The organism is Rhodococcus sp. NPDC056506, from assembly GCF_042794945.1.
GTDB lineage: Bacteria > Actinomycetota > Actinomycetes > Mycobacteriales > Mycobacteriaceae > Rhodococcus_F.
The window spans coordinates 236,826-293,614 of record NZ_JBHTSW010000001.1 but is presented as its reverse complement, the minus strand read 5'-3'; the positions used below and the strand labels follow the sequence as shown (position 1 = coordinate 293,614).

At 62.0% G+C, this 56,789-nt stretch carries 57 protein-coding genes and 1 tRNA gene (1 of these 58 only partly in view); 28 read left to right on the top strand and 30 right to left on the bottom strand.

Annotation, left to right across the window (positions count from 1 at the left end; translation table 11 throughout):
• The 3 genes from hisC to ACFQ6H_RS01285 form a co-directional block, all read left to right on the top strand.
• Window positions 1-484, top strand: partial view of a histidinol-phosphate transaminase gene (gene hisC, locus ACFQ6H_RS01295; protein WP_378642948.1) — the 3' portion only. Its footprint begins 593 nt before the window's first position; the window shows 484 of its 1,077 coding nt (coding positions 594-1,077); the start codon falls outside the window, past its left edge; it ends in the stop codon at window positions 482-484.
• A gap of 100 nt (window positions 485-584) precedes the next feature.
• Complete coding sequence (locus ACFQ6H_RS01290; protein WP_378642944.1) at window positions 585-2,279, top strand: bifunctional metallophosphatase/5'-nucleotidase; 1,695 nt, start codon at window positions 585-587, stop codon at window positions 2,277-2,279.
• A 37-nt stretch (window positions 2,280-2,316) separates the two neighbouring features.
• The gene (locus ACFQ6H_RS01285; protein ID WP_317826611.1) at window positions 2,317-3,186 is read left to right on the top strand and encodes an MYG1 family protein; all 870 of its coding nucleotides are present in this window, start codon (window positions 2,317-2,319) and stop codon (window positions 3,184-3,186) included.
• 20 nt (window positions 3,187-3,206) lie between these two features.
• Here ACFQ6H_RS01285 and ACFQ6H_RS01280 read toward each other — a convergent pair whose 3' ends face one another.
• Complete coding sequence (locus ACFQ6H_RS01280; RefSeq protein ID WP_378642940.1) at window positions 3,207-4,217, bottom strand: alpha/beta hydrolase; 1,011 nt, start codon at window positions 4,215-4,217, stop codon at window positions 3,207-3,209.
• 399 nt (window positions 4,218-4,616) lie between these two features.
• On the opposite strand from ACFQ6H_RS01280, the gene ACFQ6H_RS01275 reads away from it, so the two are divergent.
• Together ACFQ6H_RS01275 and ACFQ6H_RS01270 are read left to right on the top strand one after the other, a co-directional pair.
• Window positions 4,617-5,237, top strand: coding sequence for a LysE family translocator (locus ACFQ6H_RS01275; RefSeq protein WP_378642936.1), 621 nt, complete (start codon window positions 4,617-4,619; stop codon window positions 5,235-5,237).
• Window positions 5,238-5,262: 25 nt separating this feature from the next.
• Window positions 5,263-5,670 carry a DUF4259 domain-containing protein gene (locus ACFQ6H_RS01270; RefSeq protein WP_378642931.1) on the top strand — a complete coding sequence of 136 codons (408 nt, stop codon included), beginning with the start codon at window positions 5,263-5,265 and terminating at the stop codon, window positions 5,668-5,670.
• Here the strand turns inward: ACFQ6H_RS01270 and ACFQ6H_RS01265 are convergent.
• The 12 genes from ACFQ6H_RS01265 to ACFQ6H_RS01210 form a co-directional block, all read right to left on the bottom strand.
• On the bottom strand, window positions 5,664-6,590 hold the full coding sequence (locus ACFQ6H_RS01265) for a D-isomer specific 2-hydroxyacid dehydrogenase family protein (RefSeq protein ID WP_378642927.1): 927 nt from the start codon (window positions 6,588-6,590) through the stop codon (window positions 5,664-5,666). The genes ACFQ6H_RS01270 and ACFQ6H_RS01265 overlap by 7 nt on opposite strands.
• Before the next feature lie 88 nt (window positions 6,591-6,678).
• On the bottom strand, window positions 6,679-7,722 hold the full coding sequence (gene yut, locus ACFQ6H_RS01260; protein ID WP_378642923.1) for an urea transporter: 1,044 nt from the start codon (window positions 7,720-7,722) through the stop codon (window positions 6,679-6,681).
• Between the two features lie 34 nt (window positions 7,723-7,756).
• Window positions 7,757-8,704, bottom strand: a complete 948-nt coding sequence (locus tag ACFQ6H_RS01255) for an urease accessory protein UreD (RefSeq protein ID WP_378642919.1) — start codon at window positions 8,702-8,704, stop codon at window positions 7,757-7,759.
• Entirely contained in the window at window positions 8,701-9,342 is a 642-nt protein-coding gene (gene ureG, locus ACFQ6H_RS01250; protein ID WP_007731713.1) for an urease accessory protein UreG, read from the bottom strand. The genes ACFQ6H_RS01255 and ureG overlap by 4 nt, the downstream gene beginning before the upstream one ends.
• Before the next feature lie 10 nt (window positions 9,343-9,352).
• Complete coding sequence (locus ACFQ6H_RS01245; protein ID WP_378642914.1) at window positions 9,353-10,066, bottom strand: urease accessory protein UreF; 714 nt, start codon at window positions 10,064-10,066, stop codon at window positions 9,353-9,355.
• The gene (gene ureE, locus ACFQ6H_RS01240) at window positions 10,050-10,697 is read right to left on the bottom strand and encodes an urease accessory protein UreE (RefSeq protein WP_378445595.1); all 648 of its coding nucleotides are present in this window, start codon (window positions 10,695-10,697) and stop codon (window positions 10,050-10,052) included. The genes ACFQ6H_RS01245 and ureE overlap by 17 nt, the downstream gene beginning before the upstream one ends.
• Window positions 10,698-10,706: 9 nt before the next feature.
• Window positions 10,707-12,425 carry an urease subunit alpha gene (locus ACFQ6H_RS01235; protein WP_378633798.1) on the bottom strand — a complete coding sequence of 573 codons (1,719 nt, stop codon included), beginning with the start codon at window positions 12,423-12,425 and terminating at the stop codon, window positions 10,707-10,709.
• A gap of 35 nt (window positions 12,426-12,460) precedes the next feature.
• Window positions 12,461-12,898 (bottom strand): urease subunit beta, encoded by a 438-nt coding sequence (locus ACFQ6H_RS01230; RefSeq protein WP_003943812.1) that lies wholly within the window; start codon window positions 12,896-12,898, stop codon window positions 12,461-12,463.
• 29 nt (window positions 12,899-12,927) lie between these two features.
• Window positions 12,928-13,230 carry an urease subunit gamma gene (locus tag ACFQ6H_RS01225; protein ID WP_020905830.1) on the bottom strand — a complete coding sequence of 101 codons (303 nt, stop codon included), beginning with the start codon at window positions 13,228-13,230 and terminating at the stop codon, window positions 12,928-12,930.
• A gap of 51 nt (window positions 13,231-13,281) precedes the next feature.
• A complete protein-coding gene (gene amt, locus ACFQ6H_RS01220; RefSeq protein WP_378642911.1) occupies window positions 13,282-14,961 on the bottom strand; it encodes an ammonium transporter in 1,680 nt (559 codons plus the stop codon).
• A gap of 574 nt (window positions 14,962-15,535) precedes the next feature.
• Window positions 15,536-16,531, bottom strand: coding sequence for a squalene cyclase (locus ACFQ6H_RS01215; protein WP_378642908.1), 996 nt, complete (start codon window positions 16,529-16,531; stop codon window positions 15,536-15,538).
• Between the two features lie 92 nt (window positions 16,532-16,623).
• Window positions 16,624-17,319, bottom strand: coding sequence for an Imm52 family immunity protein (locus tag ACFQ6H_RS01210; RefSeq protein WP_378642905.1), 696 nt, complete (start codon window positions 17,317-17,319; stop codon window positions 16,624-16,626).
• Between the two features lie 245 nt (window positions 17,320-17,564).
• On the opposite strand from ACFQ6H_RS01210, the gene ACFQ6H_RS01205 reads away from it, so the two are divergent.
• Window positions 17,565-17,702, top strand: coding sequence for a hypothetical protein (locus ACFQ6H_RS01205; RefSeq protein ID WP_378536644.1), 138 nt, complete (start codon window positions 17,565-17,567; stop codon window positions 17,700-17,702).
• 283 nt (window positions 17,703-17,985) lie between these two features.
• Here ACFQ6H_RS01205 and ACFQ6H_RS01200 read toward each other — a convergent pair whose 3' ends face one another.
• From ACFQ6H_RS01200 to ACFQ6H_RS01175, 6 genes are all read right to left on the bottom strand, one after another.
• Window positions 17,986-18,663, bottom strand: a complete 678-nt coding sequence (locus tag ACFQ6H_RS01200; RefSeq protein WP_378536642.1) for an SMI1/KNR4 family protein — start codon at window positions 18,661-18,663, stop codon at window positions 17,986-17,988.
• A complete protein-coding gene (locus ACFQ6H_RS01195; RefSeq protein WP_378642902.1) occupies window positions 18,663-21,437 on the bottom strand; it encodes a hypothetical protein in 2,775 nt (924 codons plus the stop codon). Before ACFQ6H_RS01195 ends, ACFQ6H_RS01200 begins: the two co-directional genes overlap by 1 nt.
• Window positions 21,434-21,772 carry a hypothetical protein gene (locus ACFQ6H_RS01190; RefSeq protein WP_378642899.1) on the bottom strand — a complete coding sequence of 113 codons (339 nt, stop codon included), beginning with the start codon at window positions 21,770-21,772 and terminating at the stop codon, window positions 21,434-21,436. The genes ACFQ6H_RS01195 and ACFQ6H_RS01190 overlap by 4 nt, the downstream gene beginning before the upstream one ends.
• Before the next feature lie 62 nt (window positions 21,773-21,834).
• Complete coding sequence (locus ACFQ6H_RS01185) at window positions 21,835-22,233, bottom strand: hypothetical protein (protein WP_003943955.1); 399 nt, start codon at window positions 22,231-22,233, stop codon at window positions 21,835-21,837.
• Window positions 22,234-22,323: 90 nt separating this feature from the next.
• On the bottom strand, window positions 22,324-23,007 hold the full coding sequence (locus ACFQ6H_RS01180) for an MspA family porin (RefSeq protein ID WP_378642895.1): 684 nt from the start codon (window positions 23,005-23,007) through the stop codon (window positions 22,324-22,326).
• Between the two features lie 590 nt (window positions 23,008-23,597).
• Entirely contained in the window at window positions 23,598-24,449 is an 852-nt protein-coding gene (locus ACFQ6H_RS01175) for a glycoside hydrolase family 43 protein (RefSeq protein WP_378643396.1), read from the bottom strand.
• Between the two features lie 251 nt (window positions 24,450-24,700).
• Between ACFQ6H_RS01175 and ACFQ6H_RS01170 the strand changes: the two genes are divergently transcribed.
• Window positions 24,701-25,195: a DUF1877 family protein gene (locus tag ACFQ6H_RS01170; RefSeq protein WP_378642892.1), complete on the top strand. Its 495-nt coding sequence runs from the start codon at window positions 24,701-24,703 to the stop codon at window positions 25,193-25,195.
• An 88-nt stretch (window positions 25,196-25,283) separates the two neighbouring features.
• On the opposite strand, the gene ACFQ6H_RS01165 is transcribed toward ACFQ6H_RS01170, so the two are convergent.
• From ACFQ6H_RS01165 to ACFQ6H_RS01155, 3 genes are all read right to left on the bottom strand, one after another.
• Window positions 25,284-25,373 (bottom strand) — tRNA-Ser (locus tag ACFQ6H_RS01165).
• 51 nt (window positions 25,374-25,424) lie between these two features.
• Entirely contained in the window at window positions 25,425-25,850 is a 426-nt protein-coding gene (locus ACFQ6H_RS01160) for a MarR family winged helix-turn-helix transcriptional regulator (protein ID WP_020968140.1), read from the bottom strand.
• Window positions 25,851-25,978: 128 nt separating this feature from the next.
• Complete coding sequence (locus ACFQ6H_RS01155) at window positions 25,979-27,217, bottom strand: lactate 2-monooxygenase (RefSeq protein ID WP_378642889.1); 1,239 nt, start codon at window positions 27,215-27,217, stop codon at window positions 25,979-25,981.
• On the opposite strand from ACFQ6H_RS01155, the gene ACFQ6H_RS01150 reads away from it, so the two are divergent.
• Window positions 27,216-28,205 carry an NAD(P)H-quinone oxidoreductase gene (locus tag ACFQ6H_RS01150; protein WP_378642886.1) on the top strand — a complete coding sequence of 330 codons (990 nt, stop codon included), beginning with the start codon at window positions 27,216-27,218 and terminating at the stop codon, window positions 28,203-28,205. The genes ACFQ6H_RS01155 and ACFQ6H_RS01150 overlap by 2 nt on opposite strands.
• 16 nt (window positions 28,206-28,221) lie before the next feature.
• On the opposite strand, the gene ACFQ6H_RS01145 is transcribed toward ACFQ6H_RS01150, so the two are convergent.
• Window positions 28,222-29,424 (bottom strand): cysteine desulfurase-like protein, encoded by a 1,203-nt coding sequence (locus ACFQ6H_RS01145; RefSeq protein ID WP_378536609.1) that lies wholly within the window; start codon window positions 29,422-29,424, stop codon window positions 28,222-28,224.
• Window positions 29,425-29,556: 132 nt separating this feature from the next.
• Between ACFQ6H_RS01145 and ACFQ6H_RS01140 the strand changes: the two genes are divergently transcribed.
• From ACFQ6H_RS01140 to ACFQ6H_RS01115, 6 genes are all read left to right on the top strand, one after another.
• Window positions 29,557-30,126: a bacterial proteasome activator family protein gene (locus tag ACFQ6H_RS01140; RefSeq protein WP_378536607.1), complete on the top strand. Its 570-nt coding sequence runs from the start codon at window positions 29,557-29,559 to the stop codon at window positions 30,124-30,126.
• A gap of 64 nt (window positions 30,127-30,190) precedes the next feature.
• Entirely contained in the window at window positions 30,191-31,063 is an 873-nt protein-coding gene (locus ACFQ6H_RS01135) for an ABC transporter permease (RefSeq protein WP_378536604.1), read from the top strand.
• Window positions 31,064-31,073: 10 nt separating this feature from the next.
• Window positions 31,074-31,880, top strand: a complete 807-nt coding sequence (locus ACFQ6H_RS01130; protein ID WP_050655610.1) for an ABC transporter ATP-binding protein — start codon at window positions 31,074-31,076, stop codon at window positions 31,878-31,880.
• Window positions 31,877-32,773, top strand: a complete 897-nt coding sequence (locus ACFQ6H_RS01125) for a glycosyltransferase (protein ID WP_019746444.1) — start codon at window positions 31,877-31,879, stop codon at window positions 32,771-32,773. Before ACFQ6H_RS01130 ends, ACFQ6H_RS01125 begins: the two co-directional genes overlap by 4 nt.
• A 198-nt stretch (window positions 32,774-32,971) precedes the next feature.
• The gene (gene rsgA, locus ACFQ6H_RS01120) at window positions 32,972-34,060 is read left to right on the top strand and encodes a ribosome small subunit-dependent GTPase A (protein WP_378642883.1); all 1,089 of its coding nucleotides are present in this window, start codon (window positions 32,972-32,974) and stop codon (window positions 34,058-34,060) included.
• 46 nt (window positions 34,061-34,106) lie between these two features.
• Window positions 34,107-34,934: a TylF/MycF/NovP-related O-methyltransferase gene (locus ACFQ6H_RS01115; protein WP_378642879.1), complete on the top strand. Its 828-nt coding sequence runs from the start codon at window positions 34,107-34,109 to the stop codon at window positions 34,932-34,934.
• Window positions 34,935-34,937: 3 nt separating this feature from the next.
• Here ACFQ6H_RS01115 and ACFQ6H_RS01110 read toward each other — a convergent pair whose 3' ends face one another.
• Entirely contained in the window at window positions 34,938-36,791 is a 1,854-nt protein-coding gene (locus tag ACFQ6H_RS01110) for a glycosyltransferase (protein ID WP_378642876.1), read from the bottom strand.
• Between the two features lie 136 nt (window positions 36,792-36,927).
• Between ACFQ6H_RS01110 and ACFQ6H_RS01105 the strand changes: the two genes are divergently transcribed.
• On the top strand, window positions 36,928-39,147 hold the full coding sequence (locus ACFQ6H_RS01105; RefSeq protein WP_378642871.1) for a hypothetical protein: 2,220 nt from the start codon (window positions 36,928-36,930) through the stop codon (window positions 39,145-39,147).
• On the opposite strand, the gene ACFQ6H_RS01100 is transcribed toward ACFQ6H_RS01105, so the two are convergent.
• Window positions 39,102-39,785, bottom strand: a complete 684-nt coding sequence (locus ACFQ6H_RS01100; RefSeq protein ID WP_378642867.1) for a class I SAM-dependent methyltransferase — start codon at window positions 39,783-39,785, stop codon at window positions 39,102-39,104. The two genes, ACFQ6H_RS01105 and ACFQ6H_RS01100, sit on opposite strands and share 46 nt — an antisense overlap.
• 107 nt (window positions 39,786-39,892) lie before the next feature.
• On the opposite strand from ACFQ6H_RS01100, the gene ACFQ6H_RS01095 reads away from it, so the two are divergent.
• The gene (locus tag ACFQ6H_RS01095) at window positions 39,893-40,921 is read left to right on the top strand and encodes a glycosyltransferase (RefSeq protein ID WP_378642862.1); all 1,029 of its coding nucleotides are present in this window, start codon (window positions 39,893-39,895) and stop codon (window positions 40,919-40,921) included.
• Window positions 40,922-40,923: 2 nt separating this feature from the next.
• A complete protein-coding gene (locus ACFQ6H_RS01090) occupies window positions 40,924-41,850 on the top strand; it encodes an NAD-dependent epimerase/dehydratase family protein (RefSeq protein ID WP_378642858.1) in 927 nt (308 codons plus the stop codon).
• On the opposite strand, the gene rfbB is transcribed toward ACFQ6H_RS01090, so the two are convergent.
• Window positions 41,847-42,854: a dTDP-glucose 4,6-dehydratase gene (gene rfbB, locus ACFQ6H_RS01085; protein WP_378536582.1), complete on the bottom strand. Its 1,008-nt coding sequence runs from the start codon at window positions 42,852-42,854 to the stop codon at window positions 41,847-41,849. The genes ACFQ6H_RS01090 and rfbB overlap by 4 nt on opposite strands.
• 107 nt (window positions 42,855-42,961) lie before the next feature.
• Between rfbB and rfbA the strand changes: the two genes are divergently transcribed.
• Genes rfbA through ACFQ6H_RS01055 form a run of 6 tightly spaced genes read left to right on the top strand, consistent with a single transcriptional unit; the run spans window position 42,962 to window position 47,803 of the window.
• Window positions 42,962-43,837 (top strand): glucose-1-phosphate thymidylyltransferase RfbA, encoded by an 876-nt coding sequence (gene rfbA / locus ACFQ6H_RS01080; protein ID WP_378445567.1) that lies wholly within the window; start codon window positions 42,962-42,964, stop codon window positions 43,835-43,837.
• A gap of 1 nt (window position 43,838) precedes the next feature.
• A complete protein-coding gene (locus ACFQ6H_RS01075; RefSeq protein ID WP_378536577.1) occupies window positions 43,839-44,450 on the top strand; it encodes a dTDP-4-dehydrorhamnose 3,5-epimerase family protein in 612 nt (203 codons plus the stop codon).
• On the top strand, window positions 44,450-44,920 hold the full coding sequence (locus ACFQ6H_RS01070) for a GtrA family protein (protein ID WP_378445565.1): 471 nt from the start codon (window positions 44,450-44,452) through the stop codon (window positions 44,918-44,920). Before ACFQ6H_RS01075 ends, ACFQ6H_RS01070 begins: the two co-directional genes overlap by 1 nt.
• Complete coding sequence (locus tag ACFQ6H_RS01065) at window positions 44,917-45,747, top strand: glycosyltransferase family 2 protein (protein WP_378445564.1); 831 nt, start codon at window positions 44,917-44,919, stop codon at window positions 45,745-45,747. Before ACFQ6H_RS01070 ends, ACFQ6H_RS01065 begins: the two co-directional genes overlap by 4 nt.
• A 42-nt stretch (window positions 45,748-45,789) precedes the next feature.
• Window positions 45,790-46,908: a S1C family serine protease gene (locus ACFQ6H_RS01060; RefSeq protein ID WP_378642854.1), complete on the top strand. Its 1,119-nt coding sequence runs from the start codon at window positions 45,790-45,792 to the stop codon at window positions 46,906-46,908.
• A gap of 34 nt (window positions 46,909-46,942) precedes the next feature.
• On the top strand, window positions 46,943-47,803 hold the full coding sequence (locus ACFQ6H_RS01055) for a RimK family alpha-L-glutamate ligase (protein WP_378642851.1): 861 nt from the start codon (window positions 46,943-46,945) through the stop codon (window positions 47,801-47,803).
• On the opposite strand, the gene ACFQ6H_RS01050 is transcribed toward ACFQ6H_RS01055, so the two are convergent.
• From ACFQ6H_RS01050 to ACFQ6H_RS01040, 3 genes are read right to left on the bottom strand one after another with little or no spacing between them, the layout of a single operon-like run.
• Window positions 47,789-48,760 carry an alpha/beta hydrolase gene (locus tag ACFQ6H_RS01050; protein ID WP_378642847.1) on the bottom strand — a complete coding sequence of 324 codons (972 nt, stop codon included), beginning with the start codon at window positions 48,758-48,760 and terminating at the stop codon, window positions 47,789-47,791. The genes ACFQ6H_RS01055 and ACFQ6H_RS01050 overlap by 15 nt on opposite strands.
• A gap of 19 nt (window positions 48,761-48,779) precedes the next feature.
• On the bottom strand, window positions 48,780-49,697 hold the full coding sequence (locus ACFQ6H_RS01045; protein WP_378642843.1) for a PIN domain-containing protein: 918 nt from the start codon (window positions 49,695-49,697) through the stop codon (window positions 48,780-48,782).
• A gap of 54 nt (window positions 49,698-49,751) precedes the next feature.
• A complete protein-coding gene (locus ACFQ6H_RS01040) occupies window positions 49,752-50,225 on the bottom strand; it encodes a GtrA family protein (protein WP_378540775.1) in 474 nt (157 codons plus the stop codon).
• 63 nt (window positions 50,226-50,288) lie between these two features.
• Here ACFQ6H_RS01040 and ACFQ6H_RS01035 point away from each other — a divergent pair, with 63 nt between their 5' ends.
• From ACFQ6H_RS01035 to ACFQ6H_RS01015, 5 genes are all read left to right on the top strand, one after another.
• Window positions 50,289-51,722, top strand: coding sequence for an FAD-binding oxidoreductase (locus tag ACFQ6H_RS01035; protein WP_230817627.1), 1,434 nt, complete (start codon window positions 50,289-50,291; stop codon window positions 51,720-51,722).
• Window positions 51,719-52,480, top strand: coding sequence for a decaprenylphospho-beta-D-erythro-pentofuranosid-2-ulose 2-reductase (locus ACFQ6H_RS01030; protein ID WP_019746424.1), 762 nt, complete (start codon window positions 51,719-51,721; stop codon window positions 52,478-52,480). The genes ACFQ6H_RS01035 and ACFQ6H_RS01030 overlap by 4 nt, the downstream gene beginning before the upstream one ends.
• A 90-nt stretch (window positions 52,481-52,570) precedes the next feature.
• A complete protein-coding gene (locus ACFQ6H_RS01025; RefSeq protein WP_378643393.1) occupies window positions 52,571-54,424 on the top strand; it encodes a galactan 5-O-arabinofuranosyltransferase in 1,854 nt (617 codons plus the stop codon).
• Window positions 54,425-54,497: 73 nt separating this feature from the next.
• Window positions 54,498-55,106, top strand: coding sequence for a TetR family transcriptional regulator (locus tag ACFQ6H_RS01020; protein ID WP_378536559.1), 609 nt, complete (start codon window positions 54,498-54,500; stop codon window positions 55,104-55,106).
• 99 nt (window positions 55,107-55,205) lie between these two features.
• The gene (locus tag ACFQ6H_RS01015) at window positions 55,206-55,838 is read left to right on the top strand and encodes a hypothetical protein (RefSeq protein WP_378642839.1); all 633 of its coding nucleotides are present in this window, start codon (window positions 55,206-55,208) and stop codon (window positions 55,836-55,838) included.
• A 21-nt stretch (window positions 55,839-55,859) separates the two neighbouring features.
• On the opposite strand, the gene ACFQ6H_RS01010 is transcribed toward ACFQ6H_RS01015, so the two are convergent.
• Window positions 55,860-56,549 carry an MspA family porin gene (locus ACFQ6H_RS01010; protein ID WP_037126068.1) on the bottom strand — a complete coding sequence of 230 codons (690 nt, stop codon included), beginning with the start codon at window positions 56,547-56,549 and terminating at the stop codon, window positions 55,860-55,862.
• Window positions 56,550-56,789: the final 240 nt, after the last annotated feature.

Genomic DNA, 56,789 nt, shown 5'->3' with positions numbered 1-56,789 from the left:
ACTGTTCCGCACCCGCCCCAACGTGGTTGTTCTGCGCACCTTCTCGAAGGCGTACGGCCTCGCGGGAATCCGCGTGGGTTACGCGGTCGCGGATCCGGAGATCATCGTGGCCCTCGGCAAGGTGCACACCCCGTTCACCGTGAGCGCTGTCGCGCAGGCCGCCGCGATCGCTTCCCTGGCCGCCGCAGACGAACTGCTTGCCCGCACCGAAGGTGTCATCGCCGAGCGGACGCGAGTTCGGACCGCTCTGATCGAGGCCGGTTACACCGTCCCCGAGTCGTCGGCGAACTTCGTCTATCTCCCCCTCGGAGAGCTCTCTCCCGGTTTTGCCGAGGCGAGTACCGAAGCGGGCATTCTGATCCGTCAGTACGGCGTCGAGGGCGTCCGGATGACCATCGGCGATCCACACGAGAACGACGCATTCCTCGCTTTCGCTGACACCGACGTCGCGAAGCAGGCCGCGGGCATCGGCGTCACCGCGTGACACTCGATACATAACTGTTACGCCGAGGACTGGAATTCGTTTCGGCAGACGGGCACACTCAGGGAGGTTCGAGGCCGGTCCGAGTGAGGGAGCACGACGCATGACGCGACGCATGACACGAACGTGTGCCGTGCTCGCAACGACCCTTCTCGCCACCACCGCGACCTCCCTGAGTGGCGTCGCCACTGCCCAGTCGCAGGACACGGTGTCGGTCCGCTTGTTGGCCTTCAACGATCTGCACGGCAGCCTCCGCCCGCCGGAAGGTGTTCGCAGCGAGATCAGGCAGGCCGACGGCTCGCTCACCCCCGCAGGTGGCGCGGCGTATCTCGCTGCTTACGTGACGCAACTTCGCAGCCAAGCCACCAACTCGCTGCTGTATTCGGTCGGTGACAACTGGGGATCGTCGGCGCTCGAGTCGGCGATGTTCAACGACGAACCGACGGTCGAACTCCTGAACCGGATGAAGATCGACGCTTCCGCGATCGGCAACCACGAACTGGACAAAGGGCTAGCCGAGTTCCGCCGCATGCAATCCGGTGGTTGCTCCGCCGTCGACGCATGCACGTTCAGCCCGTCCTTCGACGGCGCCAACTTCCCACTGATGGCCGCGAACATGACGTACACCAACGGCACTCCGGCCACATTGCCCTTCACCGTGAACATGGTCGACGGCATTCCGCTCGGAGTCATCGCGATATCCCCCGCCAACACCTCGCAGATCGTCACACCGGGCGGGATCGCCGATCTGCAGTTCGGCGACGAGGTCGAAGCGATCAACCGCACGGCCGACGTCCTCGACTTCTTCGGTGTCAAAGCCATCACCGTCCTTCTGCACCGTGGGGACGAACCAGCCGTCGAAGGTGGACCCAACGACTGCAACGTCGAGTCCGGCCCGGCCCGCGACATCGCCTTACGCGCATCACCCAAGGTGGACGTCATCTTCACCGCCGACAGCCACCAGCAGTACAACTGCGAATTCCCTGATCCCGCAGGCAATCCCAGAGTCGTGATGCAGGGCGCTTCGCACGGGCGGATCGTGTCCGTCGCAGACGTCACCATCGATCGCAACACACGCGAGGTCGTTCGCGATCAGACGTCCGCGTTCAATCAGATAGTGACACACGATATTTCGCCGGATCCCGATATTCAGGCTCTCGCCGACCGGGCCTGGTCGGAGGCGTCGGAAAGCGCTCAGCGGCCGGTGGGGACCATCACCGCCGACCTGACCCGGGACCGGGTACCCAGCGGTGAATCCACACTCGGCAACCTGGTCGCCGACGCTCAACTCGCGGCCGGATCGACACGAGGCGCTCAACTCGCGTTGACGAACCCCGGCGGCATGCGCGAGGACTTGGACTTCGGCACTTCCGGCCAGATCACCTACCGCCAGGCCTACGGTGTGCAACCCTTCGGAAACAGTCTCGAGGTGCTCTCCGTCACAGGGGCGGTGCTAAAGGACGCTCTCGAACAGCAATTCCAGATCGACCTCGACGGCACCGCTACCGAGCGCATCCTCTCCCCGTCCGCGGGCTTCACCTACACCCTGGACCGGCGAGCAGCGCCGGGTACGCGTATCTCGGAAATGCGCCTGAACGGGCAGGACATCGCACCCGACGCCGTCTACAGCGTCGTGGTGAACAAGTTCCTCGCCGAGGGCGGAGACGGCTTCACCGCGTTGAAGAACTCCACCCAGATGACCGGTGCGGGCAACGACCTCGACGCCTTGACCGCCTTGTTCGCAGCCGGGTCACCGGTCTCGCCACCTGCCACCGACCGCATCCGCACCATCGGCTGACTAGGCATCCCCGCGCTCGATTGCCTAGTCTCGACGGGTGATCATCGCGACCCATAACGGCAAGTTCCACGCAGACGACGTCTTCGGCGTATCGCTGCTCAAGCAGCTGTACCCCGACGCCACCGTCGTTCGCAGCCGTGACGAGGACGTACTCGACAGCGCGGACATCGTGCTCGACGTCGGCGGTCGCTACAACCCGGCCGAAGGCCGCTTCGACCATCACCAGCGTGATGCCGGCGAGCGCAGCAACGGCATTCTGTACTCCGCCTTCGGCCTGCTCTGGCAGGAATACGGCCTGAAGTTCTGCGAAGGCGACGCGTCCGTCTTCCGACGGATCGACAGCCGACTGGTCGAGGGCATCGACGCCGTCGACAACGGCCAGGAGATCTACACCCTCAACGATTTCGGCACCAAGCCTTTTGATCTGTCGTCGGTGTTGGACCTTTTCAATCCGATCTCGTCCACCGACGAGGAGTTCGACACCCAATTCGAGCTGGCCGTCGTTCTCGCAACTCAGGTCTTGATTCGCCTGCGCGCCAAGTACGCCGGCGACGCGGCAGCCGAACGCGAGTTCACCGAGACCTACGAGAAGGCAACGGATCCGCGCTTCGTCGTGTTGGAACGTTTCGTTCCCCACGGCCGCGCCGCATCGGCCCAACCGGAACTGCTGTTCACGATCTTCCCGAATACCAACGGCGGCTGGTCGATTCAGACAGTGAAGCCCGCCGACTCCAAGTTCGGTTCACGAAAGCTGTTGCCGGAGCAGTGGCGCGGCCTCAACGGCTCGGATCTTGCCGCCGAGACGGGCGTCGACAGTTCGGTGTTCTGCCACAAGGCCGGATTCATCGCAGCGGCACAGACCCGTGACGGTGCCCTCCAGTTGCTCGAACTGGCACTGGCCGAGTAACTCTCAGTTCACATGCCAGTTCACATTCCCAGCGCCGTCTTCACCGTCGGCCAGGAATCGTGAAGCGCGTCTTGCCAGTACGGCCATGAATGGGTGCCGTCGTTCCGATAGGCGAACACTGCGGGAATCGACAGTTCCCCTAACTTCGCTTCGAACAGCTGTGTGCAGGTGTTCGCGAGCGCCTCGAGCGGTCCGCCTTCGATGGCAGTCTGCAGGCCGCTCAGGGTGAAGATATTGTCGTATTCTCCGGGCGCACCCGTGCCAGAGGAAACATAGATCGTTTTCCCGCGCAGCATTTCCGCGTTGGTGGACGGGTCGTGCTTTTGCCAGTCGGGGTCCGATGCCGGGCCCCACATGTTGGTGGCGTCGCCGGCCTTGCTGGCCACGGTGAGCCGCACGGAGTCCTGCGAGGACGATTCGGAGTTGTCGAGACAGCCACTGTACGAAGCTAATCCGGTGTAGAGCTTCGGGTGATGTGTGATGAGGTTGGCCGCACCGAGTGCACCCATGGACACCCCACCGACCACATTCGTCCCGTTTCCGGAGAACGCCGAATTGATCAATGCCGGAAGCTCCTCGGCGAGAAACGATTCCCATTTGTTCACGCCGAGGTTCGGATCGTCGTTCTTCCAGTTGGTATAGAAACTGCCGGTACCGCCCACAGGGAGAACGACGTTGACGTTCTTGTCGGCGAAAAACGTTTCGATGTCGGTCTTCTGGGTCCAGGTGCTCTCCGAATATCCGGATTCCGAACCGGCACTGACGCCGTCGAGTAGGTAGAAGGACGGACGCGAACCGGCGCTCGACGCTGGATGCAGAACCTGCACTTGTACCTCGCGTCGCATCGCCGGCGAATCGACGAACACCGCACTGCGAGTGGGCGACAACCGCTCTATGCGATTGATGTGGGCGCCGGTCTGACCGGCCGGATCTCCTGGTGGATTTTCAGGCGCCGGTTCGGCATACGCCACTCCGCCCACGACAAGCGCGAGCACGACCAACACAATTCCGACAAACCCAAATCCCCGCATCCGTCAAGCGCCCCCTGAGCATCGCACGACTATCGCTAACCCTCGATTGGACAGGACGAACGTCCCGGGGTCAACCCACTGGTTGGGATTTATTACTCGCGGGTATCCAATGGAGTTGGACAGTTCTCCACCGATGCACACACAGGTGTGGATAACTTCATTCACATCCACTTCCCAGTTGTGCATAACCTGTGGACAAAAGGATGAATTACAACAGAGTTATTCCTCCTACCTGCAACGATCCGTTTCCCCACAGTGTGCATAACTTTGTCGAACAGGGCTCGCGAGACGCCGGTTTCCGGGCGTGTCCATGCAGTTCACACCGCCGCGCCACTCTTTGTTCACAGGCACGACACCACCGGCCGACAACGCGCCCCACCCCGACCTCATACTTGTTTCATGCTGACCGCTCTGCTCGCCGCCACAGCTGTGCTCGCCCTACTGACTCTGGTCCCGGGGCCGGACATGGCCGTCGTGACGCAGGCTGCGCTCAGCGCCGGAAGATCCGCCGGATTTCGGGTAGCGGCCGGCATAGTCTCCGGCCTCCTCGTGTGGGGGCTGCTGACCGTCCTCGGGCTGTCGGCGATCCTGGCCGCATCCGCAGAGGCTTACACCGTCGTCAAGCTCGCTGGCGCCGCCTATCTGATCTATCTCGGGGTACGAGCACTGTGGGAGAGCCGGTCTTCGCGCATGCAACACGATGTCGGCACTCCACGGTCGCAGAAGGCTGGAACGTGGAAGACGGGCTTCACCACCAACCTGCTCAACCCCAAGATCGCCGTCTTCTACACCGGACTGTTGCCACAGTTGGTTCCGGCCGGGTGGCCCACGGGACCGTCGCTTGCACTGCTGGTGCTCATCCACGCAGCCATCACCATCGTGTGGCTCAGCGGCTACGTGGTCCTTCTCTCGCGAGCACGTAGCACCTTCGAGAAGCCCCGAGTGCGACAGGCACTGGAGCGCATAACCGGAACAGTTCTTCTAGGATTCGGAGCGAAGATCGCGCTCGAAGCGCGCTGAGACCGCAATCGGAAAAGAGCAGACAGTGGGCGCGTGGGGATCGGGACCGTTCGAGAACGACGGTGCAGGGGATTTGATCGCGTCCATCGGGAGCGGTGATTTCACCTTCGAATCGGTGGAGTGGGCATTCGAAGACGACTACCTCGAGGTCGACGGCGGCCAAATCGCCGTCGCCTTGCTCGAATTGGTGTTGATCGTGCGCGCCGATCGCAAGCGCGACCCTGCCGCCCAGGACCTCGATCTCGATTCCTTCACCTCGGCCCTGACCAGCGAACGGCTCACCTGGTTGATCGAAATGGTGGAGCGCACCATCGCATCGACCGATTCGGAACTGTTCGAGCTGTGGGACGAGCAGGGACCGGAAGAGCTTGCGTCGTGGCGAGTTCCCGTCGTGGACGGTCTCGAGGATCTGCGCGTTCTGTCGGTTCAGTAGCCCGCCGACGGGTCGATTACCGCAGCAAGGTCCTCACCCGCAGCGAATCGAGCGACGTTGGCAGCCACGTGATCTGCCAGCACACGAGTGAGCGTCGTAGCCGGGTTGGCGACGTGCGGAGTGATGATCGCGTTGGGGAGCTTCCACAACCGGTGCCCGTCCGGCAGCGGCTCGGGGTCGGTGACGTCCAGTGCCGCACCGCCGATCGAACCAGCTTCGAGAGCATCGACCAGCGCGTCCGTGTCGACGAGGTTGCCGCGTGCGATGTTCACGATCCAGCTCGACTCCGACATCTGGTCCAGTTCGGTCTTGCCGACCAGATGCCGCGTCGCGGATGTCGACGGTGCTGCGATCACGAAGTGATCTGCCGTGGACCAGATTTCACCGGTGCGGTCGGCCGAGAGCGTTTCGGCAGCACCTTCGACGGGAGTGCCCGAGCGGGTGATTGCGATGACCTTGACCTTGGAGGCGGCGAGGTACGGGATCAATGCCCGGCCGATTCCGCCGCAACCGATGATCGCCACGCTCGAGCCCTGCAGGGTGCCCACTCGCGGGTCGAACTCTTCTTTTCGCCACGACTGCGCCACCAATTGTTCGGGGAGAGAACGCACTCCGGCGAGGAGGAGCATCATCGTATGTTCGGCCACATTGCCCGCGTAAGCCCCGGCAGCGGACGTCCAGACCCGCTTGTCGTCGATCACGTCGGCATCGAACCATGGCTCGATCCCGGCGAAGGGCAACTGCACCCAACGAACCGAGTCAGGTAGCGACGACGGGAACGTGTCCGGACCATGTACCCAGACCACGCCCTCTGCCTCGGCGAGTGGAACGAGAACCCCACCGACTCCGCGAATTCCGTCGGCAATGTGCGGATCCTCGACGGGGCCGAGATGGATGCGAGGGGCGCTGGAGTCTGTCATTTAGGTGCGTTCCTTCGAGAGTGGCGGGGCGATCGGATCAACTCATCGGTGTGCCCCAGCGTACGGGCGCCTCGCCAATTCGGCCCGTCTAGCCGTTCGCCTTTGCGATCGAATCCTTGCCTTCGGCCGCTCCGCCCTCGATGGTGTCGTGCTGGACAGGAACGAACTTCTTCTTCGGCAGCAGGAACAGCCACGTCGCGAAGACGAACGGGCCCGTTCCGGCCGGCAGGCTGATCGGAGCGAACGCAGACACCAGCGTGCCGTGGATGACAACAGTGACCAACACTCCGAAGACGGTGTAGACGAACACACGCCACGACGGGTTGTAGAACACCGAGCCCAGGGCGATTGCCGTCAGCACCGAACTGAGCCCGTACAGACCATTGCCGATATCGACGGTGTTGGCGCCGAGCGCGAGCACCGAACCCATCGCTATCGCCGAACCGATGAGCGCGAACACCGCCGCCCAACGCGACGCGACCAGCAGCGCGATCACGAAGATGATTCCGGTAATGGTGTTGTTGATCAGGAATATCTGGGACACGTTGCGGAACAGCGTGTCCCACAGAAAGCTGAAGGTGATGTCGGCATGGGCCGACGCGTCCCCGATGTGCTGAGGAAACTGGCCCGCGCTGAGGTCCGACGTTTCGATCCGCAGGAACTGGAACGCCGCAAGAAGGAAGAACCAGTTGACGAGGTTGAACGGAAAGGTCAGCGCCGGTACGCCCCAGGTCTTGAAGACATTGGCGACAGCCAGGAACGCGATGGTGGATGCAGCGGCGCCGACCACCAAGTAGATCCACAGCATCACGCCACCGGCAAGGAAAGTCGGAAAAGCAGCTCCCACAAGAATTCCGTTGTATCCATACAGGCCGATACGCATCGAATCGTCGTCGGAGTGCAGCATCATGCCGGTGACGGTGGATACCACCAGACCCACCACGGCACCGATTGCGACGGTGATCGTGTCCGCGGCTATCGCGCCCCAGAAGATGCCGACCAGAAACAGCAGGCCGGTCAGCGCATTGCCCTGGAACATCACCTGTCCGGAGCCTTTGAGATTCGTGTCGATGAATCTGAGCACGACGTTCTTGTCCGCGACGTCGTCCCAGGGTTTGGTGATGGTGGTCATCGCACGTCCCTCGATCCATATCCGGCGATCCGCGTCATCCCCAGAGTGGGACGGGCGGAATGGTGGTGTCCAGAACTGCCTTTCGTACCAGAGCCCAGAAATCACGAACCTTCGCCTTGACGGGTTCGCTCTCGGGACCGAGGACTTTGAAGATGAGACCGGCGTCGTTCGGGAGCCGGCTCGCTCCGGAAACGACCTTGCCGTCACGGCCCGGAACTATCTCCTCGAGAATGGCATCGGCGTGCTCCTTCGGTGTCAGCAGGATGACATTGCCGAACACGTCGTGGTCACCCATGATTCCGCGGTATCGCACGGGGAAGCGTGCCGGTTCGATCACCAACTTCTCGGTGAAGAGATTCTTCCCGTCCGGACGCTTCGCCTTGATCAATGTGGAGTACAGGTCGTAGACGAACATCTCTCCGCCGTCGTGATACTTGCGACCCGGCATCACGATCTCCGAGAACAACAGCGTTGCAGTCGGATCCACTGTGATGTCGGTGCGCGCGTAGTACCTCGCGTTGCGGTGTGGGATCGTCACTCCCGGCATCAGTTCGAGATACGAATTCTCGGCCAGCACCACTTTCTGGAGTTGCGACGCGTGATTGGCATCCATCCGGTGGACTTTCGTGGCTGACTGAGTGGTTACGTGCGCGAGGGAACCCGGTTCCATCTCGATGGTCAGGAACAGCCGATCGCCTTGCAGCACACTGCCGGACGTCGAGATCATGTAGACGCACGGCATGGTCGGCAACGCTTCGTCCCAGTACAGCGCCTGCTGAACCAGCAGCGGTGTCTTGCGGTACATGTCCCGCAGAATCGTCTTGTCGCCGCGGTCAACAAAGCGCATCTCGAGAACGCCGGTCTTACCGACCTTGCCGGCCGGCGCCTGCTTCGGCTGGTCCTGGTATTGATCGAGTTCCGGGATGGTCGGGATCTGCCCCGGGAGCGACCGCGATGCTCCCGGGACGGGCGGTGCGCTCACGGGGCGCTCGCTCCCACTTCCTCTTCGTCGAAGAGGACTCCGTGCACGATGAGGTCCACCACTTCTTTGATGCCTTCCCCGGTCATGCAATTGGTGAAGACGAACGGCTTGTCGCCGCGCATCCCCTTGGAGTCGCGATCCATGACTCCGAGATCGGCGTTGACGTACGGTGCGAGGTCGGTCTTGTTGATGACCAGGATGTCGGACTGCGAGATTCCCGGACCGTTCTTGCGCGGAATCTTGTCGCCTGCGGCCACATCGATGACATAGATGAAGAAGTCGACGAGAGCCGGACTGAATGTCAGAGTCAGATTGTCGCCGCCACTTTCGATGAACACCACGTCGGTGTCGGGGAACGTCTTCTCCATGTCCTCGACGGCCGCGAGATTCATACTCGGGTCTTCGCGGACGGCGGTGTGTGGACAAGCCCCCGTCTCGACGCCGACGATACGTTCTTCCACGAGAACACCTTTGAGAGCCTTGCGCACATGCTTGGCATCTTCGGTGGTGACCACGTCGTTGGTGATGATCAGAACGCTGGTGCCCCGCTTGATGAACTCCGGTGTGATCGCCTCGATGAGCGCGGTCTTACCCGAACCCACGGGTCCGCCGATTCCGATGCGCGTTGTCTTCTTCATCGTTCTCCTTCTAGTTCATGAACATTCGGACGTGCGCCTTGACGTGAACGGCAGCCAGAATGTCGATCATCGGGGCGAAATTGGACATGTCGTCGAGTCCGTAGTCACGCACTGCGGCGTACTCACGGCCGGTAGTCTGATTGACCTCGAACAGAATCTCCTGTGTCGCGAGGTGATCGACTCGGACGATGCGAAGGGCAGCGCCGAGCAACGTCATCGCGACACCGTACTGATTGACCGTGAAAGCGTCCTCTTCCGGAGAACCCATCTCCGCGAACGCAATTCCGAGGCCGACGGGGTAGGTACCCGGCGTCTCCCCCGATGCGATCGCGGCCAACCACTTGTCGAACAGAGCCGCCCCGGCCAAGCGCCCACCGAGTTCGGCCAATTTCTTACCCATGCGGGTACTCATCGTGCGTGCTTCTTCGTTGAGTTTGCGTTCGATCACTGCATGATCGGCCGCGAGGATCGCCGAGAAATCACCGGCTGCCGCACCCCGGTGCGCCGCGAGTACGGCGATACCGTCGCACGTCGCGCCCTGATGGGTGGCCGAGAGCACAAACTCCCGCAGCGACGGACCACCCGTGACAATTCCTTGCGCCACGGCTGATTCCAAACCGTTGGAGAACGAGAAGGAACCGACCGGGAACATGGAATCGGAAAACTGCATCATCCGCATCGCGCGGTTGATGCTGAGCCCAGATCCCTCAGACGAGAGGGTCATGGGTATGCCCCTCGCCCTCACGCGCGGCCGCACCGAACAAACGGCGTGCCTCGTGTGGAGCGATGTAGGGAATGACCTCGGCGCCCGGGATGAAGGTGTACTCGATGCCCTCGAAAGCATGTGTCCGCATCACCGAGCCCATGACCGCCTTGTCGACGGTCAACGGAACATAGACCTTCATTCCCTTCACCACCGCAGGCCAGTGCTGGTTACCCACGGCATGTCCCAACTCCAAGCACGTCTGAATCATCTTCTCGGGCGTGACGTCGACCAGTGCGCTCAGGTCGATCTCCAACACGTCCTTGAGGTTGATCCTGGCCACGACCACGGTGTTCGCCGGCTCGTCCCACAGCAGAATGTCGCCGTCCTGCAACTGAATACCCCGATCGAGAGAAACGGCCAGTTCACGGCCACCGATCGTGGTGCGTCGCAATCGACTCTTCTGTGCTTCCCACTGATCGAGCGACAAGACGTCCACTACAGCCTTTTCGAGTCGACCGGCCCACTCCTCGTCGGTCTCCTTCCCGAGAAGCGCGTCGACTCGCGTCGGCTTGCCGCTCGGCGCTGTCATCTCGCCGTGCGTGTGTGGCGCCGCATCGGCGCCGTGCGTGTGTGTGATTGTTCCCGACACTGGAGACCCCTAACTGAAGAAGTAAAGTTGGTTCAAGCGAATGGATTCAGCAGGTTCGACGTATGCATGGACGCCGTCCGCAGTCACCGCGAAGGTCTCCGGGTCCACCTTGATTTCCGGAGTGGCCGAGTTACGGACCAGATCACGCTTGGTGACCGTCCTCGTGCCCTCGACGGCGACAACCTGACGTTCGAGACCGAGTCGATCCTTGATGTCGTCGTCGAGTGCTGCTCGCGAGACGAACGAGACCGAACTCTGCGGCAACGCCTTTCCGAATCCACCGAACATCGGCCGGTAGATCACCGGTTGTGGTGTCGGGAGCGACGCATTCGGATCTCCCATGGCGTGCCAGCTGATCAGACCGTTCTTGATGATCGTCTTCGGCTTCGCGCCGAAGAATGCGGGCTCCCAGAGAACAAGATCCGCCATCTTCCCGACACCGATCGACCCGACCACATGCGAAAGTCCGAACGTCAACGCTGGATTGATCGTGACCTTCGCGACGTAGCGCAACACGCGGAAGTTGTCGTGTGTCGGTGAATCCTCGGGCAGCTTGCCGCGGGACCGCTTCATGCAGTCCGCTGTTTGGATCGCGCGTAGCCAGTTTTCTCCGACCCGGCCCATCGCCTGTGAGTCACTCGAGAACATCGAGATGACACCCATGTCCTGCAGTACGTTCTCGGCACCGATCGTCTCGGCGCGAACGCGGGACTCGGCAAACGAAACATCCGAGGGCACTTTGGGATTGAGGTTGTGACAGACCATGATCATGTCGAAGAGTTCGGCCTGAGTGTTGATGCCGTACGGCAACGTCGGATTGGTCGACGCCGGAAGTACGTTGTCCTCGCCCGTCACTCGCAGGATGTCGGGTGCGTGACCTCCGCCCGCACCCTCGCTGTGATAGGTGTGAATGGTACGGCCTTCGAAGGCCGCGATGGTGTCCTCGACGTATCCGGCCTCATTGAGAGTATCCGTGTGAATGGCGACCTGAACGTCCATTTCGTCTGCTACCCGCAGAGACTCACGAATTGTGGCCGGGGTTGCGCCCCAGTCCTCGTGGACCTTCAGACCGGCCGCACCGGCCTTGATCTGTTCGACCAGCGACTGATGCCCGGACGAGTTGCCCTTGCCCAACATGCAGACGTTGACCGGCAAACCCTCGTTGGCCTTGAGCATCATCTCCATGTTCCAGATACCGGAAGTGATGGTGGTGCCGTTGGTTCCGTCGGTCGGGCCGATGCCGCCACCGATCAGCGTCGTCACTCCCCCACTGAGCGCGTGGTACGCCTGCTGTGGTGACACGAGGTGCACGTGCGGATCGATGCCGGCGGCAGTGAGGATCATCTGCTCACCGGAAATCGCGTCGGTCGCCGGACCGGTGGTCAGCCCCGGGGTGACGCCTTCCATCGTGCTGGAGTTTCCCGCCTTGCCCCAGCCGACGATCTTGCCGTCCTTGATTCCCACGTCTGCCTTGACGACGCCGATGGTTGCATCGACGATGACCACGTTGGTGATCACGAGGTCGAGGGCACCGTCGATGCTGCATGACTCCGGATCCTGGCCCATGCCGTCGCGCAGCGTCTTGCCGCCGCCGTAGATCGACTCGTCGCCGATCGTTCGAAGATCTTCCTCGACCTCGATGTACAGGTCGGTGTTGCCGAGCCTGATCTGGTCACCCGTGGTGACCCCGAACAGACCCGAATACTCTTGTCTCGAAATGCTTGTCATGGGTGTTGCTCTCCTTCGTCCGCCGTGAACGAGAATCAGTCGGTTTGAGGTTCGGACAGGAAGCCGAGTTCTTCGGCACGCTGGACGGCTCCGGGGAGCCTCGGCCGGTAGGCGGCGTGGGTCGGCGCCCAACCGTCGACAAGTCCGTTGAAGCCTTGAACCCGTTGCTTGCCGCCGAACGGCACCAACGTCACTTCCTTCTCGTCGCCCGGCTCGAACCGGACCGCTGTGCCCGCTGGAATGTCGAGGCGCCAGCCGAAGGACTGTTCACGATCGAAGGACAACGCGCGATTGACTTCCATGAAGTGGTAGTGCGAACCCACCTGGATGGGACGGTCACCGGTGTTTCGAACTCGCAACTTCAAACGTGGACGGCCCTCGTTGAGTTCGATCGGCTCGTCCCGCAACACGTATCCGCCGACCGGTACTTTCTTCTCGCCGCCGGAATCCTTCTTCGTCGATTTGCTTGCCATCTTGGAGTGCTCCTGACATCTCGGTCGGGCTACTGGATCGGAGAGTGCACGGTGACGAGCCGGCTACCGTCGAGGAACACCGCCTCGACCTGCACGCGCGGGATCATCTCCGCGACGCCTTCCATCACGTCGTCGACCGTCAAGGCGTGCGATGCGTCGGCCATGACCTCCTCGAGAGTCTTGCCCTCCCGAGCTCCCTCCAGGGCGGCTGCAGTGATGACTGCGACGGACTCCGGATGGTTGAGCCTGAGCCCCTTGGCCTTTCGCCTCAGTGCGACATCCGCCAACATGAGAATTGTCAGCTTGTCGAGTTCTCGCGGTGTCAGATGCATTCCGAACGCTCCTTGTCGATCATGCGGTAACTCCCTGTCGTCGAATACATGTCAGCTCCCCTGTTCCGTCGCTTCGGTGAGAGGTTCGGCCGCCTGCTGGACGAAACCGCTCCTCCTGCCGCCCGAGTACTCGTTGATCGCGTCCAGAACTGCCTGGGCATGTTCCGCGGCGACCAGCACCTCGACACGCAACCGCTCGGTAAACACGACGTCGTTGCGTTGTCCGCGGAACTTGAGCGAGGCCGAGTCACTCGCGGAGACATGCGCTTCCGATACGACTATCGACTCCGCTCCGGCGGCCAGCAGCGCCTCCCGTAGCTTCTCGGACTCGATGGTCTGCAATACCGCGGTGATGAGTTCGTGCTTCGGGGCGCCGAGGTTCGGAACAAGTTTTGCCCCCTCGACCAGGACCCCCGAGTCGAACCCGCTGGTCTGCGGCGCACCACCTGCGTCGACGAATGCGGCGTTGTAGCGGTACGCGTCCATGCCTTGCTGACGACGGTCGATGTCCACCTGGTCTTTCGGGGCCAGCTTGAGACCGATGGTCTTCTCGATGCCCGTGGCGATCACCCAGGTCACCACGAACGAGAAAGCTATGACGACGATCAACGCCAGCGCCTGCTCGCCGAGTAGCCCGGCGCCGCCGCCGAAGAAGAGTCCGTCGCGGCCGATCGAATTGATCGCCTTTTCGCCGAACAAACCGAGAAGGAGTGAACCGAGGATGCCGCCGATGAAGTGGACCGCGATGACGTCGAGCGCGTCGTCGAACTTGAAGATCGACTTGAGCGCGAGCGCGAAGTGGCAGACCAGTCCGGCAAGCGCGCCGATCGCCAACGCGGAGAAGGTGCTGACGAAGCCGGCGCAGGGGGTGACGGTCGCGAGACCGGCTACCGCGCCGGTGATCCCACCGATCGCCGTGGCCTTGCCCTCGGTATACCTTTCGATGACGAGCCAGACGACCAAGCCGCCCGCTGCGGCGATGTGAGTGTTCATCAAGGCTTGTGCCGCAACACCATCGGCGGCCAATCCGTCGCCCGCGTTGAATCCGAACCAGCCGAACCACAAGATGCCTGCGCCGATCAACGCCAGAGGAACCGAGTGAGGGACTGCCTCGGCGTTGGGCCATCCCGGACGTTTACCGACCACCAGCAAGATTGCCAGGGCGGCGGCGCCGGCGGATGCGTGGACGACAATTCCGCCGGCCCAGTCCTGAGCTCCGCGGAGCGCCAACCAGCCTTCGGGATTGAAGAGCCAGTGCGCAATCGGGGGGTAGACGATGATCGACCACAGCACGAGCAGAACGGCCCAGCCCAAGGGCTTGAGCCGGTTTGCGGTCGCACCGGTGATCAGCGCGGGCGTGATGATCGCGAACATCATCTGATAGACCACGAACGCCAGAGTCGGTACCGCGACTGCACCTTCGATCAGGTGGAAGCCCGGGGCGGCGGCAGTGTGTATGTCCTGCAAGCCGAACAATTTGAGGTCACCGAGGAAGCCGGAACCCCAGTCTCCACTGAACGCGAAGCTGTATCCGAACACGACCCAGGTAATCGAGACGAGTCCGAGTGGGACGAGGTTCTGCTGCAACATGACGAGCGCACTGCTACCGCGCACCAGACCGGCGTAGAAGAAGGCGAGTCCGGGAACCATGAACAGAACCAGGCCCGCGGAGATCAGCACCCACGCCGTGTCCCCACTGTCTATCACTTCTTCGGCTAACACCATTTCCATCGACATTGACGACCTCCGAGCATTATTCGGACCTGAACAAAGTCATTGGTTAGAGCAGCAATTCGCGACGTTCCGGTTCGCTGCGACAGTTACGCTACGCCCCATAGTTGCACCTTCTGAGCGAAATCGGGGGAACATCCGGTTTTCACGTTTAGTAGATCATTCTTCTGGGAAAAGATGTGACTTTGCCTGAACATTGCGGACGCTCCACAACTTATAATTGCGGGATTAAATCTCGTCGAAAGTGGTTTGAGTTTCACGAAATTGGGAACGTCTCCGCAGGTGAGCGCGGCTTTCGTTGGACAAATGCCGCTTCCATCTCGGGACTTAGCTCCCTAACCAAGGCAGCCGCGAGAGCCTTTCTTGATGACCAACGTCGGTGACCCGCCTATCCAATCGGGTAGGTGATTTCGCCGAATATCTTCTCACTTGTTCAGATGATTAACCATCACACCACTGAGGGCAATCCTGTCGTTAATACGGCTTTCATCCCAGACTGGATATTCGACTGAAATATCGAAGATCACCTTTCGATAACCTTTATCGATGAATGACTTTCGCTGTAACGCTTTTGTTATCCAGTATCCCGAAGGGAGGATTGATCCCACCAGTCGAGCACACGCATACCGGACAAAGTCAGCCACTTCGACGGCTTCCCCACCTCTGCGTCGACCTCGAACCACACCCGCCCCGGTTGGCGACCGGTCTGGAGCCACGTCCCATCCGAGGCGCGAGCGGCCCGGATCATCTCGATTGCGTCCGCCATTCGCGGATCCGGGTCAACACCGTCAAACAACGACGCTTCACGGAAATACTCGGCCGCGTTGAGCACGTTGTATCGCCACCGGAACGGGTACGCGAACCGGCCGACCCAGGGCCCCACCGGTTCGCCGGTCGAGAGTCTCCGGAACAGACCGCGCCGCATCAAGAATTCCTCACCGGATCGTCGAGCCGCGCAAGTCTCATTTGTACCCCCGGTCGCGATCTCGTACGCGAGAAGCCCTTTGAGTGAATTGAGGGTCGAATGAAACGACGATCGCGTAGAACCTTCGATCCACTCGCAGTTCCACCCACCATCCGGAAGTTGATGCTGCACAAACCAATCAGCCAGTTCATCAACACGCATGTCGAGCCACACACCGTTTGCCACCGTCCAGGCGTTGATGCAGCAATCGACCTCGCCGCCCCAGTACGGCCGGCCCTCGTACTCCCAGCGACAATTCTCCGCGAGCAGTTCTGCGGTACGACGCTCCCGCAGAACACTGGCGTCGAGGCCCCACTCACGCAATGAGTTGAGCGTCCAGGTTGTTGCCGTCCAGGGTTGCGAACTTTGTTCTGCTGCTTCGGGTCCCGCAAAGTCGAATTCTGCCGGGAAGAACGCCCCACCCGACCATTGGCCGTCTCGATCCTGCAATGAAAGCAGGCGTGCACCAAATCCTTCGGTAGCGATCGACGCGCGCGTCGCCGCCCACACAGTGGGCGCTTCGTTCAGCAGGTCGCGCTCCACCTGCCACCGAATCGCTGGATCCGAATCGAGAAGCCACGCGAGCAAGTCGGTTCGGGGTGCCATCTGGCAATACTATCGAAAGGCGAAGCAGGCCATCCGGTTAACACATTTCTCGCCGTCTGATGCAATGGTGAATTCCAGACCCGTTGCGGGGCCTACACCGGGTAACCCAACGCCGCCCGCACCGCCACGATGTCGGCGGCAGCGACCTCCATTGGCTTGTCCCCCAACCGAATCAACGTGCCAGTGGGCAGTTCCTCTACCGCCGCAGATTGGGGCAGCGCGCTGCGATCGAACGTAACTCCGGAATGGAAGTACGTTTCCCATCCCACCTGGATCTGACCTCTAACTCGCGGTTGCAGATCGAGGTAGTCGCCGATGCTCCACCGAGCCCGATCCGGTTCCCAATGCTTGACGATCACTTTCATGATCGCGTCCCCGACATCCGGTTCGAGCAACCGTCGCAATTCGGGGGGAACATCCTTCTCCGTCGGCAACGACACCCGGACACTGTTGGGGGCACTGGTTTCCAGCCCGCCGACCCTGGCGATGATCCGCCGCGCGGTCCCGTCTTCGGGCGACAAGTCGACGTCGTAGCCCGGTCCCGGAGTGTCCGAATACCCCATCTCCTTCGAGCGGGAATGCTCGAAGATTCGCACCAACCCGTCCACGCTGAGATCTGCTGGCACCTTGTCGAACTCGGCAGTCGAGACCCACGGCAACGCCAACCCCGGGTCGATCGCTTCCAGATCGTCGAGGAAGGCCCGCATCGTTTGCGCCACTTCCTGACTCGACTGCACCCGCGTGCCCCAATATCCGGCTAAAGTCGGCCGCCGCCCGAACATGCTCATCGCCCCGCCCTTTCCAACCATTGAACTTAGGAGCCCACGCTCGGCGGTCGTCACCACGTCAGAGGAAAATGGAGACGCCATCACATTCGTGAGCTGGGCGGGTACGCCTGGTGTCAAGTCTAGGGTGCCAGAGCCCTCGTGAACCTTGGGTAGACGCACCTCCGGTCGTTCCGGTCGGCAATCCTGCTGCTACGCGGATGCTTCGGATATCGTCGGCGGCCCACTGGGCGCTTGGATCACGCTGGATGACGATCGTTCTGTTCCTGTACGGAAAAGCCTCCACCCTGGGGCGGGAGTTGTGTTTCGTCGATCAGCAACTCAAGGCCGAAGTAGGTGCAACTGCCCACGATCGCGTCGCCGGGTACCTTGCGCTGAGGCGATGATTCGGTCCGGTGGTAGAGCACGGTGACGCGAGAGTCCCAGATATCGGCCAGCCCCTGTACGACCCTTAACGCCAGCGCAATCAGCGATTCGTCGGCAATGGTGCAGGAAAACGAGTCGATGCGTGAGGTACCCCCCGAAACCGATCATGACCTTGATCCCTTTTGGTCAGACAAATTGATCATCTGCTCTTTGGAGACTGGATCCCAGGCACGTGCCACGTGGGGCAAGACCGCACACAAATTGCTTAGACTGTCTCCAGTCTGGATATCCAAGGCGCAGGCTCTAGGCACCGAGTCCGACGTTGGTCCAGATATCAAGGTAAGTGGAGTAATCGACCAGTTCAGGGGGTTCCGTCGATGACCACACAACACCCCTTGTCGATTCCTCACCAAAGTACAAGCAAAGATAACCGCCGCCGCCCGATCTGAATGTCGCGATGCAACGAGCCGGATCTGGGTACTCTTCAGGGGACAGCCCGTCCAGAATAGACCATTCAAAGCTGTCAATTCGAAACATATCTTCAAGAGGCAGTGGCCCGACAGTCTTACCGGCAATATAGTACCAACCGTTGTGCAAATTTGAATAGAAATTCTTTAGACTGGGGGGGAATTTATTCCAATACCCTGGAAGTTCATCACCATCCACTACCGGTGGCGTACCCAAATAGTAGAGATCGGTCCCGTCTGCCATTTTAATTTTATATAGAAGAAAGAACCTATTTTCAGACCTGAGCAACCGAACATCGGATAGATTCTCTTTAATGTTTCTGTAAGTGTCGCCCAATATCGGTCGCCCAAATACATCCCATTGGTCCAATATCCCCGAAATTCGAGCTGCAAGGTCACCATTTAGTGCATCCAACCAATAAATCGGAAGCGCCGTACGTTCAAGTGGTGTCAAGTCGTCAATCTCCACAAGCACGGGCGAGTCGATATACCGCGAAATCTTGACCAGATCCATTACTGAACTCCATTCAATATACTAGATATCATTTGACGAATTTCCTCAGTAAGATGAGTTTCGATTTCGATCATAGCATCCCGGAATTCAGGGGAAACCGGGATTCCGCCCTTCACATAGCCCCACCAGTCTGCCCAACTCTTGGCGCCCTTTGACGTATTCGCAGTCGGGCTCAAACCCAGGAAGTTATCGACGTAGTTCAATACTTGAATTTGCTGCTCGAAGGTCAACTGCGTAAAACCAGGCATGTCGAATATGACCCTCATCGGTACGGTGTGATCCGCCTCGAGGACGTCGGGCAATGTGAGCCCGGGAAGAACCGGGTCCGGTCCGCCACCTTCGTGATCAAGGTTAACTGTGTCGCGGATCACATTTGTCGGCGTTTTTCGACGCAGCGACGCATACAATTGAGCTAAGTCAGCGGCCGTCAGCGGGTTGCCTTCGGAATCCAAGCGAGGATCCTCGGGTGCAGCCTCACCCGAATCAGATGACTGCTGCGGAGGTGATTCTGGACTTGTCTCGGCACCATCGGTGAGTGAATCTACGACTTCTTGCACCGCGTGAATGAAGTTCGACGCTAGTACCCGCTCGACGGATGAACGTTCGGTGGGATCTGGGCGGACCGTCGGATCGGCGATCGTGCTCGGGTCGGGATCAAAGGGGTCGAACTCCGGGGGTCCGGGCTGGGTCGGCGCACCGGGAGTCTCGGGATCGACCGGAATGTGGCCTGGGTTGACCGGATCGACGGCCGGTTGCTCGCCAGGTTCGGGAGCCGAAGGTTGTTCGGGGTCAACGAATCCAGGTGTAGTGGTGCCGGGGTCTACTGGTGGTTCGAAACCCGGATCCGACGGTGTTGCCGGATCGCCTGAATCCGGCTCGCTGGAGGGATCTTGCGGCTGGGTCGGATCGTGATCACCAGGCAGACGCGGTACAGGCCGCGGTGTGGGCCTCCGAGGCGGCGGCTTCGCGGCAGGTCCGGCCGGCCCGGGCTGGGTGTGGCCGGGAGTGTCCTGCTCATGCGCTGGGGGCAGTTTCACGAACGGAGAAAGGACAGTGCGAAGAAGTGCCTGATCCTGCGGAGAAAGCAGGGCTATAGCCTTCACAAGCACTTCGGCGAGATCTACTCCGGCCTCGAGCGCCCATTCCTCGAGGCTTTCCATGCGGCCGAACAGTTCCGAATCCCCCAGACCCACACCTGCAAGGATTTGCGCGAACAAAGCTGCGATTCCAGCGGTGAGCATGAGCCCGGCTTCGGCTGCACTGAAGATGCCGCCGATGATCGGAATTCCTGCCAATTCTGCTTGGGGTGTGTCGGTTTCGTTCGGTGTAGCGGGCGCTGGGTCGATGGATGGGGATGTCCCGGCACCTGGTCCGTCCCCGCCGATGTCTCCGCTGATGTCCTCGGCCGGCGACTGTTGCGGGATCTGCTCCGGCACTTGCGCCGGAGCCTGCTCAGGGACTTGTGGTTCGGGCTCGACCGCGGGTGGGACTGGTGGTTGAGTGGGTTTCGGTTTCTGGACTGGTGGATTGGGGGCCTTGTGGCCTTCGACCTGCGGTGTCTCGTTCCAATGTGGACCGTCATCTGAGCGGGTGCCGTCGTCCTCACCGGAGATCTTGGTCGGGCGCGCCGGAGCAGAGGATTTCTTGCCGCTCTGTGTGCGATCCTGCGGGTCCGCCAAAATCGGATACAGCACGTTCTCGATACCCGTGGTGTCGACGACCTGGACGAGTTGCCCGTCCCGGATCTCGTAGTGCGTCGGGATGGGTGTGCCGTTGGCGTCGTAGGCCCACGGGGCATCGATTGTCGAGACCGGGTTTCCGTCGGCGTCGAAGACGGTGACCGTGCCGTCTTGGTTGACGCTCATGTGACCGCCGGGCGGCACCGTCACCGGAATCACGGATTCGTGCGACGACGTTTCGTCGTGGATCAGGAAGAAGAACCGGCTTCCGCCGGTGATCGGATCGAACACCCGCAACGAGGACTGCCCGCCAGGTGCGTACGCAGTCGACGGCGACGCGACAGTCCCGACCGCCTGGGAGAGTACTGATTCGGGCGTGCGGGGGCTGAAAGGTCCCGGCCGCCCGCGCACTCCGATACCCGCAGCGGTGAACGCCGCAGCGCCGATCAGAGTGAGTTCGAGATACCGGTCACGGCCCGAGTCCTCCCCGTTTGTAGAGACATCTACTGCCGGGACCGGAACCGTTTGGGCCGGTGCGATATTCGAATCCGAATCCGCGGGGATCGGTCCGGGACCACGATCGGTGGTGGTTCCCTCACCCGGGGTGGGTGTGGGTGAGGGAACCGCTGATGCCGATGCATTGGGGAATGCACCGACACCAGTTTCCGAGGCCGGGGCCTCGGAAGCAATGGGCGGAACCTCGATCGTCGGAACCGGGACGATGGGGGTGCCGTTGTAGGTGGGAAAGTTCGTCGGAGCATTGGCCCCGACATTCGGGCCACCGCCTGGAGCTTGCGCACCAGGGAGCCCGACAGTGGTCGTCGGCGCAGCTGTCGACGTCGTGGACGGCGCGCTCAGGCACGGGTTGATGATCTCTGGCGGGATGGGCGCGCCAGGTGGCAGCGACGCAATGAGATTCAGGTAGATCTGATGATCACGTGCCCGCACCGCCGCGCAGTCTTCTTCCGGCGTCGCGTTCGCCGGAGCGGCGGAGAGTGCAATTCCCGCACCGATCGCTCCGGCCGCTCCGGTCAACAGCGCCCCAGCGGCAAGCACTCCCGCGAGAGTCCGGCGAAGTCGTCTACCGGACTTCACCGGCGCGCACCACGATTGTCACTCTTCTTCGTTCGGAATAGCGCGATGAGTTTGTCTGCGCCCCACCAGAACAACCGTCCGGAGATCGACATCCACAAGAAGAACGCCAGGTAAACCAGGATCGTCCCGTAGTCGTTCGCCCAGCCGGCGAGCTTCCCGATCACCGCGAATGCCGCGATCAGCAACCCCAGTCCAACTGCCGTAGCGATCACAGCCTTGGAGAGTGGACTGAGTTCACTGTCCGGATCCCAGTCATCAACGTCTGCAACGTCTTTCCTATCGACGGCAGCGGGTTCCGGTTGGACACTGCGGCGTTCGGCGTTGTTGACGGTCATGACTGGAACTCCAAATGGGAAGGGAGAGCGGGGAAAACGGGTCGCCGGTGCTGGGCGCGGTATCAGTTCCAGTACTGGTAGGTCAGGGTGACGTACCCGGCGTTGGCCGGGTTGTTCGGATCAGCCAGATAGACATCGACGTAGCCGCCAGCATGGGCAGCGGCCTCGCCGATCACTACGCGGTCGGGGGCGCTGAGCTTGCCATCGGGGCCGACGGTGAGCGCCGAGCCCGGTGCGAGCTCAATCCACCGCTGCGAGCCTGGAACGATGTCGGAGATGGCGTCCGGGATCGGGCTCGCCGCCAACGCCGCGGTTTCCGCATTCGAGAGCGACAGACCGATCCGACCCTGCTCAGGTTCGACGATCGGAGTTGCAGCAGATGCCACGCCGGCGCCGAGAACACCGAACAGGGCGATACCCGCGGTGAGGGTTCCGGCAGTGGCCAAGGTACGAATCTTCATGATTTCTCCTTTGTGGGCGTGATGAGTAACCACCCCTGGACTGGGCGGATCGGGAATAGTCGCCAGCAGCGCTGACGACGGCTGCGCGGGTCAGAGCCAGGTCGGATCGGAGTACACGAACAACGTGTTGTCGGACGTCGCCGTCGACACCGAGAGTTGTGCGTACGAGCGGATCGTCACCGGCCCCATGCACGCATCAACCTTCACGTGCACGTTCTCTGCCGTGATCGACGCTTTCGACGACTCGAGATCCTTCTTCCCCAACGGAATCGTCGTGATGGTCCCCGGCGCAATCGTCGACTGGATGCTCGGATTCACCGACGCATTCACACCCACGTTCGCCGACGGAACACCCGAAATACTCACACCGACAGACGGACCGAGCGAAAAGCCAAGCCCCAAGCCAAGTCCGGAGGAGACATCGATCTGGCAGCCGATCTGCAACCCCTGCTCGACATAACCGGTTTTCACTGCCGAATCACCCTGACCGCCGATCGTGCCGGTCACCTTCGCCGACACGAACCCCTCACGGGTGAACGCCGTCGTCGCCAGATTCGGCACCGGGTTCGCCGACAGTTTCGTGGCGGCAAGATCCAACGACCAGCCGTCATCGGTGACCGTGCTCGCGAATTTGTCCGCCAACGCCGTTGGCGTTGCCGATACGCTCCCTGCGAAGACAACACCTGATGACAGCGCGGCAACCGCACACGCCGCGAGCCCTACCGCGGCCCTCGATCGACGATGGGATACGCCGTTTTGCGATTCGATCGACATGAACTGCTCCTCCACGTGACACAGCAACCAGAGCGGTAGCCGGCAACTAACTGAATTAGTTACCGGACGGTACCAATCGTCCTGTTTGCCCGCCAGCGCGCCATCTCCCCCATCTTGGATTTAGGGTGAACTTTCGGTAACAGATATATATCGACAGGCTTATCAGCAGCGAAAAGGACCTAGGTCCCACTATGAGCAAGGTCACGGTTTAAAGGTAAGAAGATCCCTCAGAAACAGTGCGGCAAATCGAATCGAACCCGCATTTCACGGGCCTCAGAGCAGTTGAAGGCCGAACTTGCGGGCATCAAGCCAGTGCGCGTACTTGAATATGAAACTAACAGGCATTACTTGGCAATCGATCGCAAATCAAGGCGCCCGAGCGGGGCCTGGGAGCGCAACTCTGCACGGTTCACGCGGAGATACTCACTTCGTGGTCGGCGCGAACTCGTCGGACCCACTGGCATCGCATCGTTAGCTCGTCAATCACTGATTCATGCAGACGACGCACACAAGTAGTACGCCAGTACGAGAAAAGGCTCTGACCAAGACCGGAGTCCTTGATCAGAGCCCTAACAACTCGGGGTCGAAAGCTATGCCGGTTCTCTCATGATGCCGAGATGCCGTGCAGTCCCGGACACCCCAGGAACCTCTTGCACAGGAGACCAGGTGTTCAGCCCGTCAGTGCTGTCGGAGTAGAGATACTTTCCTTCGGTATAGGCGTCGAGATAGATCCGCCAGTCGCCGCTCGGCAACTGGACCATGGCCGGACCTTCGACAAGCGAACCCCAATTTCCGGGCGGGACAAACGAATAAGGTCCCGTCACCGAAGGAGCGACCGCATGCTCGACGACCTTCCTCGTCTCGTTTTTGGTGAACGCATGATAGGTCGATCCGACTTTGACCACGGTGGTGTCGATGTGGTCCGCACCGATCCCGGCGAGCGGAACAGGCGGGCTCCACAACCGGAGCGACGGCTCCAACGCCGTCATCAGATACGGCACAAATCCTCCACCGGTCGACATCGACAGGATGACGTTGACGCGATCGCCGTCCACAAACCATTCAGGCGCCCAGGCCTTGGTGACGAATGGTGACAGCGACGGTCCGTCGCTGAAACCAGCCGAACCCGAGAAGCCCGGGGGGCTCGCAGAACCGGTGCCATCTCCCGTGCCAGGCATCAAGGCGCAGCAAAACGGAACCGGATAGTTCCCCAGCGGCGTCCAGTTGATGCGGTCGCTGCTGCGTGCGAACCCGATGTTCGCCCCACCACCCGTCGTGTAGGTGAGGTAGTACAACCCGTCCGTGTTCCGGAAGATGCTCGGATCACGCACGAGCCCAGATGGCGGCCTGTACGCCGACTGCTGGACGAGCTGAAAGCCGGTGCCGTCGGCCGACTCGTAGACATCCATGTCACGGTCGCTGGCATTGCTGAACGCCACCATTGTGTATTTCCAGTCAGGCGGCGGCGCGGCGCTACTGGCAGGGGCTGCGACCAGCAACCCCGCGACGACGAGGATCACCAGCGATACAACAGAAAGGCCGGTCCGTTTTGTCGGAATCACCGATGAAGTATGTACGACAGCCGGCCCACCATGGGTAACTTCGGTCGGAGGCAGAGCAGGATCGTTACCTGAGGCGATTCGTCCCGTAGTGACGGCGGGACGCCGGCAAGGTCAGCCGTTAGCATCACGCCATGGAACTTGGGGTGCATTTCGCGCTGTCAGACAGCGTGGCAGCGGAACTTCTGGACGCGCGCGGCGACGACGACAAACTCGGCGCTGTGGTCGAGGACATCGAGGAGACGGGCCGATCCGAGTTCTCGTGCGACACGGACAAAGCGTGGGATCCGATCCTGTGCGCCCTCTCCAGCACGGGGTACGAGCGCGTGTCCGAGAACTGGCCGGCCTACGGCGTGATCTTGGGGGACGAAGACCTCAACACCGACACCGACGACCAACTCGTCACCTACCTGGCACCCGATCGGGTCGCCGAAGTCTCCTCGTACCTGGCGGAAATCACCGAATCCGGGTTCGGCGTGCGCTACGACGCGATGCCACTCGACGACCGCAACCCTGAGTACGGCCCCGACGAGCGCGGGTACGCCTGGGGCTGGTTGCAGGAAGTGGCGGACTTTTTCCAGCGCGCGGCCCGAGAGCGTCGCCACGTGGTATTCACCGTGCGGTTCTGACGCCCACTACCCGAGCAGTGCGACTCCGAAAACAGTAAAGGCTCTGACCTGGACCGAAGTCCGAGGTCCGAGGTCCGAGCCTTTGCTTTGGCGGAAGCGGAGGGATTTGAACCCCCGGTGGGTTTAACGCCACGCTCGCTTTCAAGGCGAGTGCATTCGGCCGCTCTGCCACGCTTCCGTGGGCGATCCTATCGGGTGTTCCCACGGACCGCGAAAACGGCTCCAGAAGTCAGCGCTCGCCGATAGCTTTGTCGACCTTCTCGAAGACGTCTGCCAGCACGTCCAGTTCCTGGGGAGTCAGCAGATCGACCAGATTGTTCCGAACCCCGGCCACGTGAGTAGGTGCCGCCTCGGCGAGGCGACGCCTACCCTCTTCCGTGATCCGCGCGAGCACGCCGCGACCATCTTCGACGCAAGTGTCGCGCACGACGATGCCCTGAGATTCCATCCGCCTGATCTGGTGCGTCAGGCGGCTCCGCGAAGACAGCACGCCGTCTGCCAGGTCACTCATCCGCAACGACCCGTCAGCTGACTCCGAGAGCATGACCAAAATGCGGTAATCGGCCAACGACAGGTCGTGTGAATCCTGCAGTTCGCGGTTGAGAACCTCCATGAGGCGCTGATTACCGTCCATGTAGCCGCGCCATGCACGCATCTCGCACGGCGTCAGCCACGGTGTCTCACCGTGCGCCGCCTGCGATGTCTCCTCGGTTGTCGCTTCAGCTGTCACAGGTTCCAAGTTTAGACCTGTGTCCGCCCGTCACAGTAAGACTCACCCTAAAGTCACGAATTGGACATCAGGATCGAACGGTCGATTTCGGCGACCGATGCCAGCCCCGCAAGCCCCATCGTGAGATCCAGGTCGGCCAGGAGACTGCGCAATGCATGACGCACTCCGTCCGCTCCGGCCAATCCCAACCCGTACACCCACGGCCGCCCGTACAGCACTGCATCGGCACCCAAGGCCAGAGCCTTGATTACGTCTGCACCACAACGAATTCCGGAGTCCATCAGGATGTCCACCTCATCCCCCACCGCATCAGCGACGGGACCGAGAGCATCGAGTGCCGAAATCGACCCGTCGACCTGACGCCCACCATGGTTGCTCACGACGATGCCGTTGGCGCCGGCCGCGACGGCCTCACGTGCGTCGTCGGGGTGGACAATTCCCTTCACCGCGATCGGAAGTGTCGTCCACTGGCGAAGTTTCGCGATATCCGCGATCCGCACCGCGTGATTGCCAAACAACGACACCCACGTCAGAACCGCGATCTGCAAGGCTTCTGCGCTCTCCTCGGGCGGCGTCGCCAGCTTGGCGCGGAACACCGGATCCGACAGGTAGTTGGCAATACCCTTCGCCTGCAGGAACGGAAGGTGGCCGAGCTCGAGATCCCTTGGACGCCAACCCATACCGGGAGTGTCGGCAGTCAGGACGATAGCCTTCGCGCCCGCCGTCTCCGCCCGACGGACAAACGACTCGGCAAGCTCGTCGTCGGCCGGCCAGTACAGCTGGTACCACCAGTTCTCGCCGGAGGCCGCCGCTACGTCTTCGATGGTCGAGGATGCCGCCGTCGAGAGAATCGATCCGATCCCCAACTCGGCAGTGACCGAACCGACCGCAACCTCGGCGTCGTCGTGGACCAAGCCGAGCACGCCCACCGGAGCCGTCAGGATCGGTGCAGCCAACCGCGTCCCCAACACCTCGACGCTCAGATCGCGTGCGTCCGGCGCCGCAGTCCCCCGCAACATCCGCGGCACGATCGCATGCTTGTCGAACGCCCGCAGATTCGACACCGCGGTCCGTTCGGTCGATGCGCTACCTGCGATGTATCCGAAAGCCTCCGGTGAGAGTTGCTCGCGCGCGGCATCTTCCAAGCCTTCCGCAGTCATCGGCAAAGCCGGTTTCGCGCCGCTCAGTCCCGTCAGATAGATCTCGTTCTGCATGTTCCCGAAGTAAGTCACGTCCGCGACGGTAGCGGCAAAACACCCGTCAGCGGGGAGATTCGCTAGCGTCGTATCCATGTACGCCATAACGATCGATCAGCCCGGCGGTCCCGAGGTCATGAAATGGGCGCAACAGCCCGATCCTGAACTACCTCGCGGGCACGTACTCGTCGAGGTCGCCGCGACCGCCGTCAACCGCGCCGACCTGCTCCAACGTCAAGGCTTCTACCCGCCGCCGCCCGGCGCGAGTGACATCCTCGGCCTCGAATGCTCGGGCGTAATCGTCGAACTCGGCGAAGACGTCACGGGCTGGTCCGTCGGCGACGAAGTCTGCGCATTGCTGGCCGGCGGCGGCTACGCCGAGAAGGTTGCGGTCCCGGCAACACAACTTCTCCCGGTTCCCGCGGGCGTCGATCTCCGTGTCGCCGCGTCCCTGCCGGAAGTTGCGTGCACGGTCTGGTCCAACGTCGTGATGCGCGGAGGTCTACGACGCGGACAGGTCCTCCTCGTCCATGGCGGTGGCGGCGGAATCGGCACCCACGCCATCCAGGTCGGCAAAGCCCTCGGCGCCCGCGTCGCAGTTACCGCGGGTTCGGAGGAAAAATTGAACCGCTGCCGCGAATTGGGCGCGGACATTCTGATCAACTACCGCGACAGCGACTTCGTAGCATCACTCGCCGAAGCCACCGACAACCACGGCGCCGACGTGGTTCTGGACAACATGGGAGCGTCGTATCTCGGACGCAACGTCGACGCACTCGCCATGGACGGCCACGTCGTGATCATCGGAATGCAGGGTGGCCGCAAGGGCGAGGTCGACATCGCCAAGCTGATGGGCAAGCGCGGCAACATCACGTCGACGGGCCTGCGTGGGCGTCCGCTCACCGGCCCCGGCGGTAAAGCGGACATCGTCGCCGACGTCCGCGCGAAGCTGTGGCCGCTGATCGCAGACGGATCGGTTCAACCGATCGTGTCGACCGAACTTCCGATCACCGAGGCGCCATTAGCCCATCAATTGCTGGATTCGCCGGAAACCGTAGGCAAGGTCATCCTCACCGTGAAGTGAGCCGAGCGGGGGTCGATCAGCCCAGGGCGCCGAGTTCGGCGACCAGCTGATTGATCTCGTACCGTGTCGTGTACGGCGCAAGGCCGACGGTGACCGCGCCACCTTCGTCATTGACACCGAGGGCGTCGAGCAGCCTGGAACCGCCGTGCGTACCGCTGACCGTCGCGATGCGCTTGTCGGCCAGATGCGCGGCGACCTTGTCTGCCGCCATGCCCTCGAGCGTGAAGCTGAGCGTCGGCACCCGCGTGGGTGCGCCGCCGATCACCATCACGTTGGGTAGGGCTGCGAGCGAACGCATGAGGTGATCGAACAGACCGTCCTGGTAGTCCTGCAGCGAGCTGATCGAGGTTTCCAGTCGCTCGCGCCGAGTTCCGGTTGCCGATTCGTCCAGCCCGGCCAGGAAATCGATCGACGACGTGAGCCCGGACAGCAGCGCGAACTGATGACCGCCCACCTCGAGCCGCTCGGCGCCACGGGCATACGGATTGAGAGACACGGCAGGAATTCGGTCGAGCAATCCGGGATCTCGGAAAACGAGCGCACCGACCTGCGGACCACCCCACGACGGCGCACTGACGGCGACGATGTCCGCTCCGAGATCAGCCATGTCCACATGCGCATATGGCGCTGCGCCGACGGCGTCGACCACCATCAGCCCACCGAATTCGTGCAGACGATCAGCTGCGGCGCGGACGTTCGGAGCCGAACCGACGATCGGCGACGCGGCCGTCAGGGCCACCAACCGTGTGGTCGAGGTGATGAGATCGTTGAACTGCCAACTCGGGAGCTCACACGTTTCGATTTCGACCTCGGCCCATCGCACCTGAGCGCCGTAGCGACTGGCCACACGAAGCCAGGGCGCGACGTTCGCCTCTTCGTCGAGGCGCGAGAGTACGAGACCGGTTCCGAGGCCCAACCGTGAACTGAGCGACTCAGCGAGCCAAGCCAACAACACCGCTCGGTCTGATCCGAGAACGACTCCCGCAGGATCTCCGCCGACCAGATCGGCGACCGCGGTGCGCGCACTGTCGAGAATGGCAGCACTACGACGGTTCGAGACGTGGCGACCGGAGGAAGAAGATGCAGAGGCACGGAACGCGGTGGAGACCGTCCGCGAGACGGCGTCCGGGATCTGCATTCCGGCCTGCGGATCGAGGTGGATCCAGCCGTCACCGAGTGAGGGAATCAACCCCCGTACGCGGGCAACGTCGTAAGCCATGCTCGACACTCTAGGTGCAGACGCCCGCTTAGTCGAAGGCAGTCACCCAATTACCCGTCAGTACAGTTATTCGATAGCTAACTTTTTGGGGGTTACGCGGCGTTTGTCGCCCACACACGACAAGATGGAAGCATGACGAACCCCGACAAAGAGCAGGTACTCGTTATCGGACCCGACGGTCGACCCGTCGCGATGCCGGCGGCCGAGGCAGAAGCCGCCGCCTCCGGCACCACCGAAGGCGCGGAATCCGAAGCCGAGTCCGTCGCCGAGATGGTCGAACAGCCGGCCAAGGTCATGCGAATCGGCACGATGATCAAACAACTCTTGGAGGAAGTGCGCGCCGCGCCGCTCGACGACGCCAGCCGCAAGCGCCTCAAGGACATCCACACGTCGTCCATCCGAGAACTGGAACAGGGCCTGGCACCCGAACTCCGTGAGGAACTCGAGCGACTGAGCCTCCCGTTCACCGACGACTCCATTCCCTCGGACGCCGAACTACGCATCGCACAGGCCCAACTCGTCGGCTGGCTCGAAGGACTGTTCCACGGAATTCAGACCGCACTGTTCGCCCAGCAGATGGCAGCGCGCGCTCAGCTCGAACAAATGCGTCAGGGCGCACTGCCTCCAGGCATGAGCATCGGGGCTCCGCATTCACCGGCACATCCGGACCAACAGAGCCCAGGAACCGGCCAGTATCTGTAACCCCGACCACCACGAAGTCCGCGGGAAAACCGGCTCCGACGCCAGGCCGGTAGGCTCGACCTCCGTGTCAGCATCCGCAATCGAATCCGAGACGCCGGGCGCACCCGCGCCCGTGTCCGACTCCCAGACGTTCCGTCGTGCGTTCAAAGACCTTCGCGACGGTCTGAATCAGCGTGAGTTGTGGCTCAGCCTCGGCTGGCAGGACATCAAACAGCGCTACCGCCGGTCGGTGATCGGACCGTTCTGGATCACGATCGCCACCGGCGTGCAGGCCACCGCCATCGGCATCCTGTACGCGGCCCTGTTGGACATGCCACTCCAGGAGTTCCTGCCGTACGTGACGGTGGGCCTGATCGTCTGGAACCTCATCAATGCCTCGATCATCGAGGGTTCCGAAGTTTTTGTCGCCAACGAAGGCCTGATCAAACAGCTGCCATCGGCCTTGAGCGTGCACATCTACCGTCTGGTGTGGCGGCAAATTCTGTTCTTCGCACACAACCTCCTGATCTACGTGATCATGGTGGTCGCGTTCGGAGTCTGGCGGAATCTGAGCTGGGCGTCGCTAGCCGCGATCCCGGCGTTGGGACTTATCGTGCTCAATGCACTGTGGGTCTCGATCGTGTTCGGCATCTTCGCCACTCGATACCGCGACATCGCACCGATTCTGTCTTCGCTGACGTTGCTCCTTTTCGTGCTGACACCGATCATGTGGACAACGCAAAGCCTCGAGGCTCAGGGCGGCGCCGTCCGAGATCGCGCAAAGATCGCCGAACTCAATCCGCTGTTCCATTACCTGGACATCGTCCGCGCGCCGATGATCGGGCAGCCCCAAGAGCTTTACCACTGGTACATCGTCATCACGATCACCGTGGTCGGGTGGGCCGTCGCCTTGCTGGCGCTTCGCAAATACCGGGCCCGCGTGCCCTACTGGGTTTAGGGACATCGCAATGACCGAACATGTGAACATCTCAACGCACAACGCCTGCGTCGACTTCCCGATCTTCGACGCGAAGTCCCGGTCGATGAAGAAGGCATTCCTCGGCAAAGCAGGTGGCGCCATCGGCCGCAACAGTTCCGATGTCGTGGTCGTAGAAGCCCTGAAAGACATCACGATGAACCTCAAAGAGGGCGATCGTGTAGGGCTGGTCGGCCACAACGGCGCCGGAAAGTCCACCCTGCTGCGCTTGCTCTCCGGAATCTACGAACCCACTCGAGGATCCGCCAGTATTCGCGGACGCGTCGCACCTGTTTTCGATCTCGGCGTCGGCATGGACCCCGAGATCTCCGGCTACGAGAACATCATCATCCGCGGCCTGTTCCTCGGTCAGACCCGCAAGCAGATGCTCGCGAAAATGGACGACATCGCCGAATTCACCGAACTTGGTGATTACCTCTCGATGCCGTTGCGCACGTACTCCACCGGCATGCGCGTGCGCGTTGCCATGGGCGTCGTCACCAGTATCGATCCCGAGATCCTGCTACTCGACGAAGGCATCGGGGCTGTCGACGCCGAATTCATGAAGAAAGCTCGCATCCGGCTTCAGAAGCTGGTGGAACGCTCCGGCATCCTGGTATTCGCCAGCCACTCCAACGAATTCCTCGCCCAGCTGTGCAACAGCGCCATGTGGATCGACCACGGCCAGATCCGCATGCAAGGCGACATCGAAGACGTCGTGCGCGCCTACGAAGGTGACGACGCCGCAGAGCATGTGCGCCACGTCATCAAGGAAATGGAACGGGAGAGCACCCCGTGAGCGCACCCGAGAAAATCATCGGGGTCGTCGTCACGCACAAGCGGCGTGAACTGCTGGCCGAATCCCTGAAGGTCCTCAGCACCCAGTCGCGGCCGCTCGACCATCTTGTTGTCGTCGACAATGCCGACGAAGCCGATGTGAAAGAGCTCGTCGACAACGCTCCACTGCCGACCAGTTACATCGGTTCTCAGCACAACCTCGGCGGTGCCGGAGGATTTGCTCTGGGCATTCTCTACGCACTTTCGCTCGGCGCCGACCGCGTCTGGCTCGCCGACGACGACGGGCGCCCGGAGGGTCCCGAAGTCCTGGAAACACTGCTCGACTGTGCAATTCGAAACGACCTGGCCGAGGTCTCTCCCGTCGTCTGCGACATCGACAACCCCGACCGCCTCGCTTTCCCACTTCGCCGCGGTACGTCGTGGCGCCGGTTGCGTTCCGAACTCGGCGACGAGGATCTCCTGCCCGGTATCGCGTCCCTCTTCAACGGCGCACTGTTCACCGCCGACGCGATCGATGCCGTCGGTGTTCCGGATCTACGCCTGTTCGTCCGCGGCGACGAGGTCGAGGTACACCGTCGCCTCGTGCGCTCCGGCCTGAAGTTCGGTACCTGCCTGCAAACTGCCTACGTCCACCCCAACGGCGCGGACGAGTTCAAGCCGATCCTCGGCGGACGCATGCACACGCAGTACCCCGACAACGACACGAAGCGCTACTTCACGTACCGCAACCGTGGATACATCCTCGCCCAACCGGGAATGCGGAAACTGCTTCCGCAGGAATGGGTTCGGTTCGGCTGGTACTTCCTGATCACACGCCGCGATCCGGCAGGACTGCGCGAGTGGATGCGACTGCGCAAGCTCGGCCGGGAAGAAAAGTTCGAACGCCCGAGTTGAGTCAGCCGTCCTGAGTTGAATCAGTTACCCCCATCTCTTTTAAATCAGTTGCACAGTCGCGTCTGCGGCTGAGAGCATTCTGATCCGACGCATGGTGCGTCCCGAGGTTTACGAGGAGTGAGTATTGATGACTGTCGTGTTCCGCAGTTTCAGCACCGTCAACATTCACACTTCTTCATACTCGAGGACACACTCACCATGTCGGAAAACCGCACGCCCCTGACCGAATACGGTTGGAACGCAACACTCTCGAATAAATTCACTACCCTTGCCTCACCGGACTCCGCACCCGGGCGCGTTCTTCGCGTCGACCGCGGACGGTGTGACGTGGCCACCGCCGAAGGCACCGTCCGCGCACTCAGCGGCAGCGATCCGCTCTGCACGGGCGACTGGGTGTCCGTGGTCGACGTGCCGGACTCACGCGAGCCCGAAATGCACACGGTCACTTCGATACTCCCCCGATCGAGCAGTATCGTCCGATCCTCGGCATCCGGAAAATCGGAAGGCCAGATTCTGGCGGCCAATGTCGACACCGTCGTCATCGCCACGGCTTCGGACGGCGACGTCGATCTCGGGCGCATCGAACGGCTACTCGCACTCACGTGGGAGAGCGGCGCGACACCTGTCGTCGCACTTACCAAATCTGATGCAGCTCACTATATCTCCGACACTCTCGCCGAGGTCTCTGCTGTTGCGCCCGGCGCAACAGTGCTGGCCGTCAGTGCCGAGACCAACGAAGGAATGGATGTACTCGATGCAGTTCTGGACGGCACCGTGGCGATACTCGGTCCATCCGGCGCCGGTAAGTCGACGCTCGCGAACGCCCTCCTCGCCGACACAGCGCTCCCCACAGAAACCACCGGAAACAACCGACTCGAGACCGGTCGCGTTCGGGCCGGCGACGGAAAGGGACGCCACACCACCGTCACCAGAGAGTTGATCCCCTTCTCCGGCGGTCGGACGCTGATCGACACACCCGGCCTGCGAGGGGTTGGGATGTGGAACACGGCAGAGGGGATCGACAAGGCGTTCCCCGAGATCGAGGAGCTGATTGCAGAGTGCCGGTTCTCCGATTGCGCACACAACTCCGAGCCGGGATGCGCAGTCCTGGGCGCACTCGGGCGCGGCGATATCGATGAGCGAAGACTCGCGAGCTACCGGAAACTACAGCGAGAGAACGCGTGGAATGCTGCGCGAAGCGATGCTCGTCTGCAGGCAGAGAGGACGCGGGAGATCAAAGTGATCTCCCGACAACTCAAGAGTCACTACCGCGGTCGCGAACGGTAGCGAACGAATCCTGGCAGCATGGGGGTGATCCCGACGAGAGGTTGCCATGTTCGAGCGGTTCCGTTCAAGCGCCAGAACCAAGCTTCAGCGTGCGGTATCCGAGGTGGTCGAGGCCGCCGACCGGCGCAACGGAGATCGCACGCAACAGATCCTCGATGCGCTGACGCTCTCACGTGAGGAACTGGCCGGGGCCCGCGGTGACATCGCGGGCCTCCGGTCCAGGATCGACGAGCTGGAATTTCGTCAGCGACGGGATCTGGCCTACGCCGTGGACCTGGAAGCGACAGCGTCGACTGCGAAGTTCATCCTCGAGCACCTTCGAGTCGCGGAGACATTCGGCCACCCGCACGACACGCTTCGCCATGCCCTGAGTTTGATCGAAATACCCGGTATGGCACTCGAATTCGGCGTTGCCAGCGGAACCACACTCAGGATCGTCTCGGAGGCATTCACCGAGCGTGACGGAACCGTCGCGGGTTTCGACGTGTTCTCCGGCCTTCCTGAGACGTGGCGGACCGGGTTCCCGACCGGCGAGTTCGCTCAGGAATCCATCCCCGAAGTCCTAGGGGCGCAACTTGTTCCGGGCCTCTTCGAGGACACCTTGCCCTCGTTCCTGAACGACGAACCCGGCCCCGTTGCGTTCCTGCACCTCGACGCCGACCTCTACTCGTCCACCAAGACGGTGCTCGATCTCCTCGGCGACCGACTGGTACCCGGGTCGATTGTCGTCTTCGACGAGTTCTTCAACTATCCCGGATGGAAGCAGCACGAGTACCGGGCGTGGACGGAGTTGGTCACACGCACCGGCATCTCGTTCGAATATCTCGGGTACACCGTCGCCAACGAGCAGGTCATCGTCGAGATCACCAGCTGAGAATCACTTCTCGTAAAGACGTGCCCAGTTCTCTCGACTCGTGAGTTCCGGCATCGCAGCACGGTACTTCGCCGACACGGCAGGGGCTTCCTTCTGGAACCGACGCAGTAGCTTGACCGTTCGGACAAGGAGAGCGCGCGCCGTAGCCTTGTCTCTCTGCCGGATGCGTACCCCCGATTGCGAAGCATCGGTGACGACAACATGGTCGAACCGCGAGATGTGCCACCAATGCGCGTCTTCGCGCGGGATATTGATCAGTCCGCCGCGGGTGCGACCCAACCACTGGTCCACCGCACGCTTGGCCAGGATCACTCGCATCAGGCTCGGTTCGCCGCCGGCGCGCTCGGTGTGGAGTTCGTTCGAGGGAACCGGAGCCGTGGCAGCGTCGTGTTTGATCGTCTCCGCATATTGCGCTCGGCCGGCGCGGATACTTGCCATCGCCTCGATGCCGCCGTCCCGCAACGCCTCCGGACCGTCGAGGTAGTCCTCGATGCCCTTGAGCGTCGTGAATGCCAGGCCGTATTGCATTCCGACGAGGAATTCGGAGATCTGACGGAAGAACTGACGTGAGAGTCCCTTGGTGTCAAGGTCGCTGTGCAGTGACCCGACGACGAGCGAGTTGCGCGTACTGAAGTAGCGCGCCCAGTCGTCGAAGTCCTTCCAGTAGAAGTCGGCATGCCACACGGCAGCGTTGGGCAACGTGACGGTGACGAATCCCGCTTTCCGAGCGCGGATTCCGTACTCCACATCATCCCACTGGAAGAAGATCGGAACGGGCAATCCGATGGCTTCGACAACTTCGGCGGGGATCAGGCACGTCCACCAGGCGTTGTATCCCGCGTCGACTCGACGCTCTTGGCGCTTCTTGAGCATGCTCGTGTTGATGAGGGCCTTGGGCACTCGCTGCCCGTGGTGGAGGGTCTTCAGATCCACGTCTTCTGCGCCGACATTGAGAAAATCGGGATTGAGCAGATACATCATCTGCGCACCCACCAAAGTCGGTTCCACCGTCATATTGGCAAAGGCATTGAGGCGCAACACTGTTTCCGGCTCACACAGAATGTCGTCATCCATCAGGATGACGTCGGCGACATCCACCCCCGTGGACGTCGCCTCGAACAATCCGCGTGAAAAGCCGCCTGCTCCACCGAGATTCGGCTGCTGAAGATACTGCAACTTGTCGCCGAGCTTGTCTGCCGCCTCGACGAAGCGCGCCCGATCTTTCACCAAGTCGTTACCCTGATCGACGACATACACCGAACTGATGAGGGCACGCACGGTAGCGTCGGAGGCCAGCGCAGCAACCGTCTCGGCGCAATCGTCGGCCCGATTGAAGGTGCAGATCGCCACCGAGACCGGGCGAACCGTCTCCGGAGCTGCCACGGTCCATTCCAAGTTCTCGATCGCCATCGGAGCGTCGAGGGAATCCACCTCGAGCCACAGGGCGCCGCCGTCGACGAACTTGTCCAACGGTGAGGTCAATGCGACCTCCGAAGACCCCGATCCGTCGCGTGTTTCGAGGATACGGCGATGCCCGGCGATATCCGAAGCGACCATCCGGACGCGGAACCGGCCCTCGCTCTCGATTCGCAGCGATGCCTCGACCTCGGTGACAGTCGTCCACCGCTGCCAGTAGCTGGCGGCGAAACGCCCGAAGTAGGTGTTGGTGCTGATCCGCGCGCCCTTGTCGAGAGCAACTCGGTGCCGTGTCCGCTCACCGGAGCCTTTCCGGAACTCGACGTACAGGTCGTCGTTGACTATCGGCGACATCCCGACGAACACGCCGCGCTGGACCACCAAACGGTGAGCCTTGACCTGCCCGTTCTCCGGCACCCCCACCTTTACCTGCTCGGGCATATGACTCCTACCGTGAATCTTGAAAAAGCTGTACCTGTCACTCGCAGGGTATCCGAGGTGGAATTGCCCCCGAAACTCGAAAACACGGCCTCGGCTACTGTCTCTGGTGCATCCACCCGTGCGACCTGGAGATCCCTTGACACTCGAACTACCCGCTCCCACCCGTCGGGAACGCTGGAGCTGGGGCGCTGTGATCCCAGCAGTCGTGTGCCTCGCATTCTTGGCGATCGTCACAGTGGACCCTCGTTACTTCTACGTCGACGACACCGAATCCGGTGCTGTCGGCAACTGGGTTCAGCTGGGCCATCTGATGAGAGAGGGTCAATTCCCGTCGCTGGTCCTGGATCAATGGATGGCGGGAAACTATCCGGTCGAAGGCCAGGGTGGGCTGTGGAACCCGGTACAGATCTTCATCAACTACATCGCACCGTCCGTCGACAATCTCGCTCTACTGGCCACGCTGGTCAAGCTGGCATTCGCGATCATCCTCGGGTGGGGCGTCTATCGAGTCTGTCTCGAATACGGAGCTCGCCCTTATTGGGCGGCCGTCGCCGGAAGCGCAGTTCCCTTTGCCGGTTTCACTCTGTATTTCGAGTACCCGTCGTGGGTTACGTCGGTGATCGGAATGGCGTGGGTGGTGCAGGCATGGGCAAGCGGCATTCGCTATGCCCGCGGCCGGTCGGGGCCGATACCGGTGTTCGTCTTCCTCTACCTCGCGATCAGCGTCGGCTACGTCCACGCGGCATTGATGGCCGGAGTGACCGTCGGGGCACTGATGCTGGGCGAATACATCCGCAGTCCGCAATGGCGGACAACGGTGAAGCTCGGTCTTGTCGGCATCGCGGCCGCCGCCTGCGGAGCCATCACATTTCTGCCCGGCCTGCTCTCCTCTGCGGTCACCTGGCGCACCGGCGAAGAAGGCACGTTCAACGACAACTTCCTGACCGCTCCGTGGTCAGAAACGCTCACAGCGAGCATTCCGTCGTCGGTCTCGAGCATCGAGTCCTGGACAGGTGAGACGACCTACGCACCGATCACGTACATCGCGTGGTTCGCGATACCGGCGCTGGCCTTCATCGGCTGGCGGAAAGCACAGGGGTCGCTGCGCGATTTGGTAACCCCGCTGCTGCTGCTGGCGTTCATTCTGCTGTTCACCGCGGGTCCCAGCGACATCGGTCAGATTCGGTGGCCGGCACGGCTGCTTCCCTTCGTCGCGGTGTTCTCCCTGGTGTTGCTCGGTGTGCTGCTCAGTCGATTCGGGACTTTGGACAAGCTGCGATCCCGCGTCACCGCTGCAGCGTTGATCGTGTTCGTCTTGATGATTCGCGCCAGTTCTTCGGGTCCGCAGTACTTCATCCGACATCTCACCTGGGCTGTCGTGATCATCGCCGTCGGAGCACTCGCCATCTACCTCGGCCGTAGGTACGGAGCCCCGGCGATCGCTGGTCTACTGATTCTCACCATCGCTCCGGTGACCCTTTATCAAGTGATCGCGTATCCGCAGGCACTGAACAAGTGGTACCTGCCGACCAGCCAATCCGAAGCCAAGGCGAACTTTCCGGATTTCCCGGGCACGACCCTTCAGCTCGGCAATCGCGCGCTGATCCGAATCGATGCCGAAACGACAGAACTACCGTGGACTTCGCAGGTGTACGGAAACTACGCGAAGGTCCTCGATCTCGACTACGTGAACGCGTACACCCCCGTCGGCCACGCCGACTTCGCATCACTGTTGTGTATGGGATTCGACGGTTCGACCTGCGACGACGCTTATCGAAATGTGTTCAGGCCGGACGAATACACCGGCAGAACCAGCGCAGACCTGATGCTGCTCGACCGCGTCGTCCTTCAGCGCAAGCAGTACCCGGGCGCCGACAACGAGCCCGCCCCGCCCGGATGGCACTGGGCAGACGTGCCCGAGGTCGCCCAAGAACAGATCTACATCCTCGAACGCGACGCCGGCCCGATCTCCGGTCAACCGGGCCGGGTGTCCGCAACGGTCAATGCCGACGCACGGTCCGAGTACATGAGCGTCAAGAGCGAGCGTGTACGAGTCAGCTCACCGGGCGGTGGCAGCGTCGTCTTCGCACGGTTGGCATGGCCGGGCTACACCGCGACCCTCGACGGCGAACCCATCCCCACCAAAGGTCTCGGCGGAACGTACCTCTACGTCGATCTGCCGCCAGGCACGGACAACGCCGAACTCGTGATCAACTTCCGGTCTCCAGGACAGCGGATCGGCTTCGTCGGAATGGGCTTCGGACTCGTTCTCCTCGCCGGTCTCTCCGTGATCTACTACCGCGACAGGCGTCAGAGCCTGGACGGAACCTCCGCGATCACCACGGACTCGTTGTAGATGAACGGCTTCCCCATCCACCGAGGAAAGGGGAACGACAGCGAGCGCCTGACGACAAGACCGTTGTCCGCACAGATCTTTTCGAGGTCGACGCCGTCGAGGAAGACGGTGTGCGTGGGATCGCTGGCGAAGCCACGCTCCTGAGGGCAGATCAGCATGACTGTCGCGCCCGGTTCAAGGAAAGGAAGATACTCGGCGACGATGCCGGAAGCTTCGCCCGCCGGAAGGTGCTCGAGGAGATGCGCCATCAGCATTCCGTCGAAGGTTCGCGGATCGCTATCGGCGTGAAATTTCGCCGACGAGTACGCCTCGAAACCGAGCGATCGGCAGAACTCCACCGAATGTTCGTTGTGGTCCACCCCGACGCTGCCAGGGGGAAGATTACGCAGATTCCGGCCGATTCCGCAGCCGACATCGAGGACTCTCCGGCCACCGAGGAATCGTCTGATATTCCACTGATAGGGCGCTTGGACATTCAGGACGCGCTTCCATCTGGCGCCTTGTAGCTCCCGCAACCTCGCGGTGTACTCGGTGTCGGTGGTGTCACCGACGTCAGCCATGTCGGCTCTCCCCGGAACGCCGGTGTTCTCGCGATTGTTCTTGCGTCGATCGTTGGTGTGATCTTCGAACTCGGCCACCGGGACTCACTTTCGTCGAGTGATCCGGATCATAACTACACGATTCGCCGACACGTACGCCCCCACGCCGAGAAGCCGACCCCCGGCGACGTATACACTCCCCGCCTGTGAAGACCGATGGCACACCCGAGTCGGTGCAACCGCACCGAATTTCCGTCGTCGTGCCGGTTTACCAGGGCGAACGCACTCTCAATGCCCTCATCGACGAGATACTCCCCCTGACGAAAACGCAGACCACTCCCGGCGGGCGACCGCTGGTCGTCGAAGAAGTCCTTCTCGTCTTCGACCACGGTCCGGACGGATCAGCTGCCGTCATCCGTGAACTGGCGAAACAACACGACTTCATCCGACCCATCTGGCTCTCACGCAACTTCGGCCAACACCCGGCAACACTGGCGGGAATGGCATCGAGTGGGGGCGAATGGGTCGTCACCATGGACGAGGACGGCCAGCACAACCCGGCGGACATCGGTGGACTCCTCGACACTGCACTGGACCAACAAGCCACCCTCGTCTACGCGCAACCAGTGAACGCGGCACCCCACGGAGCGCTACGGAACGCGGCGTCGAAGTCGTCGAAATGGCTGACCACCAAGATTCTCTCGTCCGAGAACTCCGTGAAGTATCAAAGCTTCCGCCTCGTCCTCGGCGAGGTCGGACGGTCGGTCGCCGCATACGCCGGATCCGAGGCATATCTCGACGTGGCGCTCGGCTGGATCGCCGGCGAAGTCACCACCAGTCCGGTTCAACTGCGTGAGGAACGCGGACGCGCATCTGGATACCATCTCAGAAGCCTGCTGTCGCATTTCTGGCGAATGGTGCTCTCCAGCGGCACCAAAGGCCTTCGCATGGTCAGCCTGATCGGTTTCCTGTTTGCCGTCGGTGGCCTCGTCATCGTCCTCTACGTGTTGGCGTCGTACGTGTTCTTCGACGCCGGCGTCGAGGTACGTGGATGGGCGTCGACGATGATCGTGATGCTGTTCGGTTTCGGGGCAGTGCTCTTCTCGTTGGGTGTGATCGCCGAATACATCGGTGTCGCGGTCAAGACAGCAATGGGAAAGCCGCCGTATCTCATCGTCAGCGACCCCGCGGCAGGCCCATTGGGGCGCCGGAACGCCACCGAGCCACCCGCGTAGCAATGAATGTCCCCACGTGGGTAGTCGGCAGCGGCGGCCTCCTCGGCAGCTCTGTGGCCCGCGAACTCGATCGCCGTGGGGCCGATATTCGCACCAGCCGCGTCCCGTGGGGCGAACCCACTCTGGCCAGGGAAATCCTGTTCGCCGATGCCAGAAAACTGGTTACGGACGCAGCCGGTGGCCCGTGGCGAATGGCGTGGTGCGCCGGCGCAGGTGTGAACGGTACGAGCAGTGACGAGTTCGCTCGCGAGAACCAACTCATGAAGGACGTCCTGGACGAATTGAGGACCGCAGGTGCCGGCATCGGGACCGTCTTCCACGCATCGTCCGCCGGCGGCGTCTACGCCGGGGCTCCTGGCGCACCGCACACCGAAACAAGCGCCACCAGACCACTGGCCGACTACGGGCGAGCAAAGCTCGATGCCGAATCGATTGTTCACGAATTCGGCTCCAGAAGCGGAAACCGTACTGTCATAGGAAGATTCGCGAATCTATATGGTCCGGGTCAGAATCTCGCGAAACCCCAAGGCCTGATTTCGCATCTGTGCCGGGGCTATCTACTGTCGATGCCCATTTCGATCTATGTCCCCATGGACACGCTTCGGGACTACATCTACGTCTCCGATGCCGCCGAAATGGTGGTCGACAGCTTTACTCGAGCGGAAATATCGCCGGAATCAACGATCACCAAGATCTACGCGTCCGGACGCAGCGTCACCATCGGAGCGATCCTCGGCGCCTGCCACACGGTATTCAGAAAACGCCCGAACGTGGTGCTCGCCAGTTCTCCACTCGCCTCGGCGCAAGCCCGCGACCTGAGGCTGCGATCGACCGTGTGGACTGATCTGGACCAGCGCACACATCGCCCGTTGCCTGCCGGAATAGCGTCGACCCTCGACTCCATCCGTCGTAATCTGGCTGCACGCTAGGAGGTCGTCTTCTCCCCCGCGGCCACGTATGCCTGCTCGGTTGCGTCCTTCTGCGGACGCCACCACGCTTCGTTGTCGCGGTACCAGTCGATTGTTGCTTCCAGACCACTGCGGAAGTCCTCGTAGCGAGGTGACCAGCCCAGTTCTTCCCGGAGCAGACTCGAATCGATCGCGTACCTCACGTCGTGACCCGGGCGATCGGTGACAAAATCGAACTCGTCGGCGCCGCGACCCAATATCTGCAGAATCGTCTCCATGACGGTTCGGTTGTTCACCTCACCGTCGGCGCCGATCAGGTAGGTCTGACCGATCCGGCCACCGTCGATGATCGCCCAGACCGCGCTGTTGTGGTCGTCGACATGAATCCAGTCACGGACGTTCAAACCGTCGCCGTACAACTTGGGACGCAATCCGGCGAGAACATTGGTGATCTGACGCGGGATGAACTTCTCGACATGTTGATACGGGCCGTAATTGTTCGAACAGTTCGACAGGGTCGCCCGGACGCCGAACGAACGCGTCCACGCGCGCACCAACATGTCGCTCGATGCCTTGGTCGACGAGTAGGGGCTCGACGGGTTGTACGCCGTGGACTCCGTGAAACGGTCCGGATCGCCCAGTTCGAGATCTCCGTACACTTCGTCGGTGGAAATGTGGTGATACCTGACATCGTGCTTGCGCACAGCCTGCAGCAGCGTGAACGTTCCCACGATGTTGGTCTGCACGAACGGCCACGGATCAGCGAGCGAATTGTCGTTGTGCGACTCGGCGGCAAAATGAACGACGACGTCCGCGGCGCCCACCAGTTCATCGACGAGAGATGCGTCGGTGATGTCGCCGTGAACAAACGTGATGCGGTCGGCTATCGAATCGAGCGAAGACTTGTTGCCTGCATAGGTCAACGCGTCGAGCACCGTGACCTCGGCGTCAGGACGCTCCGCAACCGTCTGATGGACGAAATTGGCGCCGATGAAGCCTGCCCCGCCAGTCACGAGAACTCTCACGTTTGCGCCTCCACGATCACCGAATCGAACCGATCAACCTACCGGCCACGCACGATACCGTGCGCCCGAGATTTGTTTCTCCAGCGAACACTGGAACACTTCGAGGCATGCGCGGAATCATTCTGGCGGGCGGCACGGGGTCGAGGTTGCACCCCATCACGCTCGGCGTGAGCAAACAGCTGGTCCCCGTCTACGACAAACCGATGATCTACTACCCGCTCAGCACCCTGATGCTGGCCGGGATCCGCGACATCTTGATCATCACCACAGAAGACGACGCACCGCAGTTCCAGCGGTTGCTCGGCGACGGCTCCCAGTTCGGCGTCGACCTGACCTACCAGATCCAGCACGAGCCGAACGGTCTCGCACAAGCATTTGTACTCGGCGCCGGCCATATCGGCTCCGAATCCGCGGCGCTGGTCCTCGGTGACAACATCTTCTACGGCCCGGGTCTGGGCAGTAAGCTCACGCGCTTCGAGAACATCGACGGCGGCGCCGTCTTCGCGTACTGGGTTTCCGACCCCACGGCCTACGGAGTCATCGAGTTCGACCGCGAGGGCAAAGCCGTCTCGCTGGAGGAGAAGCCGACAAACCCGCGCTCGAATTACTCGGTGCCCGGATTGTATTTTTACGACAACGACGTCGTCGCCATCGCCAAAGACCTCGAACCATCGGCACGCGGCGAATACGAGATCACGGACGTCAACCGTGCATATCTCGAAGCTGGTCGCCTCCAGGTCGAAGTACTTCCTCGCGGCACCGCGTGGCTCGACACCGGAACTTTCGATTCGCTTCTCGACGCGTCGAACTACGTTCGCACGATCGAGGAGCGTCAGGGACTCAAAATCGGCGCGCCCGAAGAAGTTGCCTGGCGACACGGATTCATCACCGACGACGAGCTACGCATTCGGGCTGAAAAGCTCCTGAAATCCGGATACGGAAAATACCTTCTCGAACTTCTCGACCGCGGCAAGGACTGGTGACATGGCAGACACTCACGTGATGAGCCAGTATCGCGAATTGAAGGTTCCCGGCGCCTGGGAATTCACGCCCAAGCAGTTCGGCGACGACCGCGGAGTCTTCCTCGAATGGTTCCGCGAACCCGGATTCTCCGAAATCACCGGCCGCACGCTCGACCTTCAGCAGGCCAATTGTTCGGTCTCCGCTGCCGGTGTCCTACGCGGCATCCATTTTGCCGACGTCCCTCCCGGCCAGGCCAAATACGTCACGTGTGCCAAAGGCGCGATCCTCGACATCGCCGTCGACCTACGCGTCGGATCGCCGACCTTCGGCCAGTGGGATTCGGTCCTTCTCGACGATGTCGACCGCAGAGCGATCTTTCTGTCCGAGGGGCTGGGGCACGCCTTCATTTCCCTCGAGGACAACTCGACGGTGGTCTACCTGTGCTCGACGGGATACGCCCCCGAACGCGAGCACGAGGTTCATCCCCTCGATCCCGACATCGCGATCGACTGGCCCACAGTGGGTCGTGGCGGGGAGCCCTTGAACATCACGCTGTCGGCAAAGGACACAGCAGCACCGTCGCTTCAAGATGCCGTGTCAGCCGGGCTGCTGCCCATGTTCGGCGAAGGCTGATGGCTTCACCGGATTCGACTGCAACACCCCCCGCCGGAATGGACGGCAGGCCGGGTCCGTTGATGCGCGTCGTCAAGAATCAGGCCCTTGCGTTTCTGCTCGTCGGTGGAGTCAACACAGTTCTCGGAACTGCCTGGTTCATTGCCTGGCAGATCGCGCTCGGCGATCAGTTCGGCTACCACTTCGCGATCGTTGCCGGATACGTCTGCAACCTGCTGTGTGCTTTTGCGATGTACCGCTACCTGGTCTTCGAAGTTCGCGGTCACTTCCTGCGCGACTTCTGGCGATTCGTCGTCGTCAACTTCGGCGCCTTCGTGATCAACCTCGCGCTGATGACCGTCGCCGTCTCGGTCTTGCACTTTCCGCCCATCCCGTCACAACTCGTCATCACAGCAGTAACCGCAACGGCAAGTTTCTTCGGTTACCGCGATTTCTCGTTCAGTCGAAACAAGAGAACAGGCACCTCATGACTCCGCGTGTTTCCGTCGTCGTCCCGGCCTACAACAATGCCGACTACATTGCCGAGACGATCGACTCGATCCTGAATCAGACCTATCAGGACTTCGAATTGATCATCTCGGATCATTCGTCGACCGACGACACCGTCAAGGTCCTAGCCCGGTACGCCGACGATCCGCGAATCGAGATCTTGTCGACCGAAGCCGGCGGCGGAGCGAAGCGAAACTGGGACCGGGTCAGCGAAGCCGCGAACGGCGAGCTCCTGAAACTCGTATGCGGTGACGACACCATCTACCCCGAGTGCCTGGCGGAACAGGTCGCGGCATTCGACGAGCACCCATCGGTTGTACTCGTAGCCTCGCAACGCAAACTGGTTGATGCAAACGGAAAGACCATCCTTTCCGCGCGCGGACTTGCAGGGTTGAAGGGACTGGTCACCGGGCGCGACGCAGCCCGCAAGACGGTGACGGCAGGAGCGAACATCTTCGGCGAGCCCGGATGTGTGCTCATGAAGCGGTCCGCTCTCAAGGCAATCGGTTGGTGGGACGACACCAACCCCTACGTCATCGACGAAGCCACCTACACCGCAGTCGCATTGCAGGGCGACGTTTATGCGATCGCCAAGCCGCTCGCGTCCTTCCGGGTCAATGCCGGACAGTGGAGTGTTCGTCTGGCCAAAGATCAGGCACGCCAGGCAGCGGCATTCCACAAAGATCTCCGGGAATCGGATCCGACCCTGATCTCGGCGATGGACGTCCGAATCGGCGATGCTCGCGCACTCGCCACCTCGTTCATGCGTCGCGGTGTCTACATGTTGTTGCGCCATCGCATGTCTTGATCGTTGGCGGTTGGGTAATCTTCAGCTTTCACACTCGATGGGATGACGACCGGCGGGACGGACGGCTGGATGACCAAACGTGCGAGCAGACGCGGCCTGTGGACGGCCGTCGTTCTCGCAGCCGGACTCGGCGGTCTCGCGCTGGTCGCCCCACCACTGACTCCAGGCACAATCGAGTCCGCCCCCGTCACGGTCATCACGACCACCCCACCCGCGCCGGTTGTTCCGCTCTCCCCGGAGGAGCTCGCCGCCCGGGTGGTCCCCACCATCGTCACCATCACCGCGCCGGCCGGATTCACCACCACCGCAGGAACCGGGATCGTGCTCTCCGCTGACGGAGTGGTGCTGACGAATCACCACGTCATCAGCGGAGCCTCGGACGTCACCGCCGTCAGCATGTCCAACGGACTGATCTACGACGCCGAGATCCTCGGTTACGACAGCGTCAGCGACCTTGCCGTCCTGCGCCTCGCGGGCGCCACCGATCTGCCGGTGGCAGTGGTCGGCAAGTCCGCGGAAGCCGCTCGTGGGGATGCCGTCACCGCTATCGGAAATGCCGAAGGTGGCGGAGTACCCGTCCCGGCTCCCGGCGTCGTCACCAATCTCGGTGTCACCGTCAACACCCGCAACGTGTCCGACGGATCGCGAAACCAGTTGAAGGGCCTCATCGAGGTGGACGCGGATATCCGGCCGGGCGATTCCGGTGGCCCGCTGGTCAACGCTGTCGGCGAGCTGATCGGCGTCAGCAGCGCGGGCAACGCCGTCACCGACCGCACCGAAACCTCGCCGGCGCCTCAGTCCTACGCGATACCGATCGACACGGCACTACCGATCGTCGAGCAGGTGCTCGGTGGCCGATCGTCCGAAACCGTGCGCGTGGGACCGACACCCGTACTGGGCGTCGCGGTGAAGGACCACGCTGAAATGCCGCCCGGCGCGGAAGTTGTTGCCGTGAGCTTCGATTCACCGGCCGAACGAGTGGGGCTCACCAAAGGTGCGGTCATCACGGAGTTCGGGGGCAGCCGGATCGCGTCGTCCGCGGACCTCAATGCGGCGATGAGCTCGCACCGCCCCGGCGACACCGTCGCGCTGACGTGGGTGGACGCAACGGGGCAGCCCGGAACCGGTTCCCTGGTCCTCGACGAGGGTCCACCTCGCTAGCCTCCAAAGGCGCTAGCCGTGAAAGCATCGTGGCATGACCACGGTTCTCATGCTCACCTGTGACGGCGCCGCCCGCGAGGCGGATGTCGAAAGCAAACTCGTCATGGAAGCTCTCACCACCTACGGCGTTGCGTCGACAATGGCTCCGTGGTCGAGTCCGTCCCTCCACGGCATCGACGCCGACCTGGTTCTGATCCGGTCGACGTGGGACTACACGCAGCGCCTCGAGGAGTTTCTCGCCGTTCTCGATCAGCTGACCGCTCCGATCGCCAATCCGCTCTCGATCGTGAAGTGGAACGCCCACAAGGGATACCTGACCGAACTTGCCGCGGCCGGCGTCCCCATCGTCCCCACCGCTGTGATCACTGCCGGAAAGAGCGAAACACTCACCCTCCCTTCGTTCGAGAGTGACGACGTCATCGTCAAGCCTGCGGTGTCCGCCGGCGCTGTCGGAGTGGGAAAATTTGCCGCCGGGTCCGCACAGGCCCACGCTCACCTCAGCTCCATCCTCGAGAGCGGCAACGACGCATTGGTCCAGCCCTTCATCTCGGACGTCGTCGACGGCGAGCGCTCGATCACCCACATCGGCGGACGCTACTCCCATGCGGTCCGGAAGATCCCGGCCGACAACGACTTCCGCGTGCAGGAATACCACGGCGGAACCAACCACCTCCACGAACCGTCCACCGCCGAACTCGCGTTGGCGGACGCGGCACTGGCCGCAGCTCCGTGCAGACCCGGCGAATTGCTTTATGCGCGTGTAGACGTCGTGGGACCAGTGGATCAACCACTGCTCATGGAAGTGGAATTGATCGAGCCCGAACTCTTTCTGCCCTTCGCCCCTGGATCTCCCGACGCCCTCGCACGGGCAGTTGTCGCGTCACTGCGCCCGTGACTCCTGGGGCGGGACAGCATCCAGCCTGGTGCGAATGAACCTGGCAACGTCACGTAGCGCCGCCCGGCTCTCCGGCAAGCCAGGCCAGACGGCGGGAAACGCGTGAACCTGGCCGTTCCAGATCTGCAGCGAGCACGGCACCCCCGCGGCAGCGAGCCGCTGCGCCATCACCTCCGAATCGACTCTGAGCACCTCGGATTCGGCGGCGATCAGCAACGACGGCGGCAGCGCGGCCAGATCACCGTCGACGGGCGAGTTCGTCTGTCCGCCAAGCTTTCCGATCGCCATCAATGCCGACACCGGGGCGATCACGTCGCGTCGAGCGTTGGCATGGACCGATTTGGTGGTGCAATCGAGATCAAGGAGCGGTGAGAGCCCGACAAGACCGGCCGGAACCTCGAGTCCCGCGGAAACAGCTGCAAGCGCCGTCGCGAAAACCAGGAAACCTCCGGCCGAATCACCAACGAAGACAACCTTTTCCGGCAAGGCTCCCTGTTCGAGGAGCCATCGGTACGCATCCAGGCAGTCGTCGACGGACCCGTTGATACTCGTCTTCGGCAACTGCCGATACGCGACGTGCAGGACCGGAAGGCCGGTTCGCTTGGCGATGCCGGCAACAACCGGCCGATGCGTGTTGAGCCCGCAGCACATGAACCCGCCGCCGTGCAGGTAGAGAACGACACCGTCGCGCAGATCAGCCGTAGAGCCTGCCGTCCGGACGAGTTCACCGTCGAAACCCGGAAAGCGAATCGCTTCCCGATCGATCCCGGACGGAATGCGTACACCCGCGGCCGAGTCCAGAACTGCGGCGCGGCGCATCGCGCCAGGCGTCAGCGGGGCGATCCCGACCACGGGCCGAAGCATCCATCGGCACGCGTTGTAGAGGACCTGCGATTCGATACTCGGCCTGCCGTATCGAGTTCCGGTCCTGCGACTGACAGTCGGCAACAGAGACATCTGTCCAGATTAGAAGCGATCAGGCACCGAAGAGGTCGACTTCGTCGAGATCGTCGACGATCGTGACCTTTCGTTTCCGCCCGCCGATGACCTTGCCCAGACCGCGCAATCCGCCGGACTGAGCTTTCGGAGCGGGTTCTATGCGCTGAGGCGCAACTCTCGTTCGCGCTGCGCGCTGAACGGGCTTGGGTGCGGGAGCTACTGCCGGTGCCGCGGGTTCGGGAACCTCTGCGGGAGCCACGGGTTCGGGAATCTCTGCGGGAACCACCGCTTCCGGCTCCACAAAACCCTGAACAACCTGGGCCTCGGGGGTCGGCTCAGCGACTTCCTCCACCTGAACCGGTCCGTCGATCACCGGGATGTCCGACGCCCACCGGATCCGATATTCAAGACCGCGCGCCGCCAGTTCACGCGCGAGATCGCCATGCCAGACCCCGTCTTCGCCGTCGCCGTATGCCCGTGCGTCGGAGCTGACCCAGATCACGTCGACGCCCGGGTTCCGGTCGGCGAGATCGAGCACGGTCAGCCAGTTCAGGGTCGCCGGGTAACCGTCTCGCTTCTTCTTGTCGGTATAGGGCCGACGCAGCGAGATCGCCCTCTCGGCCACCTCGAGATGCGAAACGTCGACTGGATCGACCACTTCGACGCCGATCGCCACGAGGCCTTCGACCACGTCGTCGACGTAGCCGTCGGCCTTGTCGTGAGCCGCGTCGACAAACCTCGTGAGGTCGCGCCGCAATCCCAGTCGGTCGTACATGCGCGCCTGGACGCTCAGGGCCGCGATCATCTCCGCCGATTCCTCGCGGTAGCGGCTCGCAACCTCGAGTACGACCAATCGCGGCACGACGACGCGGTGTCCGAGTGCGCGCGCGTCGGCGATGGCGGTGTCGAACCGTGCGCCCCTGGTCAGGGCCGAAGAATCGAGAACGATGATCATGGGCTCGATTCTCTCTCGAGAAACCGGACGAAAGCGCTAATCCACCCCGAACCGTTATTTGATCTTGAAGATCACTGCCCGCTGAACGATGAAGTTGATGACCGTCGCGGTGCCCTGCGCGATGACGAACGCCAGCGGTGTCCGCCACCAGTGTTCGTCGAAGATATGGACCATCACTTCGTTGAGTCCGACCTGGACCGCAAAAGTGACCGCGTACAGCGCAACTACTGCGATGAAGCGGGCCCGCGAAGGCTCGGCCTTGAACGTCCACCGGCGATTAATGAGGTACGCCGTCGTGGTGCCCGCGACGAAGCTCAGCGATTTTGCGGCGACGCGCGGCAAGCCGAGCGCCAGGAGCAGCACGTACAGCCCGTAGTCCACGACCGCCGACAGCCCACCCGTCGCGACGAACCGGACGATCTGCGTTTTCAGGTCCATCGCGTCGTCGGCGATGTCCGTCGTGACAGGAATCTCGACGGGCAGCGGGACGTGGGGTTCGTGCTGGTGACTTGCAGGTGTTTCGGGCACGACGACGAGAGTAACCACTCGAGTCGGAGCCGTCGGCACTACTCCCAGGTAACCTCTACCTTGATGTCCACGACAGCAGAAGAGACGCCGAAGCCGGCTCTCCACACCCAAGCCCGCACCCTCACCGGTTGGGGACGCACCGCCGCCACCACTGCACAGGTGCTGTCCACCCCCGACGTGGAAGTGATCGCGAACGCGGTCGCCCAGGTTGCGGAACAGAACGATTCCAAGCCCTCGCATCTGCGACGCGGCGTCATCGCGCGCGGCCTCGGCCGCTCGTACGGTGACCCAGCGCAGAACGCCGGCGGCCTGGTCATCGACATGAATGCACTCGACCGCATTCACCGCATCGATCGCGACACCGCTCTGGTGGACGTCGACGCCGGCGTGAATCTGGATCAGCTGATGAAGGCTGCTCTGCCGTTCGGCCTGTGGGTTCCGGTCCTGCCGGGTACCCGCCAGGTCACGATCGGCGGCGCCATCGGCTCCGACATTCACGGCAAGAACCACCACAGCGCGGGCAGCTTCGGCAACCACGTCGTGTCGCTGGATCTGCTGACGGCTGACGGCAAGGTTCGCACCCTCACCCCCAAGGGCGGACGCAACGACCCCAAAGCCGCGTTGTTCTGGGCCACGATCGGCGGCATGGGCCTGACGGGCATCATCTTGCGGGCAACCATCAAGATGACACCGACCGAGACGGCGTACTTCATCGCCGACGGCGACGTCACCAATAGTCTCGACGAGACCATCGCTCTGCACAGCGACGGCAGCGAAGCCAACTACGAGTACTCGAGCGCCTGGTTCGACGCGATTTCCGCGCCCCCGAAGCTCGGTCGTGCCGCAGTCTCACGCGGATCGTTGGCGAAGCTCGATCAGCTTCCGGCCAAGCTGCAGAAGAACCCGCTCGCGTTCGACGCACCGCAGTTGTTGACGTTCCCCGACGTCTTCCCGAACGGGCTGGCCAACAAGTTCAACTTCACCGCGATCGGTGAGGTCTGGTTCCGCAAGTCCGGCAAGTACCGCGGCAAGGTCCAGAATCTGACGCAGTTCTACCACCCGCTCGACATGTTCGGTGAGTGGAACCGCGCGTACGGATCCAACGGATTCCTTCAGTACCAGTTCGTGGTTCCACCGGAGGCCGTCGACGAGTTCAAGAAGATCATCGTCGACATCCAGCGCAGCGGGCACTACTCGTTCCTCAACGTGTTCAAGCTCTTCGGCGAGGGCAATCAGGCGCCGCTGAGCTTCCCGATCCCGGGTTGGAACATCTGCGTCGACTTCCGCATCAAGCCGGGCCTGAACGAGTTCGTCACCGAACTCGACAAGCGTGTCCTCGAATTCGGCGGACGCCTGTACACGGCCAAGGATTCGCGGACATCCGCAGAAACCTTCCACGCCATGTACCCGCGCATCGACGAGTGGATCGCGACGCGCCGCAAGTACGACCCCACAGGCGTTTTCGCCTCCGATATGTCCAGAAGGCTGGAACTGTGATCAACGCTGTAGGTAACCCGCAAACCGTTTTGCTTCTCGGTGGAACCTCCGAGATCGGCCTCGCCATCTGTGAGGAGTACCTGAAGAAGGCGCCGTTGCGCGTCATTCTGGCGGCGCTCCCCGGCGATCCGGGACGCGAAGCTGCGGTCAAGCAACTCGAAGCCAAGGGCGCCACCTCGGTAGAGCTCATCGACTTCGACGCCGTTGATTTCGAGTCGCACCCGAAGGTGATCGACCAGGCGTTCTCGAACGGTGACGTCGACGTCGCCATCGTCGCGTTTGCGTTGGACGGTGACTCCGAAGAGCTGTGGCAGAACCAGCGCAAGGCGGTACTGGTCGCAAACGTGAACTACACCGCTTCCGTCTCGGTCGGCGTTCTTCTCGGCGAGAAGATGAAGGCTCAGGGCTTCGGCAAGATCATCGCGATGTCGTCCGTAGCCGGCGAGCGCGTCAAGCGTGCCAACTTCGTCTACGGCTCCACCAAGGCGGGCCTCGACGGCTTCTACCTCGGGCTCGGCGAGGCTCTCGCGGAATTCGGACCGCAGGTGACCGTCGTTCGTCCCGGCATGGTGCGCACGCAGTTCAGTGCCCACGTCAAGGAAGCCCCGCTGACGGTCAACAAGGACATCGTCGCGAAGCTCGCTGTTGCCGCCTCGGACAAGGGCAAGGAAATCGTCTGGACTCCCGGCCCCTGGCGCTTCGTCATGATGGGCCTGCGCCACGTGCCGCGCCCGATCTTCCGGAAGTTGCCGGTTTAAGCTCCTCCCGTGCCAGAAACAACAACTGCTCCGAGTACAGACCTTTCGACCCCGTCGCCGTGGCGTAATGCCGCGGCGACGGTGGTGGAAATGGCCCTCGGAGCGCTGGTCGCCGCTGTTGTAGCTGCTGTCGGGCTCTTTGCTTTCGGCCGAGTGCAGTGGCCGGCGTTCACCTCTTCCAACGTCACGCAGGCAGTCACGACGGTGCTGCAGGTGCTCTGCATCGCAGTGGTCGGTGCCGCGGTTCTGATGTTCCGTGTCCGCAAGGCCGAGCGGGTCGCAAAACTCCTCTCGTGGGCCGGGCTCTCCGGCTTCGTCACCACGACGCTCGGGCTTCCCCTCGCCGCGACGAGTCTGTATCTGCACGGCGTCTCGGTCGATCAGCAGTTCCGGACCGAGTACCTGACCCGGCTGACGGATTCGGCTGCGCTGCAGGACATGACGTACGTGGATCTGCCGCCGTTCTACCCGGCCGGCTGGTTCTGGGTCGGTGGACGCGTCGCGAACCTGCTGGGTATGGACGGTTGGGAAGCGTTCAAGCCGTACGCGATCGGCTCCCTGGCGGTCGTCGCCGTCGTTGCACTCGTGTTGTGGACCAAGCTGATTCGACGCGATTGGGCCGTCGTCGCAGCATTGGCCGTCACTGCCGTCGTGTTGGCGTACAACTCCCCCGAGGCATACGGCGCCGTCATCAACCTCCTGATCCCGCCGGTGCTGATCCTGGCGTGGGGTGCGCTCGATCGCCCGGGTGCTTCTCGATTTGCCGGAGCCGGCGCAATTCTCGGGACGGGCCTGTTCCTCGGTTTTGCCGCAACCGTCTACACGCTGTATCTCGGATTCGCCGCGTTCGCGGTGACTCTGATGGCCGTCGTTGCCGCAGTACTTGCCGCCCGCGCCCAGAACACGTGGAAAGCCGCACTGGGACCCCTCATTCGACTTGCAGCAATTGCAATCATCTCGGGTCTGGTTGCTCTGACCGTTTGGGCGCCGTACCTGCTGAAGGCACTCTCCGGTGCCACTGCAGAGTCCGGCACCGCAATGCACTACCTCCCAGATTCCGGTGCGGTGCTGCCCTTCCCGATGCTGAGTTTCTCGCTCGTCGGCGGCCTGTGCCTGCTCGGCACGGTCTGGCTGATTTCGCGGTTCCTGTTCTCCCGCCGCGCCCGAGCACTCGGTATCGGCGTCATCGCCGTGTACCTGTGGGCGCTGCTGTCCATGACGTTCACCGTTGCCGGCAGCACGCTCCTCGGATTCCGGCTCGAGCCGGTACTGATCGGACTTCTCGCGGCCGCCGGCGTGTTCGGTTTCTTCGAGTTCGCGGGCTGGATCGTGCTGGCCACCAGCGAGAATCCCCGAGTCAAAGCGGTACTCGTTGCACTCGGTGTCATCGGAGCCATCGCTTTCGCGCAGAACATCCCGCAGGTGCTGGCGCCGGATATCGCTGTGGCATACAGCGATACCGACGGCAACGGCGAGCGCGGCGACAAGCGACCACCGGGCGCCGAGGCCAATTACGCCGACATCGACCGGATCATCCGCGAGCAGTTGGGACGCGAACCCCGTGACACGGTGGTGCTCACCGCCGACATCGGCTTCCTGAGTTTCTACCCGTACTTCGGTTTCCAAGGGCTGACGTCGCACTACGCAAACCCCCTCGCCGATTTCCGTGCGCGCGCCGCGCTGATCGAGCAGTGGTCGGAACTGAAGACCCCTGACGAACTGATAGCTGCGCTGGACTCGGCGCCGTGGCGCAGCCCCGACGCCTTCGTCTTCCGCCAGGGCGCCGACGGGTACACACTGCGGTTGGCCGAGGACGTCTATCCCAACGACCCGAACGTCCGCCGCTACACGGTCACGTTCCCCAAGGAACTGTTCGACGATCCTCGTTTCACCGTCACAGAGCAGGGTCCGTTTGTGGTCGTTACCCGCTCTGACGCGAACTAACCAGGAGATACGTCACAAAAGGCTTACCGTCGGGGTCGTTGACGCGACCCCGACGCACCCCTAACTTCATACCGTGACCCGAACCGATGCCCGAGCGGCAATGATCGATGCAGCCGAGCGTCTGGTTGCCGAACGTGGCTTGGCCGCTCTGACGCTTCGTGACGTTCAGACCGAAGCCGGGCAGGCCAACAAGTCGGCCGCGCAGTATCACTTCGGTTCACGTGAAGGTTTGCTGGCGGCAGTCGTCGAGTCCAGAATGCGACCTGCCGCTGACCGTCGGCGTGAGTTTCTCGACATGATCGATCTCGACCCGAATCCGCCGACGATGCGTGCCCTCGTCGAGGCTCTCGTCCTGCCGTTGGCAGAACAGACCATCTACCGCGAGGGCACTTTGTACGCGCGGTTCCTGGTGCAGTCGATCTTCGACCCGGCAATGTCGTCGACCATCCGCGATCACATGCAGGCCGAGAGCTTCCGCGAAGTTCAGCGGCGGATCATCGCCGCATCTTCATTGCCGACAGACATCGCCGAACTTCGGGCGGGAACTCTGACCGTGCTCACCGTCGTCACGTTTGCCACGTGGGAGGGGCGCGTCGACAGCCGAGATCGGGCTCACGTGATCGCTGCCGACTTGATCGAAAGTTGCCTCGGAGCACTCTCGGCCCCGGCTGCGCAAATCTGACACGCCACCCGGCGAGTTTGTTTCCGAAACTGCCGGGGTACTCAGCCCCTCCAAGCGCAGTCGAGCAAACGGCCGCATCAACCACCGGCGGGGTAGGTGATGACAGTGAGCGAACTCGTTGCGCAAAGCCGCGAGCTAGTACCGCATCGTGCAGTTCTCGATTCCGCAGAGCATGTTCTGGTCATTGCACGCGGCAAACCGTTCGGGCGCGAGCAGGCCTTTCACGAAGTGCTGAGCGTCGCGATTCGCAACCGCATCGAAGTCCTCACTCTGGCAAGGGCTCTCATCGACGTTTCCGAGTCTCGCGATTACCGGACGATCCCGACCGACACCGCGCACACCGTTGCGGTGCTCGAATGGGGTGAGCTACTCGAGATCCCAACCGAACACCACGAGAAGTCCAAGGCCGAATCGGGTGGGGACATCGATGAATCGAGCGAACCCGACGATCCGGTCGAGCCTGAGTACCTGGTCGAGACCGATGTGGGCGGACGCGTCGTCTTTGTCGCCCTCGCGTTCACGGTCGGCGGGATAGTCGGATTCTTCGCGCACGACTGGGCACTTCTGCTTCTGATCACCGCCGTGTACCTCGTGTGGATCGCGGCGCGACTGGTCGCGAAACTCGTCAGTGTTTCCCGCAGTGCCCATTGGGCAGACGCTTCGCCTATTCGCGGCACCGAAGCGACCACACGCAACGCGGAAAACCCCCACCGTCACGCTGTTGCAGCGTGACGGTGGGGGCACCCACTTCCGCTAAAGCCTCTGCGGTACACCGTAAGTGACGACGGTATCGCCATTCGAAGTGACAGCCTTCGCGTACGGCCTGATTGTCACCGGACCGATTGCTCCCTGCACGTATCCGTGAACTCCGGAGAGTCGAACGGCCGCTTCGGGACCGTCGAATTCCTGATCCTCGAGCAGCGCGACGTCGGTGATACCACCCGGCGCCAGATCGACGTCGAGTTCCTGCGACGGAATGATGTCCCCGCCGATGACGAACCCGTTCGAAATATCCAGTCCCAGTTCGAAGTCCGGAACCAGGCCGATACCGAGGTTGGTTCCACTCTCGACGGCCCAGTCGAGACCGGGACTGTTGAGAACGACCGTCGCGCCGGTCAACGCGATCGGGTAACCGATCTGATAGCCGATCGTCAGTTTCGTTCCGGTGAAACTTGCTGCATCCGGCCCGTCGATCTTCACGCCGGCAACCCCGTCGTGGAAGAACTCGACACTCAGAGGTGAGCTGTCGAGCGGTGGAAAGACATGGATAGCGGTGTCAGCCTGGAAGACTTCTATCCGATTTCCTTTGACGTCGGTTATCGAACTGGTGTTGTCGACGCCTGCCGACGCCGTCCCACCCCCCAGGACAACGGCCAACAAGGCCACTGCTCCCACTGCGCTACTACGAACTGCTGTCTTCGACATGCACAAGCACCATCCCATCCGGTATAGGCCCCGGACGTAGGTTCCAACTCTTCGTCGAGGATGGGATTCGTCGGGGCTGCCTGAACAAACGCGAGCAAGATCCTTGTTGCGATACCCCGGTCACGAACCCGTCAAACGATGCACGAAAACATTACTTTCCGGACAAGTCGGGCGGACCGGTTTGTCCCGATGACTGCGCCCGCTCGCGGACGCGAACCGTTTTGTTCGTTACTCTGACAGTGGAAGTTATCGAATCGA

Coding starts and splice junctions, on each gene's coding strand:
- ACFQ6H_RS01265 (WP_378642927.1), bottom strand. CDS start 6,590: ATGACAGACTCCAGCGCCCCTCGCATCCATCTCGGCCCCGTCGAGGAT.
- ACFQ6H_RS01215 (WP_378642908.1), bottom strand. CDS start 16,531: ATGGCACCCCGAACCGACTTGCTCGCGTGGCTTCTCGATTCGGATCCA.
- ACFQ6H_RS01235 (WP_378633798.1), bottom strand. CDS start 12,425: ATGACAAGCATTTCGAGACAAGAGTATTCGGGTCTGTTCGGGGTCACC.
- ACFQ6H_RS01280 (WP_378642940.1), bottom strand. CDS start 4,217: ATGCGGGGATTTGGGTTTGTCGGAATTGTGTTGGTCGTGCTCGCGCTT.
- ACFQ6H_RS01010 (WP_037126068.1), bottom strand. CDS start 56,549: ATGGGATGGTGCTTGTGCATGTCGAAGACAGCAGTTCGTAGTAGCGCA.
- ACFQ6H_RS01160 (WP_020968140.1), bottom strand. CDS start 25,850: ATGCGTGCATGGCGCGGCTACATGGACGGTAATCAGCGCCTCATGGAG.
- ACFQ6H_RS01205 (WP_378536644.1), top strand. CDS start 17,565: ATGACGATCGTTCTGTTCCTGTACGGAAAAGCCTCCACCCTGGGGCGG.
- yut (WP_378642923.1), bottom strand. CDS start 7,722: ATGACCACCATCACCAAACCCTGGGACGACGTCGCGGACAAGAACGTC.
- ACFQ6H_RS01070 (WP_378445565.1), top strand. CDS start 44,450: ATGGCTTCACCGGATTCGACTGCAACACCCCCCGCCGGAATGGACGGC.
- ACFQ6H_RS01245 (WP_378642914.1), bottom strand. CDS start 10,066: ATGACCCTCTCGTCTGAGGGATCTGGGCTCAGCATCAACCGCGCGATG.
- ACFQ6H_RS01090 (WP_378642858.1), top strand. CDS start 40,924: ATGAATGTCCCCACGTGGGTAGTCGGCAGCGGCGGCCTCCTCGGCAGC.
- amt (WP_378642911.1), bottom strand. CDS start 14,961: ATGGAAATGGTGTTAGCCGAAGAAGTGATAGACAGTGGGGACACGGCG.
- ACFQ6H_RS01015 (WP_378642839.1), top strand. CDS start 55,206: ATGACAGTGAGCGAACTCGTTGCGCAAAGCCGCGAGCTAGTACCGCAT.
- ACFQ6H_RS01050 (WP_378642847.1), bottom strand. CDS start 48,760: ATGTCTCTGTTGCCGACTGTCAGTCGCAGGACCGGAACTCGATACGGC.
- ACFQ6H_RS01110 (WP_378642876.1), bottom strand. CDS start 36,791: ATGCCCGAGCAGGTAAAGGTGGGGGTGCCGGAGAACGGGCAGGTCAAG.
- ACFQ6H_RS01175 (WP_378643396.1), bottom strand. CDS start 24,449: ATGGTGGCGTTCAGCAATGCCAGCGACCGTGACATGGATGTCTACGAG.
- ACFQ6H_RS01185 (WP_003943955.1), bottom strand. CDS start 22,233: ATGAAGATTCGTACCTTGGCCACTGCCGGAACCCTCACCGCGGGTATC.
- ACFQ6H_RS01290 (WP_378642944.1), top strand. CDS start 585: ATGACGCGACGCATGACACGAACGTGTGCCGTGCTCGCAACGACCCTT.
- ACFQ6H_RS01225 (WP_020905830.1), bottom strand. CDS start 13,230: ATGCATCTGACACCGCGAGAACTCGACAAGCTGACAATTCTCATGTTG.
- ACFQ6H_RS01055 (WP_378642851.1), top strand. CDS start 46,943: ATGACCACGGTTCTCATGCTCACCTGTGACGGCGCCGCCCGCGAGGCG.
- ACFQ6H_RS01115 (WP_378642879.1), top strand. CDS start 34,107: ATGTTCGAGCGGTTCCGTTCAAGCGCCAGAACCAAGCTTCAGCGTGCG.
- ACFQ6H_RS01275 (WP_378642936.1), top strand. CDS start 4,617: ATGCTGACCGCTCTGCTCGCCGCCACAGCTGTGCTCGCCCTACTGACT.
- ACFQ6H_RS01065 (WP_378445564.1), top strand. CDS start 44,917: ATGACTCCGCGTGTTTCCGTCGTCGTCCCGGCCTACAACAATGCCGAC.
- ACFQ6H_RS01150 (WP_378642886.1), top strand. CDS start 27,216: ATGTACGCCATAACGATCGATCAGCCCGGCGGTCCCGAGGTCATGAAA.
- ACFQ6H_RS01155 (WP_378642889.1), bottom strand. CDS start 27,217: ATGGATACGACGCTAGCGAATCTCCCCGCTGACGGGTGTTTTGCCGCT.
- ACFQ6H_RS01145 (WP_378536609.1), bottom strand. CDS start 29,424: ATGGCTTACGACGTTGCCCGCGTACGGGGGTTGATTCCCTCACTCGGT.
- ACFQ6H_RS01190 (WP_378642899.1), bottom strand. CDS start 21,772: ATGACCGTCAACAACGCCGAACGCCGCAGTGTCCAACCGGAACCCGCT.
- ACFQ6H_RS01045 (WP_378642843.1), bottom strand. CDS start 49,697: ATGATCATCGTTCTCGATTCTTCGGCCCTGACCAGGGGCGCACGGTTC.
- ACFQ6H_RS01170 (WP_378642892.1), top strand. CDS start 24,701: ATGGAACTTGGGGTGCATTTCGCGCTGTCAGACAGCGTGGCAGCGGAA.
- rfbA (WP_378445567.1), top strand. CDS start 42,962: ATGCGCGGAATCATTCTGGCGGGCGGCACGGGGTCGAGGTTGCACCCC.
- ureG (WP_007731713.1), bottom strand. CDS start 9,342: ATGAAGAAGACAACGCGCATCGGAATCGGCGGACCCGTGGGTTCGGGT.
- ACFQ6H_RS01180 (WP_378642895.1), bottom strand. CDS start 23,007: ATGTCGATCGAATCGCAAAACGGCGTATCCCATCGTCGATCGAGGGCC.
- ACFQ6H_RS01210 (WP_378642905.1), bottom strand. CDS start 17,319: ATGAGCATGTTCGGGCGGCGGCCGACTTTAGCCGGATATTGGGGCACG.
- ACFQ6H_RS01140 (WP_378536607.1), top strand. CDS start 29,557: ATGACGAACCCCGACAAAGAGCAGGTACTCGTTATCGGACCCGACGGT.
- ACFQ6H_RS01035 (WP_230817627.1), top strand. CDS start 50,289: ATGTCCACGACAGCAGAAGAGACGCCGAAGCCGGCTCTCCACACCCAA.
- ACFQ6H_RS01060 (WP_378642854.1), top strand. CDS start 45,790: ATGACGACCGGCGGGACGGACGGCTGGATGACCAAACGTGCGAGCAGA.
- ACFQ6H_RS01130 (WP_050655610.1), top strand. CDS start 31,074: ATGACCGAACATGTGAACATCTCAACGCACAACGCCTGCGTCGACTTC.
- ACFQ6H_RS01230 (WP_003943812.1), bottom strand. CDS start 12,898: ATGGCAAGCAAATCGACGAAGAAGGATTCCGGCGGCGAGAAGAAAGTA.
- rsgA (WP_378642883.1), top strand. CDS start 32,972: ATGTCGGAAAACCGCACGCCCCTGACCGAATACGGTTGGAACGCAACA.
- ACFQ6H_RS01075 (WP_378536577.1), top strand. CDS start 43,839: ATGGCAGACACTCACGTGATGAGCCAGTATCGCGAATTGAAGGTTCCC.
- ACFQ6H_RS01025 (WP_378643393.1), top strand. CDS start 52,571: ATGGCCCTCGGAGCGCTGGTCGCCGCTGTTGTAGCTGCTGTCGGGCTC.
- ACFQ6H_RS01200 (WP_378536642.1), bottom strand. CDS start 18,663: ATGGATCTGGTCAAGATTTCGCGGTATATCGACTCGCCCGTGCTTGTG.